The sequence below is a fragment of the Brucella sp. TWI559 genome (assembly GCF_039674265.1).
Classification (GTDB): domain Bacteria; phylum Pseudomonadota; class Alphaproteobacteria; order Rhizobiales; family Rhizobiaceae; genus Brucella; species Brucella chromiisoli.
Map to the genome: position 1 here is coordinate 1 of NZ_JBDJNE010000003.1, position 57138 is coordinate 57138.

Here is a 57138-nt window from a genome sequence, read left to right on the forward strand (position 1 = left end):
GTTCTGGACTGTGCCACTCGTTTGGACCAGAGCCTGCTGCGTCTGCGTTGTACCGCCCAGTTCCAGCGTCCCGCCACTCACAGTCGTTGTGTTGGTGTCGGCACCCAGTGTGCCATTGCCTGAAAGCGCGAGAGTGCCTGCATTCAGACTTGTGCCACCGGTGTATCCATTGGTGTTTGTCAGTGTGACAGTGCCGCTCCCGGTTTTGGTCAGCTCTGCTGAGCCATTCAGAACGCCATCAACCTGTCCCGCGCTGACAGAGATCGCCTGTGAGGCATTGATCTCAGCATCGTTGGCGAGCATACCACCCGAAAGTGTATAATCGTCAACATTCACGGTTCCGTTCTGGACTGTGCCACTCGTTTGGACCAGAGCCTGCTGCGTCTGCGTTGTACCGCCCAGTTCCAGCGTCCCGCCACTCACAGTCGTTGTGTTGGTGTCGGCACCCAGTGTACCATTGCCTGAAAGCGCGAGAGTGCCGCTTTTCAACGTTGTACCTCCCGAATGTGTATTCTCACCGGTGAGAGTAACTTGCCCGTTGCCGCTATCGGAACTGTCAACAAACGTTATTTTTCCTGGCTGCGCCGAATCTGCGTCCGAGAATGTCCCCGTAATGGTATTATTATTACCATTCGCATCAATCGTATTTGATGCTGAAGAATCAAGCGTAAAGTCATTAGAATATGACTGATTGTCTTCGTTTGCGACGAGCGTGCCGCCAGTAAAAACAGGATTTACAGTATCGCCCAGATTGCTCGCATCATATGTTATTCCCTCTCCCGTAATATCGGAAGTGGTTCCGGGTACGACGATCACTCCATCCGCCGTGATAATAAAGCTTCCCTTACTAATCGCATCTCCCGCCGGCTCCCAGTTTACCGTAAGCCCCGCCGTCGTTGCATAGCCGAACGTATAACTTCCTGGCTGAAGATTTAGAAACTCTGCATACTGAAAGTTATAAACACCGCTCGGATGAGGCGTGTCCGTCAATGTCTGCCCGTCAGAACTTGCATAAAAATAATTTTGACCAAGGACGAGACCCGCTGGCATATCTCCGTTTAAGAACGGCCCGGGGAACATCACAAAATTGCTCGTTGCAACTTCAACTCCGTCCTCAAAAAGTTTTGCAGCCCCCTCTGCCGCGATTGTGCCGGAATGCCAACTGCCATAGACGATCCGAGCGTTATAGAGACCCTCCGAACTCCCCGGGGAAAGAATGTATCCGAGCGAATCTGTATGCGCATGCGCTGCTATCGGCGCGACCATCACACCCAAAGCCACCAGGCCAATTTTGTTAAGATACCTGTGTTGCTGATTAAAATTCATGACAGCGGCAAGAATATTCAGCGAAACGGACGCAAGCAGGTTCTTCCTACATCTTGTTGTTCCGATCTGCCGCCCTGCCTGAACGTTTGCTTCTCTTTTAATAGAAAAATTGCCGTTAACTGAAGACATCTGTTCCCCACCGCCACACGAATAAGTGTTAGCTAAAAGTTGCTATATCCTCTTGTGTAGCTGCCGGGGAATAACTGGACAATACTTTCAAATGTAACGAAACTTATTGAATGTAACGAAATGTAACTAAAACTGTGTATTTCCAGTTACACTGTCTTTATAATTTAGATACCCTTTATTTAGCCGCGATAAGCATACGAATACGCGTTCCCTGGCCGGGAGTGCTTTCTGCTTCAAGGGTACCTTGATGGATGGATACTATTTTGGAAACGAGATATAATCCCAGCCCTGACCCCTCAATCGATTCAGCGTTACTGCCTCTCATAAGTTTGTCAAATACACGAGGCAATTCATCTGGGCTGATTCCGCTCCCTTCATCCGAGACTTCAATTACAACTTCTGATTTCCTTAGGAAAACAGAGAGAAGTATCACGAGCTCTCTGTTTGGGTGGCTGTACTTTACCGCATTATCAATCAAGTTTGTTAAGGCCAAATCCAACATGTCAGGATCTGACTCAATCTTAATTCCCAGAAGATCGCTGCTTAAACTCAACCCTACCTCAACACCGTGCAGGTCTTTAGCACGCAGATGAACCTTCTGCACAAACTCCTGAACTTCGATCATTTTCATCGTCGGCTTATAAGATGGGCCCTGAATGCGGCTTCGGACCATATTTACCTCTAACAAATCAACGAGCCGAAAAATCGATCGGCGAATACGCGATATACGTTTCCGATTATCATAATCGTCTGACGGCAATGCCAATTCGATACTGTCGACGCTCGAACGAATTGCCGCAAGTGGTGTCCGATACTGATGAGAAACAACCTCCAAAAATCTGACTTGAGAAAGTTGTGACTGAATTTCAGCACGTAAAGCATTTTCAGCAGCAGTTCACGCCTTGACAAGTTCTTTCGTTCTTTCCTCAACGAGTCTCGCAGAAGAACGCTCAGCTGTCCTCGCCTGTCTTAAGGCGTCTTTATGTAGTTTGTGATTCTTGATCTCTAAATCACGCAATCGGACCGCAAGTGCCCCCGTAAGCAAAAGAGTCTGCAAAAGTATGGCCCCTCCATATGCATGCAAAGTCCAGTTTGGAAGCCATTGTACTCCCAGTCTTTGCAGCATGGTGAGAGTGGCGCCAACTCCCATCGTACAAAACGCAGCAGCCCGCAACTTGCTAGATGTACCCTCTTTATTAACTAGATATAAACTGCATAAAACAGTTACAAATACTCCCAAAATACTCAAAATAGATCCGAATGGTCCGAACACGACTGTATTGCCTGTTAGAGCAAAGCCAACGCCGACGATTCCGCAAAATGCCGTAAATAAATAGAAAAAACGTACTTTGGGTGCATAACGCCTCAGATTAAGGATTTGCATATAAGCAAGGGCGCTTGCAGCAAGCCCCGCCCACGCACTAACCCCAATAAAGGCATCATTACCCGTACCGGCCCCCTTAAACAAATAAATATGACTCAATCCTAGATTTCCGAAGTAAATCATTATGACGCCCAAAGTACTGAACGCGAGGAGTGGATATTCCGGCTTGCGAGAGAAAAAATAGAAAACAAGTTGCGTAAGCAACAAAATTGTCATTCCTCCAAACCATGTACCGTAAAGGAGACCCGTGAATACCGAATCCTGGCTGTTATTTTGCTGAACATCCAGATTCAAGTTCAACTGGGTAGCGGAATTTAAATTGACGACGTGAACGTATACAGTCGTAATCTTCCTCTGAGAGAAAGACACGGCGACCGCTGGATCGATCCCTGAAAGACCGTTCATAAGCAAAGGGCGATGATCACCGGCTTCGTATTTAACAAAATCGGAAACAGCCTGATCTCTTCCGGGCCTTGCGACGAATATATCCACAAAGTCGAGATAATTCGGCGTAACGCTCAAAAATCCCTCCCACGACGATTCACTGGGAATTGACAGCTTGACCCAGATTGCAGCTTTTTTGAAACCAATATTGAGGGTTGAGCTCGCTATTGGCTTAAACTCGCCTTGGTAATTACCGTGTAAAATATCGTCAAAGCTGAGCTTCGAATTTCCGTCAATCAGAACAGAGACGTGGCCTGAGAGTCGAGGAGAATAAGTCATTTCTTGCGCGGCAAGCTTGCCTATGCTGATAAAGTACATTAGCAGTACGAGAAAAAGAGCTACACAAGGACCACGCCGAGGAGCAACAACGATCATATGTTTGGTCTTATTTTGGTTCACTGCTCGATCTTTGTGGCTCTCCGCTATCTTCTCCATGGATACTTCCGAACCTTCATTTGAAAAATTGAAATCGTTAAACTGATACAGGCGAATGACGCTATCCGCACCAGATAAACAATCCTTGCAAATTATTCTCGTAGAGGATGACCTTGATTTGAGCCAAAGTCTCGCTGATTATTTGAGACTACGCCAGATGATTGTGACGGAAGTAGCTTCTGGACTAGAGTTCTACAAGGCGTTGAACAAGGGAACTTTTGATGTCGCAGTGGTCGACGCCAATCTGCCCGATACCAGTGGCTTCGATATAGTAGGGGAGCTTTCATCACTGAATACTATCGGAATCATTATGCTAACGGCTCGAACCGCACGCGAAGACCGTATAGATGGCTATAGTAGAGGTGCGGATTTGTATATGACAAAGCCTGTTGACGGGGAAGAACTCGGACTTGCGATTAATAACCTCGCGAAGCGGACCCGTACTAAATTGCGAGAACAAAAGTCGGATGAGGAGGATATACTTCGTTTTAGTATTTATGAAAGAGCATTATATAATTCCAAAAATCAAAAAGTGATACTATCTGGCCGTGAGGCATTAATGTTTGAATATCTCATATCGAATTCAGGCAGAACCGTTAGGAGAGACGAAATCAGTAATTTGTTCTCTGATGGTGAGATGAATCCAGATAGTAGGAGTTTAGACGCAGCACTTGCACGTTTGCGATCTAAATTCAAAAAATCTGGAATTCAATTTCCAATACAAATAGCACACGGATTAGGAATAAGAATAAACAAAACCATAATTTATTAAATTATTTAAATATATGAATATACCTAATCTCGTTACGAATTTTTTCTGCGAGTTTATCACTTATATTGCGTTCGCACAGAAAGATACCGGCCCCCCTCCATTATTAAAGGTGGGATTACCATGCTACTTTGATGCTAAACCAATTTAGCTACAACATTCCGTAATGACACTTGCCAATGCGGTGCAGACCAGTTGAACACTTTCTGGAATTTTGCGGTCGATAAGCGTGAATTGGCAGGCCGCACAGCTTTGGTTGGATAGTCGGACGTAGCAATATCAATAACGGAGGCGGTTGGCCCACCGAGCTTGGCACTTTCATTAAATATTGCCCGTGCAAAGTCGCTCCAGTTTGTGTCGCCGGTACCCACCAGATGATAAACACCAAAAGCGGAAAAGTCCGGCGTTGCCGCCAAATGATCCGCCACCTGAGTAATTGCGTCAGCGATATCGACCGCACTTGTCGGATTGCCCCATTGATCGGAAACAACCGAAAGAGTATCTCGCGTCTCTGCAAGCTTCAGCATCGTCTTGACGAAGTTTTTGCCGAACGGACTATAGACCCAAGCTGTCCGCAATATGATGTGGCGTGGATTCGTTTGCGCAACGAGATGCTCACCTTCAAGCTTGGAGCTTCCATAGACGCTGCGAGATCCGGTGACGTCCGTTTCAACATAGGGTTCGTCCGCGTCACCCGCAAAAACATAATCCGTCGAAATGTGAATAACAGGGGCGCCACAGGCCTTTGCCGCTTCAGCAACTGATTGTGCGCCAATTGCATTTACCGCAAGAGCCAATTCAGGCTCATCCTCAGCCAGATCGACCGCTGTGTAGGCCGCAGCGGAAACAACGAGGTCGGGCTTGATCGCCTCAATGGCACGATGCACGGTGTCCGGCTTTGCCAAATCCAGTTCCGGGCGACTCAACGCAATCATTTCCAGATCGGGTCGTTGAGCTGCCTTCTCAAGAAGGCTCTGGACAACCTGCCCTTCCCGCCCGGTGACGAGGATTTTCATGCCTTGGCCTCTTTTGCTGACGTGCTGCCCAGACGCTCACCAGCATAGGTACCGCTGCGGATTGGCTCCCACCACCATGCGTTATCGAGATACCATTCAATGGTTTTTTCCAGCCCGGTCTCAAAGCTCTCCTTAGGCTTCCAGCCAAGTTCACGCTCGATCTTCGACGCATCAATCGCATAGCGGCGGTCGTGGCCGGGTCGATCCGTCACGAAGGTTATCAGGTCAGCGTAGCTCTTGCCGTTTGCGCGAGGCCGTTTCTTGTCGAGAATGGCGCAAATCGTTTCCACCACATTAAGATTGGTGCGCTCTGCACGCCCGCCGATATTGTAGCTTTCGCCCAGCTTACCAGTGGTCGCAACCAATGCCAGAGCACGCGCATGATCCTCGACATAGAGCCAGTCACGCACATTCGCCCCGGCCCCGTAAACGGGCAGCGGCTTTTCATCGAGCGCGTTGAGAATAACAAGTGGGATCAGCTTTTCAGGGAAATGGAACGGCCCATAATTGTTCGAGCAATTGGACAGCACAACCGGTAGCCCGTAAGTCTCATGCCAAGCCCGCACCAGATGATCGGAGGCTGCCTTCGAAGCCGAATAAGGCGAGGACGGTTGATAGGGTGTTTCTTCCGTGAAGATGCCGCTATCGAACGGCAGATCGCCAAATACTTCATCCGTCGAAATATGGTGAAAACGGAAGCCCGATTTGCGCGGCTCTGGCAACTCGCGCCAATAGGCGAGTGCTGCATTCAAAAGACGGAACGTCCCAACAATATTCGTTTCGATGAATGCACCAGGCCCATCGATTGATCGATCGACGTGGCTTTCCGCTGCCAGATGCATGACGATGTCAATTTCGTGGGCGCGCAAAGCTTCGAGCACGCTCGTGTCGTCGCAAATATCAGCCTGAAGGAAGCTGTAGTTCGGATGATTTTCAATCTGTCGCAGTGAAGCCAGATTCCCCGCATAGGTTAGTTTATCGAGATTGATGACATTGACCTTAGGATCGGCTGCGAGATGGCGGCAAACTGCGGAACCGATAAAGCCAGCACCACCCGTAACAAGAATATTCATATTATCCCTCAAGCAAAAACTTCAGCATCAGCGAGAAGTGGGGCTTTTTTATCCTTATCGGATAATTGCACACTAATTGTAGGAGCAGCCCAGTCGATGCCAATAGCTGGATCAGCAAAGTAGATCGAACGGTCATACTCCGGTGCGTAATATTCTGTGACCTTATAAACGACCTCAGTATCTTCAGTGAGTGTTATAAACCCGTGAGCAAAGCCCTTGGGTACGAGAATTTGGTTCCATTTCTCCGCCGAGACTTCCAGTGATACCCATTTGCCAAAGGTCGGCAATTTTTTACGAATATCGACTACAACATCGAGAATTGCACCGCGAATAACGCGCACCAGCTTATCTTGAGCAAAAGGTGGCAGTTGATAGTGCAACCCACGAACCACACCTTTTGCAGCAGAATAGGAGTGATTGTCCTGAACGAAACTCAGATTGATGCCGGCCTCTGCGAGAGCTTTAGCCTTGTATGTTTCGGAAAAAAAACCGCGATCGTCACCGAATTTTCGTGGAATTATCTCAAAAACACCGTCTAAACCTAAAGAGCGGATTTCCATTAATCTTTTCCTAACTCATCGACACGGCGACGCAAGTAAGCAGCATATTCAGTCTTGCCAAGCTTCGCTGCGCGCTCCAACACAGCTTCACTGCTCAGCCAACCTTTATCCAGCCCAATTTCTTCAGGGCAAGCGATCTTGATGCCCTGTCGTTTTTCAATGGTTTGAACAAATGAAGAAGCTTCATGGAGGCTGTCATGGGTCCCGGTATCGAGCCAAGCATATCCCCGCCCAAAACGCTGGACGTTCAACTCCCCACGTTCGAGATACACGTTATTCACCGTTGTGATCTCAAGCTCACCACGAGCAGATGGTTTGATCGAACGTGCGATATCGACGACCTGATTATCATAGAAATAAAGACCCGTAACAGCCCAATGAGACTTAGGCTTTTCCGGCTTCTCTTCAATTGATATAGCTTGTCCCGTCTTGTTATCGAATTCGACAACACCATAACGCTGAGGATCATCAACGCGATAAGCGAAAACTGTCCCGCCTTTCATAGGATTCGCAGAGAGACGCGACAGCTGTGAAAGTCCATCACCGAAATAGATGTTGTCACCAAGAATCATGGCTACACTGTCATCGCCGATGAATTCGCGACCAATAATAAACGCTTCTGCGAGCCCATTAGGATGGTCCTGTGCGGCATAAGAAAAGTTTACGCCGAATTCACTTCCATCACCAAGAAGCTTCTGGAAAAGCGGCAAATCATGCGGTGTGGAAATGATGAGGATATCCTGAATCCCTGCGAGCATAAGAACGCTCAGCGGGTAATAGATCATTGGCTTGTCATAGATTGGCAGAATCTGCTTGGAGACGGCGATAGTTAAAGGGTACAGCCTTGTACCACTGCCACCAGCTAGAATAATTCCCTTCATGCGATTTCACTTTCTAGCATCTTACTTGTCTCACATTGTTCATATAGACGCTTACTATGATCAAAATGATGGCGTCGCTTTGACGACAGTCGGACCGTGATGGAGTGATAAACTATCTATATGGCAATTAACCCCTTCAGCTTATCGTATTAATTTCAAAGCCGAACCATACCTAATGAACTGAGAATTAGAAGAATGATTAAGAGCGTTTCAGCTACAGATCAATCAACCAATAAGCAATCATTGCTGACTATTTCAATTGTTACGTTTAATCCTGATTTTTCTGAACTTAAAAAAACACTGAATAGCCTGAAAATAGCACTCAATGGGCTCGCAGATGAATCCTTCATGATCACAATTGTAGACAATTCTGTCAGCAATGAGGTTAGCTCATTTCTACTCCGCAACTATTCCGACTTGCCAATTAAATTAGTTCATGGGCAAGGCAACGTGGGCTTTGGTCGAGCTCACAATATTGCCATTCAGCACATAGGTAAATTTCACCTCATTCTCAATCCGGACATTCAACTTGATCCAGATGCGCTAGTAAATGCAATAGCGTTCATGAGAGCCAATGAACGTTGTGGACTACTGAGCCCACACGCATCATGGCCAAATGGGCAAAGACAATACCTTTGTAAGCGTTATCCGACTGTCTTTGATTTAATACTGAGAGGGTTCGCACCCCAAAAGATACGCTCGCTTTTTTCAGCCAGATTAGCACGATACGAGATGCAAGCTGAAACACAAGACGCCGTCTATTGGAATCCTTCAATTGTAAGCGGGTGCTTCATGTTTTTCAGGAGTACTACCTTAAGAAATACAGGCGGTTTTAGTAATAATTTCTTCCTGTATTTTGAAGATTTCGATCTTGCCTTGAGATCTGGCGAAATCGCCGACACTGCTTACGTCCCTACAATACGGGTAGTGCACACGGGCGGCCACGCCTCAAAAAAAGGTCTGTGGCACATAAGTGTTTTCATCCAGTCCGCAGTTAAGTTTTTCTATATAAATGGTCTAAAATTATTTTAATTTTTTCCAGAGTGCACTTGTTGACTGCATGGGGTTTACCGGAAGCTGTTTGGTTTAACTTATGCTGCCATGGCTGGCTCGCCCAGCATGGCGCAGCCTCGCTGTTCAGCTTCCACTGGGGGAATATTTCCAATGGGCTCAACAAGATGCCGGTGGTTGACCCAATCAGCCCACTCGAGGGTGACGAATTCAACGGCTTCGAAATTTCTTCATGCACCATACGGATGGCACGTTGGCGGACTTCAGATGAAAATTTATTCGCTGTCTTGCTATACCGATCCCACTTTTTCAGAAGTTGGAGCATCCGGCAAAACCGTGGCGGTTTAAAGGGCACCTATCATAGATGCAGAACAAGACCACAAAAGGGCCTTATTCATTGATAACCACGGAGTTGACTCAAGAGCGCTATTTCTTCAATTACGCTATAACGCATTGGTAAAAAGATTATTCGAGAAAGTGGCAGTCGTGACGAATAGAAGATTGGCCCAGATAAAATCATGAGTACCGACATTTCTATAACAAATGCACCCCATGAGGTTGTGATCGCCGAGCCAACAAAGGGGGCTAGGGTCGCTCTTCGTGATATCTCGGAAGCTCTGTCAAAATATCGACTGGCTTTAATATTCGGATGGCAAGACGTGGCTCAACGGTATCGCCGTTCCCGTGTCGGTGCTTTCTGGCTGACTTTGAACATGGCCGTATTCATTGGCGCGCTTGGACTTATCTTTGGAACGCTTTTTCAAAGTGAGATGCGTGAGTTTTTGCCGTATCTGTGTGCAGGTGTTATCACTTGGGGATTTATATCAACGTGCTTAAGCGAGGGGTGCACAACATTTACTTCATCGGACGGCATAATTTTGCAAGTTCGAATGCCTCTATTTACGCATGTAATGCGGGCTATATGGAGGAATGTAATAATCTTTGCTCATAACATCGTTATTTTTCCTGTTCTTCTTCTGATTTTGGGTAAAATGATTAGCCTTAATGCGCTATGGGCAATTCCAGGGTTTCTTCTTTTGTGTTTAAATCTAGCTTGGATGATGCTCATTCTGGCTATTCTTTGCGCCAGATTTCGTGACATGACTCAGGTGGTCACAAACATTCTGCAAGTTTTGTTCTATGCTACGCCAATCATGTGGATGGTTAAAATTCTGCCCGATCATGTATCCAAAGCATTCATTGAATTGAACCCATTCTATCACTTTATCGAACTTGTGAGGGCTCCGTTATTCGGCTCGCCCCCATCTCTGCTGGATTGGACCTTTGGCTTTGCATGCGCGATATTCGGTTGGATAGCCGCAATCGTGTTTTTTGGACGATATCGTTGGCGCATAGCGTACTGGTTGTAGAAAATGAGTTTAATTCACCTTCAGAATGTTAGCGTCGAGTTTCCAATCTATAATTCGACAAGTCGTTCACTTAAAAACCGAGTCCTAAGCATCGCAACTGGCGGCAAAATTGAAAGACGCAGCGACCGTCTGGTCATTGTGCGTGGCCTGGATGATGTTTCGATGACTTTCAAGGATGGGGACCGGGTCGGACTGATCGGTCACAATGGGTCCGGGAAAACCACATTACTTCGTGTCTTGTCGGGGATATATACCCCAACACACGGAAGCGCGGTTATCAATGGCCACTGCGTTTCATTGATTAACATTAATCTCGGAATAGACCCAGATGCGACTGGAAAAGAGAATATTCGTCTACGCTCCGCGATGATGGGTATGCCACCTGAAGAAATTTCTGAAAAATTTGACCAGATCGCGGATTTTTCGGGCCTTGGAGAGTTTTTGGATGTTCCATTCCGTACTTACTCTTCGGGAATGCAGTTGAGGTTGGCGTTTGCGACTTCAACGGCTGTTCGACCTGAAATCCTGATAATGGATGAATGGCTTTCAACCGGTGATGAGGATTTTAAAGAGCGAGCAAATGAGCGTATGCGCGAGCTCGTTGATTCAACTAAAATACTCGTTCTTGCAAGCCACTCAAAAGAATTGATGAAAAAGAACTGTAACCGAGTCATTTGGCTTGAACACGGGAAGGTTAAAATGGATGGGCCGCCTGACGAGGTTCTCCAATCCTACTTCGGCGAGTGATAGGATTGCGTCTGCATTTCTAAAATCCAAAACGTATCGAATAGAAATAAAAGGTAGTGTGCCTTGGCGTGCCATTTGGTAATGCTAAAAACTCATTTGGCATTTAAAGTGGATTACGCTTGCCCTCTATATATGCAGCGTGTGCAAGTAACTGTTAGCGCTGGAATCTTCCGGTGTGCGATTTTTCATTTCCATTGGAGAGTGTCGTATAACTATGTCAAAATTCTCTAGCCGTTTCAGACAGTTAACCAATGCGTTGCGCTATCTGGCTCGCGGAGATTTTTCAGGGCTGGCGAACCGCCTGAAGTGGTATGGGCGAGAATATTCTCATGTAAAATTGCGGCGGCGGCTCGCAAATGGAAACGGCGTTGTGTGGGGCATTTTGTGCACCCCGCATACCTTATTTATAGCGCGCACAATAGCTGATCGTCTGGCAGTTCACGGGATCGAAAGTGAAATCTTGATGGGCTCTATAAAGAGTTTTAATCATGATTTTTATGTCGTTCTGTGCGCTCAAATGTTCAAACGTCTTCCACCGGCACACAAACGTGTCATCTTTCAGCTTGAGCAATCGGTAAGTTCAAGGTGGTTCACTAAAGAATATTTGAAAACACTCACAAGCTCTCTAGGTGTTTTGGAATATTCTCTGGCAAATATTGATTTTCTTTCAAAGAATGGATTGAAATATCCTAACGTGCATTATCTGCCTATAGGGGCATCGCAAGACGAGACATTCGGCGGCAATACGACACCCAAAAAATATGATTTTATTTTTTATGGCGATAGTTTGAGCAGCGAAAGAAGACGTGAATTTCTCAAAACGCTTCAAGAGAAATATACCGTAAAACTCTGCAATGATTTGTTTGGTCGCGAACTTTATGAAGCTATTCAGGAAGCCAAGGCTGTCATCAACATTCATTACTATGAGGGTGCTTTGTTAGAGATGCCCCGCATATGCGAGTGTATTTCATTAGGCGTGCCAGTTCTTTCTGAAGGCACCACTGACCAGAGCCAATATCCAGAACTCGAAGGTGCGATAACATTTTTCGAGGAGGGTTCAATTGATAGCATGATGGCTCACGCGTCTGAGATGCTGAATAATATTGAAATGATAAGCAAGGCTGTTGCAGGTGCGGTGTCGGCCAGCGCGGCGCGTTTCAACTTTATGTTCGATCGCTTTTTGGTGGCCATTGGGGTTGTTCCAGCCAATGTTATTCTTGATAGGCCGATATATCTAGCTCGGGAAAGTGCTTTTCTCGCCCTCTCGTTGCCGGAAACAATAGAGCGGCGCAACGCACTGGTTAAATCGCTGCCGGATGGTTGCGAATTGTTTGACGGTATCCGACACAATTTGGGCTGGATCGGCTGTGGTAGCAGTTTTAACGCCTTATCGCGCTATGCGCTCACAAATAAAATAGATCGGCTGACGGTCATCGAAGATGATGCTGACCTTCCAGACGATTTTAATAGCATACTTCATGAGCTAAACGAATACCTCGACACACGGAAAGAGAACTGGGATATTTTTTCGGGTTTGATGGCTGATGTTCATCCCAATGCAGAGGTTTTATCTGTTGATCAGTTTGGTGGACGTACCTATGTCACCATCGACAAAATGACCAGTACTGTTTTCAATGTATATAATAAAAGCGCGTTGAAACTCTTGTCACAGTGGTCCCCCCTCGATACCGATGCTGTCACGAATACAATTGACAGATATTTGGAGCGTCAGAAAGAACTTCGGGTCGTTGTGGCCTTGCCGTTTATTGCTGGACATAAGGAAGATGCAACGTCAACTCTTTGGGGCTTCGAAAACGCGCGATATTCCCCAATGATAGCAGAAGCCCAGCAGAAAATAGAAACATTAGTGGATAATTGGCGGCTTTCACAGCAATGAATTTGAGGTGCTTGTTCAAGCTTCATCAGAAGCGAGCCATATTTCATACATTATAATGCCTTTCTCATACGCCTTTTTTTGAAAGCAATTTTCAACCAACGCAACGTTGTGCAGCCATAATCATATGACATAGGACGTGCAAACCGAATACGGCAGTAGCTATTGGTTGCAATACAATAAAAAGCGGGAGGATTGGCAATGAAGGCAAAGATCAGAGCAAGGACACGGGATGCGTAATCATTCGGAAGAACAAATCCCAGACGACAAACACGACGATATGCGGTTGGTTCTCGAAAATGAAAGCCTACAGTCCGTTGTGGATATTTTGATTAAGAAGATAGCCGATCAAGAATTCAGCTTCAGAGAAAGCCTCTCAAACAGTGCTGCTTGGGGGGCGACGCAAGAACAGCGGGCGGTACAAGCAGTTTCACGTTTACAGGCGATCGAGAACAGCCTTTCTTGGCGTGCTGTTAAAAAACTTAACAGCACACTTGATAAGTACCCATTACTAAGCAAATTTATTAAGCGAAGCATAAAGCTATTCATTTGGACTGTTAGGGGGCAGCTTCCTGCTAAGTTAAGGCAGCTCAGAGAAGCTAGGAGACTTAATCAAGCCGCAACGAAGGATAGCATATCTGCAAACGATTACCTGGCTTCAGGTCCTTTTTGGAGTAACCAGACAACGCTGCCCTTAATGCTATTGGATAAAATTATTTCTTTTATGAAAGAGTTCGGACCGGTTAATCTGGTTCTAGCAATTAATTTTTATGCAGGAGGTGGAGCTGAATCCGTAGCACTAGACTACGCGAAGGCTTATGCCGAAGGTAACTCTGATGGTTCGGTAATAATCATTTTGACTGACAACGGTCCAAACCGAAAAACACCAAAACTTCCGAGCAATATAATGGTGGTTGATTTGAGGGCTGAAGCAGCAGACATAAATACGCGTGAGGATTATCTATTCCTGCTATTGCGCACGCTACCGCTGAAAACATTTCATATTGTCAATTCAATATTAGCATACAATCTTCTGAAACGAGTTCCCGATGCGTTTATATCGGAAATAAACATGATAGCGAGTGTTTTTTGCTTGCAGTTTGATTCCACCGATGACACGAAAATCATAGGATACGGCCGGGATTTTCTTCCGGAGAATATCGATAAAATTGACTGCATTGTCACAGATAACCACATGTTTGCTGTTGAAGGCCCTCTCCGATTAGGAATCGGAGATCAAGCCAGTAAATTTAAAGTGGTTTACAATCAATCAAAGCTCGATCTGACTATAAGTATAGATGCATCGCTAGATTTATTAAATACCCGTCTTATTACGAAAAAGGCTAACTCAAGGCTTACAGTTCATTGGGCTGGACGTTTGGATAGGCAGAAAAGACCCGATTTGCTTGCGGCAATTGCAGAATTAACAGAGGATTTTTGTGATTTTCAAGTTTTTGGCGGCTCGGTTGTCGATGGGGATTACGAAGTTCAACTTAGAGAGCGAAGCAATATAAGCTTGTGCGGACCATATACAAGCCCCACTGAATGGGATGCTGCGGGCAAAGGTAACGTCTTCCTTTTCACCTCGCGAGAAGAAGGCATGCCCAATGCTCTCATTGAGGCGTCCTATTTAGGCTATCCGATTGTTGCTTCTAATGTTGGTGGAGTTGGAGAGCTTGTAAGCTCTGAGACGGGTTGGCCTATAGATAAGTATGCTCCAGCTGCAGATTATGCACACGCATTAAGACAAGTATTTCACGATCAGATAGAAGCTAATAAACGAACGGAGCGGCTTATTAAACTGGCACACAGCCGTCATAATAAGCAATCCTATCTTAAAGCTCTTGCAGAAATTCCTGGGTATGAAAGAGCATAGTAATAACATGACCACTGTTAGCGTGATTATTCCTTATTATAATCAAGGGAAATATCTACAATCGGCTGTGCAATCAGCGCTGTCCGCTTATGAAGGGGATATTGAGGTGCTTGTCGTCAATGATGGCAGTACTGAAGGGCATGCAAACCATTACTGCAATCAAGCCCAAAATCTCGACCCACGAGTTCGGATTATTCACAAAGAAAACGGTGGGCTTTCTTCGGCGAGAAATGCCGGCATTTATGAAGCCAAAGGTACATATATCCAATTCCTTGATTGCGATGATGTTTTGTTGCCTGGAAAAATCCAGCGTCAGGTAGGGCAGTTGCAGCACTCCGGAGACAGGCTCGTTTCTATATGCGGCTATTATATTTCGAACGAGTGGATGGGGGAACTGCAGGATGAAACGCATTCGATAAACCGATTTCCATTTACACTTGAAAGCTTCCTTTTTGGATGGGAACGCGGATTTTCAATACCGATTCATTGCGGATTATTTCATCGTTCTATTTTCGAGGGCCTGCTTTTTGAAGAAGAGCTTTATGGAAAAGAAGATTGGGTTTTTTGGTCTACGCTAGCCGGCAAGCTGTGGAATGGTTTTATTTACTGCCCGTTTATAGGTGTCATTTATCGCTTACACGGTAACGGCATGACAAGATCGCTCAATAAAATGGGGGAATCTTGGCTACAGGCATCCGAAATACTGGACAAACGCTTCGCGGCTCAATTTCCAAAGTTTGCGACCGCATCAAACGAATGGCATCAGAAATTCTATCGAGGCAGCAGACTGCCCGACGAACAAAAAAAACAAATCTCTACCAAAAGACATGTTTCAGCGGAAAGCCAGAAACAACAAAGCCCTGCTGATTGCTCGAAACCAAGCGTCACTTTAAAAAAGGAGAGCGGGTCTTTAAAGGATATCGATCCCCTTATCTCGTTTGTCGTTCCAGTCTTCAACCACAGAGCTTACTTGAAGCAATGTATCGACTCCCTTATCCATCAAAAGACCAAAATTCCGTATGAGGTCATTGTTGTCGATGACCGATCTAATGAGGTTGGCGTAATTGATGCTCTATGTGGCATGGATACTGGGTCAATACCTTATAAAGTTTTTCAAAATGATGAAAACTATGGTATATCGATTACACAAAATTTGGCAGTTATGCAATGTAAAGGAAAATATATCGCCTTTGTAGACTGTGATGATTATGTTTCGAATACAGTTATTGATAGAGTATCTGGCATAATATCTGAAACGTCTGCAGATTATATTTTTACCGATAAGGATCATGTAGACGAAAATGGAAAGCTTATATCACGCTTTAATTACGGCGGATATCCGTGGCTTGCGCCCTCGGCTTCAATCGAAAACGATATTTTACTTGGAATGGTGGCTTCCCATTTAAAGGTTATCCGACGGCAGTTCTACTTGGAGCTTGGAGGATGTGATAATAATTATTCAGGAGTGCAGGATTGGGATCTTGCATTGCGAGCCATCGGAAAAGGCAAGTTCCATTACCTCAACGCATCATTGTATAACCATCGTATCCATAAAAGCTCCGTCACAAGTTCGGGATCTGTTACACAACTCTGGATGACAAACGTTTTGCGTAGAAAATATCTGGAAAAATTTAGCAGCGATAACAAGGTGTCAATGATGATTGAAATAAACATCATCAAAACCAAAGACATCGCGCATATATCTAATCTTTTCAAAGAAGGCGTGCGTTATACTTATAGAACAAACGATTATTCCCTTTCAAGCGAGCAGATAGGTATGTTGCGAGAATTTAATACATTCTTCGACAGAATATTGGTTTCACCGGGAGATGCTGCATCCTTGATGGGGTATGTATGGAATCACCGGATTATTTCAGAGCACGCACACGCTGATAGTGGGTCGGTAAATTACCACGGGAATTAATGAGGTTTAAAAGTAAAATTCTCTCGGCAATATGATCGAGGAGATTTCTATGAGGACAAGCACATTTACCGAACCGCAAACTCTTGCGATCCTACGTCAGGCGGTGAGCAGGACCAGAGAATAGGAAAGCATCGAAGTTTTCGGATGTGCGGAAGGTGTTGATTCTCAAGACTGGCGGCGAAAGCGAATCAGCATGTGTCATAGCTCTGTGCCACAGTTAAGTGCACATCCGGCGAATATGAGAAGATTGAAGAACTCCACCTGTGTGGAAAGAGAAGAAAAATCAATATGCGTATGATTTTTCTTGTGACTCATGGCTGGGGCGCCTGGATTCGAACCAGGGAATGCCGGTACCAAAAACCGGTGCCTTACCGCTTGGCTACGCCCCAACGTGTTGGTGTGGATAGACTCTCTCTCTCAAAAACTCAAGTGCCTGTTTTTTATTTGAACTTTATTTTTTTACAAGGTGATTACGTCGATTGATCGAACTGCTGAGGGAGCAGCCCCTCCACTCGCAGACTTTACTCAGAACATTTGGATAGGCCCCTCCCTTGAATTAGGAATCAGTTTCCAAGGCTACATTCGTGTAATCACTTCGAATGGGATATCTCCCGCTCGCCCATTAAACTGGATGCGGCAGTATACTATGATCTTAGCCAAGGAACGCATTGTCAGATTAGACCTTCAAACGCTAAGCTTCTGAAATAGCCCTCGCGGCAACTGACATTGTTGTCTCCTGATTATTGTTTAGCAGGGCCTGCCAGTTCACGTCACATGATACACCCTCCCCAATCGGTCGGCCGGATACCTGCCAGGAACCATCACGACCAGCCAGCCTTTTCTGGCTTTCAGCATAGATCTGTCTGCGTCTGGAATTTCGTTCTCTTCCCAACTATAAATAGACAAAAGATTGCCGTAATTTGAGCAAACATAGAACTATTCGAAACTGGGGGCTTCCTATGTCACGCTCTGCATACACACCGGTTCAGAAGTTTCTGCACTGGTCAGTATTTTTTCTCGTCCTTTTTGCCTATCTCATAACTTTCGGTGAGGATTTTTATCCTCGGGGATCTCCGGAACGTGGCACTATATGGTGGTTGCATATTTCCGTTGGGCTTCTGCTGCTCGCCTTTGTGGTCTGGAGGATTATCACCAGAGTTTCGATAGGCACACCCGCACTGCCTGATACGATGTCGCCGCTGGAGAAAACCGCAGCGAAATTCGCACATCACCTGCTTTATGCTCTTCTAGTTTTGATCCCTGTAATAGGCATTTGGCTTGCCGAGCTTAGAGGCAACGAACTTTCTTTCTTTGGAATCTTCACTATTCCTCAGTTTTTGGTTCCAAATAGAGATCTCGCTGGAACGGTGAAGGAAATTCACGAATTTCTTGCGAATTTCATTCTTATTGTCGCTGGCATACATGCTCTGGCCGCACTTTGGCATCAATTCTACAAAAAGGATGATGTTTTGAAAAGAATGCTTAAGTGAAAGAACTTTAGCGAGAGGATTGGCACCGCCCGGCGATCCATTAGGCGCCGGTCGGGGCTATGTTCAACCGCTTATTCTTACCGATATCAACCCCTTCCAACGCCGCTGCCGCGAGCGTTGCAGCACGTCATTTTTCTTCCTTCTTGGAAAGTTGCCCCAGCCAAATTCTAAAGTGGTTTTTCCAAAATCGCTCCGATTTGAAGGCGGTCGGATTTGAAAGAAGAACCCATTCCGTTTCTGCCAAAGATCCATGATTCGGATCAGACCCGTTTTAGGGGCACATTTAGGTGCACAAAACGAATGTAGTCTGACACCAGCTACTGGAATCTCTGGGAATATCCGGGAATAAGTGGGAACTGGCGGAAACGCCTTATTTTTCAGGCATCTAAGCGGTGCCGAATAGAAATAGACTTTAATCACTTTTGACACGGCATCAAGCCGATATCGAGCGAAGCCCCGCCAGTCGTGGCAAAAATAGACTTCGCTTTAGAAAACCTTTGACGAGCCTTTAAGCCGTCTTCAAACCATTGAAAAATATAGAGTTGCAGCCCTTTAAGCGTTTTTATGAAAACCGTTAAAAAGTTGTTGTTCGAGCACTAAAAGCCAAATTTAAGAATGAAGCCGCTTCAATCTTAGAGATTATCCAATAAAAACAACGACTAAAGGCAAAAAACGCTGTTTTTAAGAATGAAGCGGCATTTTCGGTTTAGGCTTCAGCCATGAAATCGATTGTCGATCCGAGCTGCATCAATAACCGTGGCTCTGTCATGTCACCGGACTCTGTATCAACCTTTACCGCATAGGCTGCGACCCCGGCAAAGCGAGCTGACATCGTCAAGGCCAGTCTCTCTGCAGCTTGCGCCGAGGATGACTGTCGCATCTCACCCATTGTTAGCTTTCTTCTCTGCTCGGTAAACGGAACAACGATGAACTTTTCTGCCAGAGACATTACATACTCCTTTTCCCTGTCGCCCTTATGTGTTCGCATTTTGTTCTACTGACAGAAAGAGTCAAGAGAGTTGGGAATAAGTTTGTTATGCCTTTCTTAGCAGAGACAGGACTTGCCCAATAACTGCTAGCTCATCGGCCATATCCTTGCCGATAATCTCCGGTGGATAACCATTGGCCTCATTGTCAGAGCGCAATTCCAGATCGTTATCCATACGCCAATAGGCGCGCTTAACCTTCAGACCAGTTCCTACGCGAAACACGAACACTTCTTCATCGACGATGTCCTGTCTGCTTTGGTCGACAATCATAAATGCGCCGTTCGGAATCGTCGGCAACATACTGTCGCCCTTGGCTTCTAACATTATGCAGCTTTCGGGTTTTGCACCGATGTTGCGCAGAAACGCACGGCTGAAAGGCACGGTGTTGTGTAACCCGTCATCCTTCGGGATCAATCCAGCACCTGCAGCTGCCTGAACGTCATAAAGCGGTATCTCGACCAAATCAGCACCCGGTACCGGCGTGGCCGATTCACTAAACATCGGACCATCGCCCGCAATCAACCAAGATAGATTAACACCAAAGACTTCGCGATATTTTGCCAGTGCCGACGCATCAGGCACGCGGTCACCTCTTTCGTAATAGCCTACCATCGCCTCAGTTAAACCGAGGGCGTTGGCAAAGGGTTCTCGCTGTTCAAAGCCAAGTTTTTCCCGAGCTTCTACTAGCCGCTCACCGAGAGGCGTCTTTGGTTTAACAGGTTTTCTACTCAAAGCGTCATTATCTCACAATTTGGTATTTACAATCTACCATTCTGTGATATTCCTTTCTGTGTTCGCAGAATATCACATCCCAAAAAAGGAGGCCGGGCAAGGCCTCCCCTCTGGAAGGAATCCTTTATGCACCGTGTCATTGACGGCGGCAAGATGAGTCGTGCCGATCGCAGGCGGCTGTCTGAAATTGCCCGCATTAAAGCGAAGCTTATCGTTGCAAAACTGACCCTCGTTAAGATCGACGAGGAATACAACCTACCAACCGGCACCGCAGGCAATACGCTCTATGAGCCGCATGTCGCTGGTGAACGCGCTATCGCAGCTGCACTGAAAACGCGCCCGCATTTGCTGTGGTTTTCTCGCTATCACGCTGATGGTCAGCGCTTGGCGCCGCAACCTTCAGAGAATTACCGCAATGGCCGTCGAGCCGCTGTCGCCACTCAGGATGCTGCATGATGATCAGCCTCCAGCAACAGCGCCGGGGAACGCATTGTAAGGTTCGGCTTACGCGTCCTCATAAGAGCACAATCCAATCACTCGATTGGAGCAAAGCGGACTTTCACCCACGCTCCCTTTCACCAGCCAGCCCTGCTGCGCTTGGCGCAAAGACTGCAATTGCGGTGGCAATCGGAAACGCTTCTCCCATTCGTCGATTGTTTGCTTTGCTATTTCGGTGTGGTGCGTGATGTCGTCTGCTTGCTCATACACAACATCTGCAACAGTGGCTCGCCACTCCATACGCAGCAATGCGCCTGCGATGTCTGCACGGTCCACTAAGCCACGCGCCTCCAGCGTGTCCATCATTTCCATCAGCAGAATGTTGCCAACTCGCGCCTCTGCAAAGGCGACGTTTGCGGTGCGCTCGGCCTGTGTTTCTTCCACGGTTGGTTCCTTTCAATCTCGCGTCTCCTTTTTAACCTCCACGAAATTCGGACCTACGCCAATGACGAAAAAGCGTACCGAAATAGACCGTCATCCATTCATTCCGAGCCGCGATCCCGTGTGCCGCGCGGCTGACCTACTGCTTATTTTTAGTTTTGCGTTGGCATGTGCGTCAGCCGCCCTCTTTGCCGTCATCAACCAATTTGGAGCTGCTATATGAACGCCCTTCTTAATCACATCCCTATTCCATTCTTTGATCGCGTTCCACCTCGCGCCAAGCCCGCATACATAAGCGTCTTTGACGGCATCGTTGACATGGCTTGGCCGGTCGAAAGCGCATATCGCCACTTTGCAAATGCACTAAACACGAACTCAATTGATGGCCCAAACTTCAAGGAGTTCACAGACTGGTACTGGCGTGTCCGTCAGGGTCTTGTTGAACGCCCGCACTCCTCTGAAATGTACTGCGCTGCTGAAGATGGCGAAGTGCAGCCGAACCCCCACCAGCCCACGCCAAAAGCGCCGGATGAAGTCTCATTGCTGCGCGCTTTTGGAGTTGTAAAGGCCGCTCAAAGCCTCTTCGAAGCCCAATCAAAGGCAGGATACGCACCCCCAACACCCCGCGGTGACGACGAGATCATCGCAGACGCACTGCGCGAGGTTCTTACCGCTGCCGCAGACGCCACTTTGATGGATGCCGACATTCACATGACACCGGGAAACAAGGTCGTCGACCTGCTGCTTGGCCAAAGCTCGGAAGAGATCGACACCAAGCTATTTGAGTGCCTCACCATGGCTATGCAGCCTGAGCTTTGCGCCATTCTCGTTCGTTTCGATCACGCCGCCAAGAACTAATCACTGATCATCGCTCCACGCCCCCGGAGCGATGGCGATGCCGGGGCGGCTCGCCCCCCCCACTCACCCGCCGTCCCGGTATCAACTTTGAGGTTTTAATGTTCAATCCATACGATCAGAAGCAGGTTTACGAAGCCACGGTCCACGCAAGTGTTTGCGCCGTGCGCGAAGGTTTCCCGCATCTCAGCATCCGCGACATCATTGAGCCGCCACACGAATGGTTTGATGCGGCTCTGGCTCGTCAGATCGTCATGCACCTTGTGATTTGTGAGTTCGGCTGGCCGAAACGCCGCGTAGTCGAAATGGAAGACCGCTCACGCGAAGCAATTAATCGCGCTCTCCGCACCATTGATAGTCGCATGCGGCATGATCGCTTCGCCGGTCAATACATGGCCATGGCTGAACGCGCCCGCACCCTTCTTTTCATCCGCTCAACCGGAGCGGAAGACACCTCCGAGGCAGTATAATGGCAACGTTTAAGACAATCCCACTTAGAGACATATTCATTGGCGAGCGCGCTCGTCCAGTAGACGAAGAGCATGCCCTTGCAATTGCTGCTTCGATGGCAGAACGCGGACTAATCAATCCAATAACCGTCCGATCCACGCCTGCAGCCAATGGCGGCAATACGCCGTACACGCTTGTCGCCGGTGGCCATCGACATCGTGCGGCTGAACTTAATCAGTGGGAAGAAATCGACGTGATTGTCGTTTCAGCTGATGCCTCTGAAGCACAGCTGATGGAGATCAGCGAAAATCTTTACCGTAATGAATTGACTGCCCTTGATCGCGCGATCTTCGTGATGAAGTTCCGGGAAGTTTATGAAGAGAAATTCGGCAAGATCAACCCAAAGGGTGGTCGTCCTAAGAAACAGGACCACGATGGACCCGTTATTTTTGCACACGGTCGCCAGCTTTCCGAACGGGTACAAGAACGTCTTGGTTTTGCTTCAACGACATATAAGCGCGTAACGGCCATCGGCCAAAAGCTGCATCCGGCCCTACGTCAAGCGGTGCGCGGTACCGACGTCGAAAATGACCAGAAAGCTCTTCTGAAGCTCGCCGCCATGCCTGAAACACAGCAGGCCGGAATTGCGGCTGCGCTGAAGCACGAACCAGACCTCAAGAAGGTTCTGGAGATGGACAAGCCTGCCAAGCCCCAGCCTGACCCGGAAACCCTTGCTCTGGATGCACTCAAGCGCGGATGGGACAAGGCATCAGAAGACGTTCGCGCACTCTTCTTACAGCACATCGGCTTGGGCGCAGCCTTTCAGGAGGCCGCAGAATGAAGCGCGACCCGTTGCAGATGGACTTCTTCAGCGAACCGGCATTTCCGGTTCGCACACCAGTCCAGCAGATCGATCTTGACCGCTACCGTGCCAAGATGAAGCGCGCCATGGCTCGTGCCATCCGCGAATGTGAGCATGATCGCCCGACCATTGCGGCACGCATGTCGCTTTACCTCGGCGTTGGCATCACCAAGGCCATGCTTGACGCATGGACTGCGGAAAGCAAGCGCGCCCATGACATGACACTCCCACGTTTTGCAGCCTTTGTACATGCAACCGGCGCGCCATGGCTTTGGGATGAAGCAGCTGGAATGCAGGGCGTCACCGTTCTTGTCGGCAGAGAAGCAAAGCTCGCTGAAATCGGCCTCCTGCGTCAGGAGCAGAAGCGTGTAGCCCGTGAGCTGAAGGCGCTTTTGGCATTCGACGTAGACCTCGCAAAAAGAGCACGTTCATGACCGAATGGTATTCAATTCCCTCTCTTGTTGAGCTGCGTTTGCCGGGATTACCGACCAGCGCGCGCGGCATGCTGGACATGGCAGATCGCCACGGCTGGAAGAACGCCGAAGGCCGCTATCGCAAGATGGACAAGCGCGGTGGCGGTTTTGAATACCATGTTTCCCTCCTGCCCTCATTGGCGCAGGCCAAGCTTGCTCGGATGGAAGCCGAAGACGCTGAACGCGCTGCCACCCGCGAAAAGCGCAAGGCGCTTTACTGGCGCACTTTTGAAGCCCTGACCGATGAACAGAAGCAGTTCTGCCACATGCGTTTTAACTGCATCACTGCCGTTGAACAGGCTGTCGCTGGTAACGCGCATTCCTTTTCGCAGCCGAAAACGATGGAAGACATTCTTGCTGACGTTCTGCCTAACTACGGCTTGAAGAAGTCACAATACTACGCACTGCGCGCCATGCTGAATGGTGTGGACCGTGAAGACTGGCTTGCTGTTCTGGCTCCGGCAAATGCCGCGACTGGTGAAGTTCGCACGGTTGTCGAATGTCACCCGACTGCATGGGCCGCATTGAAATCCGATTATCTCCGCCCGGAAGAACCGAAATTCAGCGCCTGCTACCGTCGCGTAGTGGATGCCGCCAAGAAACACGGCTGGGCACCGATCCCATCAGAGCGTTCATTGCGCCGCCGCATGGATATTGAAGTTGATAAGGCCGCGCAGATCTATGCCCGCAAGGGTAAGAAGCGCGCCGAGCAACTCTATCCAGCGCAGACCCGCACGAAAAACCATTTGCATGCCATGGAGATCGTCAACACCGACGGTCACAAACTCGATTTGTTTGTCTGGACACCTTGGAACAAGGAAAAGCCGGAGCGCGTCATTCTGCTCGGCATTCAGGATGTTTTCTCCGGCAAGGTGCTGTCATGGCGTCTTTGTGAAGCCGAAACTTGGCATGTTGTGCGTGCCTGTATTGGTGACATGATCGAGGATCATGGCATTCCTGAACACATCTATATGGATAACGGCCGCGCGTTTGCATCCAAGCTGATTTCAGGCGGAGCAGTTGCTCGTAACCGCTTCAAGATCACCGAAGATGAAGTCGCAGGCCTCCTGAAGACGCTCGATGTGACACCGCATTTCACAAAACCTTATTCGGGCCAGTCAAAGCCCATTGAACGTGCGTGGCGTGATCTGGCCGAGGAGATTGCAAAGCATCCGGCAATGGCTGGCTGCTATACCGGCAACAAGCCTGACGCCAAGCCAGAGAATTACCGCGAACGCGCTATTCCGCTGGATGTGCTGCAGAAGCATGTTGCTGATCGCATCGCGGAGCACAATGCCCGCACCGGACGCCGCTCGGAAACCGCCGCAGGCCGCAGCTTCGATAAGACGTTTGAGGAAAGCATGCGTCATCCGGCGACCATCGTTCGCCGCGCAACCGAAGCACAGCGCACCCTCTGGATGCTGGCAGCGAAAGTTATCACCGCCAGCAAGCGCGACGGCGCTCTTCGCTTCAACGGTAACAGTTACTGGTCAGCTGATCTCAATCAGTGGCTCGGCAAGAAGCTTACCGTGCGCTTTGATCCTGATCGTCTGCATGAACCCGTCAAGGTCTACGATCCGGAAGGCCGTTTCATCTGTGATGCATCCTGCACAGACAAAGCTGGCTTCAACGACAGCGCAGCTGCTCACCAGCATGAAAAGCGCCGCCGCACCTTCAAGAAGCGGACCAAGGCTCTCGCCGACATGCACAAAGAGTTCACGCCGATGCAGCTCGGCGAACTTTACGAGGATGCGGAGAAGAGCAAACCGGCTGCACCTGTGCGCCCGACAATTACCCGCATCGTCACCGGCAATCTGGCCATCGAGCAAGAGGAAGTCGTGGATGCAATCTCTGATGAAGAATTTGAAGAACGCTTCCAGCGCGGTCTTTCAGCAATTTCGGGCGACAGCTCGATCATCCCATTCCCTTCGGGGAATAAACCGTCTGGCAAGTAGCCAGACCAAGCATGAGCCGATTTGTAGTGAGTACGGTTCCTAAAAAAATAGGCCGGGAGGTCATCCCGGCCGACAAATTTGATCCAATAAGGAACCCTTGTAATGATTGATATGACTGGCGCAACCCTCAATAAATGGCATCAGCCGGAGCCATCACCCAGATTCCTCGCGAAACATCCCGCTTCTGAAGTGGATACATGGCGCGAAATGCGCCACCGTGTTGTTGATCTCGCTGCCCTTCAGGGCTGGTCGAAAGCAGAAACCGGCCGTCGCATCGGCATGCCGGAAAGCACCTTCTCGCAGTGGCTGTCAGGCACACTTGAAGGCATTCTTGAAAACGCAAACAATCCTGTCGCGAAGTGGCTGGAAGCTGTCGAAGAAAATGCGGGCATCGCATCTGGATTGCCATCCTCCCCGGCATTCTTTCGCACTAAGGCCGCTATTGAAATCCATGCAACATTGCAGCTTGCTCAGGTTATTTCTGGCTTTGTAACGGTCACACTGGATGCCGGACGCGGCAAGACTGAAGCCTGCCGGGCATACCGTGATAGCCGTCCGCATGTTCACATGGTCACACTGAACCCGAAGGTTAAGACAGTTCACGGTGCGATGAACTTGCTTTCGCGTAAGCTTGGCATTCGCGTCTTCAATCAGGCCGAGCTGGTTGAAACTATCGGCGAGCGCCTTTCACGCGGCGGCGAAGGCGCACTTCTGATTATTGATGAAGCGCAACATGCAGACGCCGAGTCAATTAACCAGTTCCGCTATTTCTCTGACAATTTCAAAGTTGGTGTTGCAATCATCGGCAATGCTGAAATCCGCCGCCGAATGTCACAAGGTGGCGCAAACTCTGCCAGCCGCGATCAGATTGTGAGCCGCGTCGACAAGAACCTGAAGCGCGATCCCGGCCGCACGGAAGATGTGCGCGCATTCATTGAAGCATGGGGCATCACTGAAGCATCTTCCGTGAAATTTCTGACCGGAATTGGCATGAAGGGCGGTGCGCTCCGTCAGATCGACCGCACCATCAAGATCGCTCATCTGCTTGTTCAGGGAACCAATGAGCAGCTTGAAAAGCGCCATCTGGAAGCAGCTTGGAAAAACCGCGATGTGGAGGACCTGTAATGGCCACATCGAACCTCCCCACGGTTTCTGATGGCTTGCAGACCTTGGTCCAGCGTTTCGACAAGTTCAACGGCATTGCTGACGCGGAAACGCTGCCGATAACGGGCGAAGATGGCCGGTACTGCCTGACTTTGCTGCGCTCACTCTATCACCTTGCCCTCATTCAGGAGCGCGAACTTGGTGCAATGCGTGTGTTGGTCGGCGATGCGAAAGCCAATCCAGAAACGGCACCTAACAAATTGACCACATCCCGCGACGGAAAAGTTGTCCTGTTCCTCCGCAGTTCATCCTCCAAACCCAAGCTCGTCAAAACGACAGATACCGATCCAGCCTGAACCTCCCCGAAAGGATACTCATCATGAACGTCAGTATTTCCCCAACCATCCCAACCGAAGAGATCAGTGGTGTCGCCTACGTCAATAAAGGCAAAGGCGAAATGATTGCATTATCGGCGATCAAACCAGAACACATCGAAGAAGACGAGCTTGTCCGCCGCCTTTCCATTAAGGCCGCTGAGGTCAACAAGGTACTGGCCACCCTGCGCGCCGAAGTCTTTGACGAGGTCATGGCTTACCGCGAGCTGCTTGCAGAAAAGTACAACGTCAAGCGGCGCGGTAAAAAGGGCAACATTACGCTCACCACAGTAGACACTAGCCTGAAGCTCAGCATTCAGGTTTCGGACACGCTGACGTTTGGCCCGGAGCTGGAAGTTGCCAAGGAAATAATCGACGGCTGCATTCGTCGTTGGTCAGAAGGTTCCAACGACAATATCCGTGCGCTCATCGATCAGGCGTTTCAGGTTGATAAGCAAGGCAAGCTCAACACTGATCGTATTCTCGGCCTTAAACGCCTGAAAATCACGGACGAAACCGGAGAGTGGGAAAAGGCCATGACGGTGATCTCCGATTCCGTCCGTGTCATGGCCTCAAAGGAGCACGCCCGCTTTTATTCGGTCGACAAGGAAACCGGCAACTCAGCCCGAATTCCGCTTGATCTGGCTAATGCTTGAAGGAATCCGGGATGAAATTATCAACGCTATTCTTGCACTGCAATTATGCTGTCTTTCCAAGAAACGATCGATCGGTTCAAGCGAAGCGAATTCGACTGTATCTCCGACAGAATAAATTCAATCTCATGGTCATAACGCGAAGGCAAGCAATCGGAGTTTGTATAAAAATCAACAGTGCTCGAAATATCCGGAATTTTGTTTCTAAGCTCCTTCAATCTACTCTGTGCCTCGTTGAGCGGGAAATAAACGTCTGCTGGCATAAACTCGGTTGCTCGATCCACCACCTCATGGGCCAGAGTTGTCTCGAGCTCATAACAAGTCTCCACAGCCACCCAAAACAACTGACGTTCGGCATAGGTCCACATGTAGTTATTTCTCTTTCCGACTGTGTCGAAAAGCAAAGCAATACTCGCGGAGGTGGCAAAAGACTGAGCAGAAGTAAATCTCGAAAAGCTATCCGCAACAGATTTCTCCCTTCTCAGCGCGAAAGCAATTGCTTTTTTTTGTCTTTGTTCTTCAAAAGCATCAGCCTTCGCCATTTGCCGAATAGTTGCAACCGCCGCAACGACTGCAAATGTTCCCGCGATAAGGCTTTGGAAATCATAAAGCCAATTACTAAACGGATTTCCACATCGGTCTCCAGTGGCCGTGGCATCTGGCAACGCGCACTTACTTCCAGTCATTATCACGAGCATGACAGCTACCACCGATACCGGAATTGCAATCATCCAGAAGAAACGCATTCTCTCGTCCATTTTCACGAAATCGCCCCCTTGGCAGAATCAGCTTCTCAATACTGTGATGGAGCAAACACATGAAATCCATTGCTCTTATCAACATCGCTAAAAATCAGCTTGGCCTTGATGAAGATACCTATCGCGGCATGCTTCACCGCGTGACTGGCAAAGTGTCCTTGCGGATTATGACCGAGATCGAAAAGCAGAATGTGATTGAAGACCTGAAACTGAAAGGTTTTAATCCGTCCGTTAAGCAGCCTTCAAAGGGTGGTCGAAAGCGCCTCACAGGCAAATATGCTGCAAAGCTGCAGGCGCTTTGGATTGCGGGGTATAATCTTGGCGTAGTCACCAACGGTTCAGACGAAGCTCTCATCGCATTCGTGAAACGCCAGACCAAGCTGGATCATGTTCGTTTCTTGCATGAACCAAACGATGCCTATCAAGCTATTGAAAGTCTCAAACGCTGGCTAAACCGCGTGGCCGGTGTCAGTTGGGCGAAAGACCCTCTAGTGCCTGATTGGGCTAATCAACCACACGGCCAAATCGTACTGGCACAATGGAAGCTTTTGACAAAAGCGGGCCGCACAAACGGCGCACTTATCGCGGATAGCACGTGGTCGATTTGCGGATACGACGGAAAGCCAGCCTTAAACAATTTGAAGCCGAAGGAATGGCAAACGGTGATGAACGAACTTGGCAAGCGCATTAGAGCGTCAACGGTCTGATTTCTCGCCTGAACGGCGCTGGCCTCGTCAATCGGCCTGCGCTTGTGCTGTCGGCGCTCGCTCACGAACAACCACAACAATTGGAGACAATCATGCTGAAGGCCATTGCCAAGGCGTTGGGTCTCGCAGAAACGGCTGACGAAGCCGCTATTCTTTCTGCGATTTCCACGCATGACGGCGAGCGCAAGTCACTTTGCCATTCGCTCAAGATCGATGAAAAAGGCGGTCATGCCCAGATCACCGCAGCCATTGCCAAGCTTCAGGACGACACGGCGACTGCACTTGCGTCCGTTCGGGGTGGCACTACTGCCGTGGTCACAGAATTGCGCAATGAGTTGACCGAGACCAAGACCGCGCTTGCGCAGCTTCAGCAGAAAGACGCTGACCGTGAAATCGATCTTGCGCTCGATGCCGCCAGTGCTGCCGGAAAAATTACTCCGGCCTCGCGTGAAACCTATCGCGCCATGTGTTCAGTCGAAGGCGGTCTCGATCGTTTCAACGACCTTGTGAAAACCCTGCCAGCAATTGCGGGCGCGTCCGGTCTCGACGGCCAGCAGGTCGCAACCACGGCACAGGATGATGTTGATCCGGTGGCGCTCGCAGCTGAAGCCCGTGTTTATGTGAATGAACAGGCCGGACTCGGCATCACTGTTTCGATCACCGAAGCGGTGGCTCATGTGAAGGAGATGCGTCAGTGACCCCGACTTTCATCAAAGGTTTTCGCGCCCTCACCGCGATTGATGGGCATTTGATCGTCAAGGCAGGCGTTGATGGTGTGACGACCGCTGCCGCCAGCACCGATCCGCTTATCGGCGCATCGGATAGCATGGGTGCGCACGCTGACGCCATGCTTGACGTCATTCAGGGTGACCTCGCTCTGGGATGGCTTGAAATCCCTTTGGGCAAGTGTTGAAGGCTGGTTTAACGAGCAGATAGCTTGGCTAAGTGGACTTCTCAATTTTGATCTGAATATCAACTGGCCGAAGCCTCCGGAGTGGCTGACGTATCTCATGGGATTGGCCGGTAAAGGTGTGGCAACGGCGACGGACGCGATCAATTCGGGTGCGGCCGGTGCGCTTGTCCCACGTGGCATAAGCAGCGGCGATGATCCGGTTTCTAATGTCATCAACCCACTCGGCGACACAAACGTCAAACAAACAATCGAAGTGGTCAACGGGCAAACGCCGAACTTAACGGTTCATGCGCCGATAACAATTACTGGCACGACTGATCCGGTAGCGGCAGGCAATGCCGCAGGAGCAGCTATAGGCAGAATTGGTGCGCAATATATGAGCCGCAAGTCTGGAGCGCTGCATGGAGGAACCGAATAATGGCTATGCCCTTGCTCGCGCTTGGTCCACATGTCTTCGAGATCGCGCCTCTGAACTTTCAGGAAATCGAGCGCACAACCGAGGCTCTATGGCCGACAATCAGTCGTTTCGGCGGCCGCCCCGGTCGCCAGTTCACCGGCTATGGTGACGACAGTGTCACAATCTCAGGGCTGCTATACCCTGATGAAGTCGGCGGTCGCGCCGAGTATGAAGCGATCCGCACCACTCAAGCCGCCGCCAGACCAGTATTAATGCTCGGATGGGCGACCGGGCTGTCTATGGCAGCAAGCCTATTCGGCCGCGTTGTTATTCTAAGCGTTCAAGACACCCAATCTATCATCAATCGCCAAGGCTACGGTCGAAAAATTGAATTCTCACTTGAGGTTGCGCCCTATCACGGCGACGGTAAACCAGTGGGGCTGTTCGGATGAGTGCACGCCTGATCCCTGCCGGAACCGTTACCGTTGATCTAGAAGACCTGACACTTGATCTGGTCTGCTACGATTATGCCATGCGTTGGATCGGTGACCGCGCCCAAGCCGCCAAGCTCCAAGGCTATCTTGAAGCGACTTATGCAGCCAATTCAGGACTTGCGCGCCTTGGAATTGTTTTGCCGCATGGCACCGTCGTGAACATACCAGAGTTTATCATTTCTTCCGAAATTAAGACTGTGAGGCTTTGGAGCTAATGGAGCGATCGCACCCATTTATCGAAGTTTCCATTGCCGGTAAAACCGTTCATGACGCATTTTACCAGCGGCTTGTTTCCGCAACCATTCGCGATGAGCCCGGCCAAAGTTCCGACACGCTGGAACTGGTCTTTGATGATGTCGGCAATGAAATCGACATTCCTGAAAAGGGAGCAAAGATTGAAGTTCGATTCGGATTTCGCGGTGTCGGCACATGGAAGATGGGAACATTCGTCTTTGAGCGCGCAAGCTATAATTTCGGCTCTGACGGTGAGCGCCTGACGTTATCCTGTAAGTCGGCCGAGCTACGCGCTGACGTGAAGGAACCCGTTTCAGAACATTTTGACGGCGAGACAGTTGGGCAGATTGTCGAGCAGCTGGCCAAGCGCCATGGCTATAAAGCCAAGATCAGCGACGAAATCGCAAACACCAAGATCGAGTATATTGCCCGCACCGGACAATCAGCCGCCGATTTCCTGACGCGCCTTGCCGATCGCATCGGCGCGCTGTTCTCGATCAAAGACAATACCTTTCTGTTTCTCAAGCATGGCAGTCTCCCTCCGATCACTATCACTAAGGGCGATTGTTCTGAAGGTGAGTTCTCGGTTGAGCCGCGTCCTAAATACGGAAAGGCTGCGGCGGGCTGGTACGATAAGCGTCGTAACAAGACGGTTTATGAGGAACATTCGACCGGCCTTGAAGGACCGGAGCGCCGCCTGCGGACCGTTTACGCCTCGCAGGCCGAAGCCAAGAAAGCTGCTGAAGCCGAAGGAAGCCGCTTAGCGCGCGCGACTGGCCAAGGTTCACTGACAATAGCTGGCATGCCTGAGATGATGGCCGATACACCAATCAATGCCCAAGGCTTCCGCAAGGAATTTGACGGTGAATGGCGAGCTGCCAGTGTCGAGCATCGCTTTGATGACACTTACACCACCAGCATCGAGCTTGAAGCGCCTGAAAAGGGAAAAGAATAATGAGGGCCATTGTCTCAGTATATCTTGACGAAGGGCGTGGCCTGCTTTCGGTCGAACATGATGGCTCGATCACATGGGATGAGCTTCAGGCGCTTAAAAACAAGCACTTTGGTTCTGAAGCCGTCGCCATAGAAGTTTACCCGCCCGACAGCCATGTCGTGAACAGTCTGCCCATGCGCCACCTTTGGAAGCTGGGAGCCGGTGATTATTGGCCTGATCTGACAGGCCGCAAGCCGATGGGAGAATTGAATTTGCGTGATCGCGACCTGCTGGTTCGCGCTCAATATGAAGGTTTCAGCCAAGCGATGAAGTAGGGACGGCCACGTTAATTCGTGGCGGCGGGCCATTCCGGCAAGAGCAACCCGCCCGACAGCACCAAAAGATAACCGTCGCATCCGTTACCCTTTCGGGCATGCGGCTTGTGACCGATTCTTAGTAAGACGCATAGAATGAATATCGAAACGAATTTTACATCCGTTGAACCCGTATCTCCACCAGCTGCTTATATAGGGGGAAAGCGACAACTTGCCCGGCGCATCTGCGATCAGATATCCAAGGTGAAACACTCTATATATGCAGAACCATTTGTTGGAATGGGCGGCGTGTTCTTCAGGCGAACATCAGCACCACGAGCCGAATTTATCAATGACCGTTCCGGCGATGTTGTGAACCTATTTCGGATATTGCAGCGTCACTATCCTCAATTCATGGATACGCTCCGCTTTCAGATTACCAGTCGCCAAGAGTTTGACCGGCTGAAAGCGTGTGACCCATCCACTCTAACAGATCTCGAGCGCGCTGCGCGTTTCCTTTACCTTCAGCGCCTGACATTTGGCGGCAAGGTTGCCAGCCGTTCTTTTGGTGTTGATCGTGGTGGTGGTTCCCGCTTCAATCTCACGACACTGGCACCTCTTCTTCAGGATGTGCATGAACGCCTCGTCTCCGTGGTGATTGAAAACCTCGACTGGCAGGTGTTTCTCGATCGATACGACCGACCAGAAACACTGTTTTATCTTGATCCGCCTTATTGGGGAACAGAGGACTATTACGGCAAGGCTATGTTCGAGCGCAGTCAGTATGAAGTGATGGCCGAAAAACTGGCACAAATCAGGGGCCGTTTTGTCCTATCAATTAATGACGTTCCAGAAGTGCGCTCGATCTTTTCGGGGTTTATAATCGACGATGTGTCTCTGACTTACACTGCGGGAGGAGGCAAAGGAAAGGCAGTCAAAGAGGTTATCATCAGTAATACGGCTGCCAGTAACCCTTACTTATAGGCATCTAGTACTGCCCCGATGTCAGCTATACGATCGGGGTACATAGCGCGCCAATCCTTAGTAGCAACGACGGAAAGGTCATCCATTACCACTGGAGAAAGCTTTTCCATCTGTTGAATCGCCTTGCCGTTGACTGCCACCAATACAGGTCCGGGCGCTACGAGCCACAACCCACCTGTGACACTTCCAGATCGCGGAGCACATTTAAGGAACCATTCGCCGTCAAACAGTTTATCCCGGCACACGGAACCGGGATAAATCTTCGTATAAGGCAGTTCCAAAGCTCTTGCGACCAAAGCTACGGTCGACTGATCCAGTTCATTCTGAGCATACGCTGAAGAAGACACAGCTAATAGCGATGAGCCGATAGCAAGAAGAATGCGGTGAAATATCATGATCGATTAATCTCCAACGTGAATCGCAACACACATGTTACAGAAATCCGATTTTGGAGAACTTTAAAGGGTCCGTGAAGCCCTTTAAGACGCCTTTGACAGTTCGACTGGAAAAACTAGAATTCCAGTTTGCCGTGACAAAATTCCGAAAAATCGCGTCACGCTACATCCGGTGGGAATAACAAAATAAAATCAATGATTTAAGCAATGGTGGGCCCGGAGGGACTCGAACCCCCAACCAAGCGGTTATGAGCCGCCGGCTCTAACCAATTGAGCTACAGGCCCCACGCAACTCTGCACGTACCGCAAAGAAGCGCTGGACACAAGCTGTCAATTATACGATTTGCCCTAATACGCACATATTCGATTGCCATTCATGCAACTCAGGACAAAAACACATCAAATTTGAAGCGTTTAGTTGCAATTATTCTGCATTTCGCGTCAAATAATGGAATATTTTCCTTTAGGGGGGACTTAAATAAAGAAAAGCGTACTCCGAAAGGAATTAATAACTTTCGGTCAAGCTGAGCACTCTAATGGCAAAGCAGAAATGGATCTTTACGGAGACTGCTTTACACCGGCTGCATCAACATTCTCTACAGGAGATTTTATGAATAAGCGCGCTACTACCTTTCTTGCCACTTCACTTTCGGCAATCATGCTTGCAGGCGCATTGTCATTGCCAGCCGCAGCACAGGAGAATCAGATGACGAGACAGCCTGCTCGTATCTCCGTCTCGGGCGAAGGCAAAATGACGGCTGCCCCGGATATGGCCATTCTTAATCTCACCGTTTTGCGCGATGCGAAAACTGCCCGCGAAGCAATGACGGCCAACAATGAAGCAATGGCCAAAGTGCTCGACGCAATGAAAAAGGCAGGGGTCGAAGACCGTGATCTTCAGACGAGCGGCATCAATATTCAGCCGAGCTATATCTATCCTGATGACAAGAATGGCCTGAAAGAGGCTAAGATCAGCGGCTATAGTGTCTCCAACAGCCTGACGGTTCGTGTGCGTGATTTGTCCAAGGTCGGCAATGTCCTTGATGAATCGGTCACACTCGGCGTCAATCAGGGCGGTGATTTGACTTTCGTGAATGACAATCCGTCAGCAACAATCAACGAAGCGCGCAAACGCGCCGTGGCTGATGCGATTGCAAAGGCAAAAACGCTCGCTGATGCGGCAAGCGTTGGTCTTGGTCGTGTCCTTGAGATCAGCGAGCAGAGCCGCTCTCCAATGCCAATGCCAATCGCGCGTGAGATGAAGATGATGGCCAACGCCGCGCCTCAGGATTCAGTTCCTATTGCTGCGGGCGAGAATAGCTATAATGTTTCCGTTAACGTCGTTTTCGAGATCAAGGAATAACGACAATAGCAAAAGCCAGCCCGATCCAATCGGGCTGGCTTTCACAATTCTGATTTAAGAAAACCGAAACGCGCTCTATCGAATAATCGGGCAACCGCGCACATTTGCGAAGACGACACCCGTCGGACGACCGTGACGGAAACCCCTAACCTGAACAGATTTACCGCGATGAATAACCCGTGCGTTGCGGATACCCATGCGGTGGGCCTTCATCTTGGCACTCTCAACAGAGCAAGCCGGGCCACGATGACGATGACGATGACCACGATAATCGATATTGATGCCTGAGGAATATTTCGCGGTGCTGACCGAAGGAGCGGATGCAGGCGATGCAGCATTTGCCGATGCACCAGCGGTGAAAACCACAGCGAGACCGATTGCAGCAGTGACGATGAATGATTTGAGCGACAGTGCGGACATCTTAAAATCCTTTCGAACTTTCATTGGGCGATCCTCACCCAGAACATCCGATAAGTATTCGAATGAATGTGAACGCAAAGCCAAGGGCGTGTTCACATACTATTCAGATAGATCAAGACCGTAGCGTAATTTTATAAAACCATTTTAAATCAGCACTTTATCTGGATATTCACACTGAAAATCTGATCAAGTCGCCAACAGTAAACTCAAGTAATCTGCCTATCAGCCAATCAATCGAGCGGGACCATGTGCTGGATATATTCCTCTTCGTCCTCAAGCTCGTGATCAAATGCTGTCACCCGGCCACGAACAGAGACGCCTGCTTCATGAATCGTATCCGGTGATCCTGAAACCAGCGGGTGCCACCAATAAAGATCGGCACCTTCTGCAACCAGTCGATAGGCGCAGGTCGCAGGCAACCAGTTGACCTCATAAACAATCTCTGGCGTCAAAAACACGCAGTCCGGCACACTGGCACGGCGATTGGGATAATCGCTGCACTTACAGCTATCTGCGTCCAGCAGCGTGCAAGCCACCGTTGTCCAGTAGACTTCGTCAGTGTCGTCATCCAGCAACTTATGCAGGCAGCACTGTCCGCAACCGTCGCACAGGCTTTCCCATTCCTTACGGGTAAGCTGCTCAAGAGATTTGGTCTGCCAGAAAGGTTTCTTATTCATAGGGCTGCATATAGAGCATTTGCAGCAAAAGTGCGTAGCGGTTTTACATAAATTGGCATGGGCAAATCGCCGCCCTTTCCGATTGCCCGCTCCTTCGGTTGCATCTGTCAGCCACACTCACAATGCAATAAAAAAGCCGCCCATTCTCGTGGGCGGCTTTTTCGATTCTCTTGCAGGCAGCTCAGCGAAAAATCGCTTCGCCCTGCTCGTCAACAATCTGTCGACCTTTGTTGAGCGAGATACTGGCTGCATCCTCAAGCCCCGGACAACGATCAGCACGCACAAAGCGATGCTCTTTCAATTCCCCGTTGATCGTCTTCGAGATAACGCCACAAACCTGATACTGACCACCTTCGCTGTAAGGTGTTGCAACGATCAGGAAGTCTTTGTGTTCAAGGCGTCCGGCTTCTTTTGGTGCCACTGGAGTTTCATCCGCAGAACCACCACCGAAAAGACGCTTCAAAAAAGACATATCGCTCCCTCCCTTCTCTATTTAAGAACATCACCCGACACCGTATCCGGTATCGGGCGAAAAAATCTTAGCTGTCGAGGAACGAACGCAGCTTGCGCGAACGGCTCGGATGCTTGAGCTTGCGCAGCGCCTTCGCTTCAATCTGGCGAATACGTTCACGTGTCACCGAGAACTGCTGACCGACTTCTTCAAGCGTGTGGTCAGTGTTCATGCCAATACCGAAACGCATACGCAGAACGCGCTCTTCACGCGGCGTGAGCGAAGCGAGAACGCGGGTCGTCGTATCGCGAAGGTTTGCCTGAATGGCAGCATCGATGGGCAGCAGCGCATTCTTATCTTCGATGAAATCACCCAGATGTGAATCTTCTTCATCACCCACTGGCGTTTCAAGCGAGATTGGCTCCTTGGCGATTTTGAGAACCTTGCGCACTTTTTCAAGCGGCATCGCGAGCTTTTCAGCCAGTTCTTCCGGCGTTGGTTCACGACCGATTTCATGCAACATCTGGCGCGATGTACGAACGATCTTGTTGATCGTTTCGATCATGTGCACCGGAATACGGATGGTACGCGCCTGATCGGCAATCGAACGGGTGATTGCCTGTCTGATCCACCATGTCGCATAGGTCGAGAACTTGTAACCACGACGATATTCAAACTTATCAACCGCCTTCATCAGGCCGATATTGCCTTCCTGAATAAGATCAAGGAACTGAAGGCCACGGTTGGTGTACTTCTTGGCAATAGAGATCACGAGACGAAGGTTGGCTTCCACCATTTCCTTCTTGGCAATGGTTGCTTCGCGTTCGCCCTTCTGAACCTGATTGACGATACGGCGAAATTCACCAATCGAAATCGCGGTTTCAGTAGCAAGCATCTGAATTTCCGAACGCAGCCGATCAATTGCGCGTTCTTCTTTCGTCGCGAAATCTTTCCAGCCGCGTGCAGTCAATGTTCTGACGCGCTCAATCCAGTTCGGATCAAGCTCGTGGCCCTGATATTCTTTCAGGAATTCTTCACGGCGAACCCCAAAGGATTCGGCCAGACGCAGCAGCCTGCCTTCATTCTGAACCAGACGCTTGTTGATGTCATAAAGCTGTTCAACGAGCTGTTCGATACGGTTCTGGTTGAGCGAAAGCGACTTAACCGCCTTGATCAGCTGATCTTTCAGCTCCTTATAGCGGCGTTCCTGACTGGATGAGAGTTCGCCGGTGGCAGCCAGACGGCTTTCAACCTGCTGATCCTGCAACTTGCGCAGCTTGCGATAGGTGTCGGCAATAAGGTCGAGCGTTTCCATAACCTGTGGGCGCAGTTCAGCTTCCATAGCTGCCAGCGACAGATTGGCTTCGTCCTCATCATCCTCTTCTTCTTCCGCAGGCATATCGCCGCCGACATTGGTAATGTCGTCGTCATCACGCGAACGGCGCGGCCCCTTATCATCGCGTGGCTTTTCTTCTTCCACGCGCTCGACAATCGGAGCCTGCTTGGCTTCTGGGCCGGCATAGGTGGTTTCAAGGTCAATGATTTCACGCAGCAAAATGTTGGATTCATTCAGCTGCTCACGCCAGATGATAATGGCCTGGAATGTCAGCGGGCTTTCACAAAGCCCGGCAATCATCGTTTCGCGACCGGCTTCAATTCGCTTTGCAATAGCGATTTCGCCTTCACGCGACAGAAGCTCCACGGTTCCCATTTCACGCAAGTACATGCGCACAGGATCGTCGGTGCGGTCAGTCGGCTCTTTTTTTGTGGTCGTTGCGGCAACGGCTGTGCCGGTTGCCTCAACCAGATCGCCGCCTTCTTCTTGTTCATCCTCATTGTTATCGTCGCGATCAGCTTCCTGCTCGTCGTCTTCAACAACATTGATGCCCATGTCCGACAGCATAGCCATCGTGTCTTCGATCTGCTCAGATGTCACTTCTTCGGAAGGAAGCACGGCATTCAGCTCGTCCATGGTGACGTAGCCACGCTTCTTCGCAACCTTGATCATCTTCTTGACAGCATCGTCAGAAAGGTCGAGAAGCGGCCCGTCGGTCGCACCTTCGCGCTCGACTTCGGCTTCTTCGTTTTCCTTAGCCTTCGTTGCCATATTGCTCGTCTCCAGGCGACACCGGTCGCGTATAAGATATATAGAGTGGTCAAACGGTTTTGCGAGAGCGCCGTTTAACTGTTGATTCTGCGAATAGCTGATTTCACGTTAATGCCGGATTAACCCTGCCTTCATTAACGGATCCTGCAGTCTGCAAATTCCTGTGGGTAGATCCGGTATTGACGGTCGCCATAAAGGCCCTGCCCGGTCTGTGATTGATGCCCATCAAGGAAGAATTCAGGAACTCATTCAGGTAATTTCTGCAATATCAGTTCTTTATTCCTTGTTTGAACTGTCGTGATTCCGCCATTTGCGCCGCGCGTCAAGAGCGACTCACCTGATTCGGCTCTAAAAAGCGAATCATTTATTGTCGCGTCATCGCCTCAGGCCCTCAACCGTCCCAAATTCTTACAAATCCAGCGGTTTCAACGGCGCATCGGCACAAAGTGATTCGGATAGCGTTACGACGAACCGGCACTGCGTCCTGAAGACAATCCAAACCCATCGATGAGAGCTTCGGTCGCTTCTGCCTGCGCGATCTGCTTTTGAATATCGATGAGACGGGCAAAAACTTCACCCGTTTCATCGCTATCAAGCGATGCTTCGACAGCGCGCAGTTCCCTATGTAGGGTGCGCGCGCGCTGATGCAAGTGAAGCGCCTGTTTTAAGGCTTCGCGAACATCATCTTCCGCAGCCTGTGCGGTCGCCGTCCATTCCCGTGTCCGACGCACCGTTGCTTCAAGCATTTCGATCAGCTCGCCATGACCGGCCGCGACCAGCGCCTTGCGCATGGCTAAGCCATCTTCCACACGAGCTGATGCGAGAACATCAAGCATTGCAAAATGCAACACCTTCAACGCGTCATGCTCAAGATCAAGAGCCGCGATCGCCTCGAAATCTTCCTCAATCAAACGCGGATGATTGAGCAGCATCAGGACAATGGCTGTTTCGCGCAAAGGCGCATTTCGCCCCTTCACCACATTAGACCGCGTCAGGCTGTCTGAAAAAGCAAGGCGTCCACCAAAGGCGGCTGCCCCTCCGCGACCGCCCTGCGCACCCCGGCCCTTGCCTTTGTCGCGATTGAAAGCATTTCCGCCATTGTTCTGCCGCCGCTGCCCGAAAAACGCCTGTGCCCGGTCGCGCATTTCCTGACTGTAATGACGTCGAATATCCTCATTTGCGATGCGATTGGTAATTTCGCGCAAGCGTGCTTCGAGCTCTGCACGGCGCTCCGGTGTATCAAACACGCCGCTTGCCGTTTCGCGCGTCCACACCAGATCGACCAGCGGCTTGGCATCCCGCAAAACAGCGTAAAACGCCGACGGACCTTCTGCCTTGACCACATCATCCGGGTCCTGGCCCTCCGGCAACATAGCAAAGCGCAGTGATTTTCCCGGCTGCAAACTCGGCAGACCAAGATCAGCCGCACGATGGGCTGCACGCACACCTGCGCCGTCACCGTCAAAACAAAGGATCGGTTCAGGACTAATGCGCCAAAGCAATTCAAGCTGCTCTTCGGTCAGCGCCGTTCCAAGCGGCGCCACAGCCTGATGAATGCCGGCCTGTGCAAGCGCAATCACATCCATATAGCCCTCAACCGCGATAATCGCCTTGGCCTCTTCGCCCCCCTGCGGCTGACAGGCTTTGCGCGCACGCAGCCCGTTATAAAGCACCCGCCCCTTATGAAAGAGCTCGGTTTCAGGTGAGTTCAGATATTTCGCAGGCGCATCGGCTGAAAGTGCACGGCCACCAAAGGCGATAATCCGCCCGCGCAAATCCTCAATCGGGAACATGATGCGGTCCCGGAAGCGGTCATAAGAAACAGCGATGCCTTCACCATGCACCACAAGACCACACGCCTCAATCTGATCTTTGGCGACGCCTTTGGAGGCCAAAAATTCTTTCAACGCATTGCGCGATTCGGGCGCATACCCAATACGGAATGTCTGCTGCGTTGCACTGGAAAGCCCACGGTCGCGCAAATAGGCACGCGCCTTCGCTCCGGCTGCAACCTGCAACTGGCTTTCAAAAAACTGCGCAGCCAATTCCATGACATCATAAAGCGTTGCGCGTTGTGCTTCGCGCTTTTCCATCTCCGGGTCACGCGCCGGCATCGGCACGCCCGCCATATCGGCAACGCGCTCAACTGCTTCCGGGAAACTTGCGCCCTCAAGCTCAGTCAGAAATTTGAAATGGTCACCGGTCACACCACAACCAAAGCAGTGATAACGCCCCTTGCGATCCTCGCAATGGAAACTCGGCGTCTTTTCTCCGTGGAACGGGCAGCAGCCCCAGAAATCACCTTTCGGCGGATTGCTCTTTTTCCGATCAAATGAAACGCGCGTTCCGATCAGCGTCGAAATCGGCACGCGATCTCTGATCTCATCAAGAAAGGAGGGCGGAAAACGCATTACGATTGTCACTTTCGGGTCAGATAAGCATGATATGCAGACTGAGATACATATAGGCCCGCACAATCATACAGTCCATCGCACACAAGCAGCCCTCCCCGCTAATCACATGCTGTAAAGCGGATAAGGATGATGATTGGACGTGGCCCCGGCATTCATAAAACTGTCATATACCTGTCACATTACAATAGGAACGCTTGATTTAAGGCCATTTCCAGCCCATATTCTTTCAAATAATCATTAGCCGGAACATATTTTTTCTCTTTTCGTTGCGTAAGCTTAACCCGACGAGTTTTCATTTTTCACCCCCAAGCCGAAAGGATTTTTCGTGAACGGTTCTCTGGTCCTTTTGCATCTTGCTGGTGCAGTCGCGCTCCTGCTTTGGGCGACGCGCATGGTGCGAACAGGAGTGGAGCGCGCCTATGGCGATCGTTTGCGCCGTCGTCTGCGCAACCAGATGCAAAATCCCCTGCTTTCAATTGCCTTTGGCCTTGCGCTGGCAATCGCCTTGCAAAGCTCGACCGCTGTAACGCTGCTGGTTGGCTCTTTCGTCGGGTCAGGCATTGTGAGCGGCGTCGCTGGCCTGATGGCCGTGCGCGGCGGCGAACTGGGATCGGCACTTGTCGTCAAAATTCTAAGCTATGACCTGACCCTGCTGGTACCGCTCTGCCTTGTTTCCGGCACTGCGATTTTCATGACCACCGAGCGACGGGATTGGCGACAGATTGGCCGCATTCTGGTGGGTATCGGGCTGCTCATCATGTCTTTGGAAATGACCGGGCAGGCAACGGAACCGCTTCGCCAAAGCGAGCTGCTGCCCATCATCGTCGATTATCTGTCCGGCGATCCGATAACCGCCTATCTTCTGGCAGCGCTCATGACATGGCTGTTTCATTCAAGTATCGCAGCCGTCATTCTGCTCACCACTTTCGCTTCACGCGGACTGATCGCGCCGGAACTGGCCGTGGTTATGGTACTGGGCGTCAATCTCGGCTCGTCAATCATCGCCCCCATCCTGACCCGAAATGCACCGCCGGAAACGCGCGTCGTGCCTCTTGGCAATCTGTTGATGCGCGGTGCGGGTTCGCTGGTGATCCTGATCCTGTTTGAGACATTCAAACCCTCGATTGGTTTTCTGGGCGGCGATCCGGTCTCGCAGGTCGTCAATGCGCATATTCTGTTCAACGTCATTGTCATGGTTGCAGGCATTCCGCTGTCGGGGCTGGTTCTGCGCGCCACCGACGCACTCGTCCACCTCAACGCTGACAAAAACGCACCCATTCAGCCGGTTGAATTCGAAGAATACAGTGCACTGGATATGGCGGTTCTCGACCGGCCCTCACAGGCACTTGCCAATGCAACACGTGAAGTCGTGGGCGTGTGTGACACGATTGAAGTGATGCTGCGCCGTATTATCGACCTTTATGAAAAGCCCGATCAGACACGCATCAATGAACTGGCAGCTCTTGATGACCGGGTTGATACAAAACATGCCGCGATCAAGCTTTATCTTACAAAAGTTGCAAGCAAGGATCTGGATGAATTTGAAGCGCTGCGCATGCAGGAACTGATGGGTGCCTGCGTCAAGCTTGAGCAGGTCGGCGACATCATCGTGCGCAACATGCTCGCACATGTGCAAAAGAAGATGGATCACAAGCTCGAATTCACCGAGGAAGGCTGGAAGGAACTCACCCACTTCCACGCCATGGTGCTCGCCAATGCGCATATGGCCTTTAATGTGATCGTCTCTCGCGACGGGCACACAGCCCGCCAGCTCGTGCAGGAAAAAGACAATCTGCGCGAACTGGAAAAGCAGACAAGCATGCGCCACTTCTCGCGCCTTCGCGATGGTTCGACCCGAAGCATCGAAACAAGTACGATTCATCTCGATACCATTCGCGATCTCAAGCAGATCAATTCACTGCTGGCATCAATGGCTTATCCGGTTCTTGAGGAACAGGGCCTGCTCAGCACCACGCGCCTGAAAACAGCGAAACAAGGCTCGTAACAGCAAGCATTAAAAATCGATCACCACAGAGGGTGCGCTGCGTCGCGCCTTTCCATGGTAGACGGCCTCAATGTTATTGCCATCGGGGTCGAGAACGAAAGCCGCATAGTAATCGGGATGATAAGGGCGCTCGCCAGGAGCACCGTTATCCTGCCCACCATTTTCCAGTGCAGCACGATAGAAAGCATCCACTGTTGCACGATCCTTTGCCTGAAAGGCCAAATGGTGGCGTCCTGTCAATACACCGAGTGCGGCCGGACTATCCGCCGACGACACAACAAGCTCGTCAGCCCAGAAGTAGCCGTCCGCCGTCGTTACAATAGGGATATCCAGCACCGCCAGAACAGCCGTGTAGAAATTCTGACTGGCCGTGATATCGCGGACAACAAGCTGAATATGGTCGATAAGCCGACCGCGATGCAGTTGCGTGGTTTCCATGGTCGTTCATCCGATTTTGGTTTGTTTGCGTCACAAAATGCCTGACGGGTGAACGACCAGAATGCTTCAGGAAGATAGTTCCGGCAATATAAAACGTTCGAAATATCGCCAATCCAAGGCAAGCAGACATGACCATTTGCATGCCCCGGCATTTCAGTTGAGGATCGAACCGCCGCTAGGCGGTTCTACGCATCTCACTGCAGCAGCGTTTTCACCAGCGCACTGGCTTTGGTGAAATCCATCTGTCCTGCATAGCGTTCTTTAAGAGCGGCCATAACCTTACCCATATCGCGCAGTCCCTGTGCACCAATATCGGCGATGACCGCCTCACAGGCCACCTTAACCTCGTCATCGCTCATCTGCGTTGGCAGAAAATCGCTGATGATCACGATTTCGGCACGCTCACCTTCGGCCAGTTCAATCCGATTGCCTTCTTCATAAATGCGTGCAGATTCTTCGCGCTGCTTGACCATCTTACCCAGAATGCCAAGCAGTTCTTCATCACCGACCGGATCTTTGCCTGCACCACGATTGGCAATATCACGATCCTTAACCGCAGCCATGATCAGACGCAGCGTCGACAAGCGAAGCTTATCCTGTGCCTTCATGGCATCGGTCATTGCCTGAGAAATCTCCTGGCGCAGCATATTATTCTCCTAATATCTGTAAAATGTTCAATTAGAACCGCTTCTAGTCCAAAAGCGGGGCCATAAGCAATCACACGTCTTAGGGCCTGTTAAGGATTAGGGATTGAAGCTGGGTATGACGGAATAGACCCAATCCCAAATTTTCGTAAAAAGCTTGCGTTCCTGCGATTGACCGCGCGTCCAAGTTTCTCTATTTGTCAGGGCTTAGCAGGACATCGGCATGTGCTCACGGCGGGAAGTTTCATCCCCGCTGTGTTTTGGCGCATATATGGCCCCGGAAACTCCATTTTTCAAGCTGCTCACAATGAGAGGTTGAAACTCGGATACATGCCGCATGACTGATAAACCAAAACGCGCGCCAGACGGCAAACGCGAAACCACGCAGGAGTGCACGCCATGACCGAAGCCCCATCGAAAACAGCACCCTGGACAATTGCAAAGCGAACCGCCGTTCTCGTACTTGCTGACGGCACCGTCATTGAAGGTCAGGGCCTTGGCGCAACGGGTGCGATTGAAGCAGAAGTTGTCTTCAACACTGCCCTCACCGGCTATGAAGAAATCCTGACCGATCCATCCTATGCCGGCCAGATCGTTACCTTCACCTTCCCACATATCGGCAATGTCGGCACCAATGCGGAAGATGTTGAAGACCTGACGCCCGCCAACCGCCACGGCGCAGTCGGTGCGATTTTCAAAGCGGACATCACCACCCCTTCCAATTTCCGCGCATCGGAAGACCTGAATACATGGCTTAAGAATCGCGGCGTCATTGCCCTTGCCGGCATCGATACCCGCGCCCTCACCGCCCTTATTCGTGAGCGCGGCGCGCAAAATGCCGTCATTGCGCATGACCCGGAAGGCAAGTTTGACATCGAAGCGCTGAAAACCCGTGCCGCCCAATGGAGCGGTCTTGAAAACCTCGATCTCGCCAAAGATGTCACCATCGGCCAGAGCCTAACATGGGATCAGACACCATGGGTGCTGGGTGAAGGGTATGGCGAACAGTCTGATGTACAATACCATGTCGTCGCCCTCGACTTCGGCGTGAAGCGCAACATTCTGCGTCTGCTTTCAGGCCTCGGTGCGAAGGTCACCGTTCTGCCTGCAACGGCCAGCGCAGAAGATGTGCTTGCCTATAACCCGGATGGTATCTTCCTTTCAAATGGCCCCGGCGATCCAGCGGCAACCGGCAGCTATGCCGTGCCAACCATCCAAAAGCTGGTTGATAGCGGCTTGCCGGTTTTTGGCATTTGCCTCGGCCACCAGATGCTGGCACTGGCGCTTGGTGCCAAGACTGAAAAGATGCATCAGGGCCACCATGGGGCAAACCATCCGGTCAAGGATTACACCACCGGCAAGGTTGAGATCGTATCGATGAACCACGGCTTTGCCGTTGATTCCGACAGCCTGCCGGACCATGTGGAAGAAACCCATGTGTCACTTTTCGACGGCACCAATTGCGGCCTGCGCGTCATCGGCAAGCCTGTGTTCTCCGTACAGCATCACCCGGAAGCCTCTCCCGGCCCGCAGGACAGCCACTATCTGTTCCGTCGGTTCATTAATCTGATCCGCGAGAAAAAGGGCGAAGCACTCCTGCCGGAACGCGAACAGGCTGCGTGAATCAATACCTGAGAGCACCGAAGTAAGACTTTGTTAAGAAATGAAAAAGCCGGGATTTGATCCCGGCTTTTTCTTTGTCTGCATGCAGCTTTAATTTCAGACATCACCGCTGAATGTATCGCAGGAATCAATCTTGCCGCTATCAAAGCCGCGCTGGAACCACTTGGCGCGCTGCGCAGACGTGCCGTGATTGAAGCTTTCCGGCACCACATAACCCTGAGAGCGCTTTTGCAGTGTGTCGTCGCCGATCTGGTGGGCCGCATTGATTGCTTCTTCGAGATCACCCGCCTCCAGAATACCCTTCTGGTTGGTGTAATATCCCCAGACACCGGCAAAACAATCGGCCTGCAATTCGACCCGAACCGACATCTGATTGGCCTGCGCCTCGTTCATCTGCTGACGCATCTGATTGAAGCGCGGCAGAATGCCGAGCAGGTTCTGAACGTGATGCCCAACCTCATGCGCAATCACGTAGGCATTGGCGAAATCACCAGATGCGCCGAATTTGGTCGCGAGCTCGTTGAAAAATGTGAGGTCCAGATAAAGCTTGCGATCACCGGGGCAATAGAACGGCCCCGAAGCCGATGAAGCCATGCCGCAGGCAGAGCGCACACCATCCGAAAATAGAACCATGGTCGGCGGCGTGTAGGTCTGTCCGCGCGACTGGAAAATACCGCTCCAGGTATCTTCGGTTTCAGCAAGAATCGTCCGGGCAAATTGGGTTGCCTCATCATTGGCAACCTTACCGCCACTGCTCTGCTGGCTCGTTTGCGTGGACTGAATACTGCCATCGCCAAAAAGGAATGGCATCGGATCAATGCCGATCGCACGCAACACAAAGAACAGCACGACAAGAATAACAATGCCGGAAATACCGCCGCCCCGCATAATGCGAAAACCTGGCCCGCCGCCCATGCCACCGCCACTAAAGCCGCCACCGCCGCCTTGTTGTCCACGAACATCTTCAACATTATCGCTTTGTCTACGGCCTTGCCAACGCATGGACCAACTCCCCTTCACCGTGCCAGCCCATGAGAGGGCAGCACCAATCTATTACTGGCAATTGTCGCACAAACTCTTGGCACAGCAACATAAAAAGTAAATGAGCAGGAATCACAAACAAAGACGCAACTGCAACAAACGCATCAATGGGCGACCATAACAGGCGTCATCGCCAGGAAGTTTTGGTCAATGCCCGCATTTTCTTTTAAATAAGGGCATTTGTGGGGTTCCGCTTTGGATCATCATTGCCTATAAGGCCCACTTAGCCCACAGAATATACCTCTGCCAACCCGCCGGAAAACCGTGCGGGCTTTTCTGGCAGGCTAAGAACAAGGATACGCCCCCATGCCGAAACGTACAGATATCAAATCGATCCTGATCATCGGCGCGGGCCCCATTGTTATCGGTCAGGCATGCGAGTTCGATTATTCGGGCACACAGGCCTGTAAGGCATTGAAAGAGGAAGGCTACCGCATCATCCTCGTCAATTCCAATCCGGCAACGATCATGACCGATCCTGATCTGGCCGATGCGACGTATATTGAGCCGATCACACCCGAAGTCGTTGCTAAAATCATCGCCAAGGAGCGCCCGGATGCGCTTCTGCCGACCATGGGCGGACAGACGGCACTCAACACGGCATTGTCGCTCCGCCGTATGGGCGTTCTTGAGCGCTACAATGTTGAAATGATCGGCGCAAACGCAGAAGCGATCGATAAGGCAGAAGACCGCGCACTTTTCCGCGAAGCCATGGAAAAGATCGGCCTCGATACCCCGACGTCGATGCTCGCCAATGCGACCGAAATCAAGGACGAAGATCGCAAGCGCCACGAAATGAAGCGCAACGAAGTCAAGGCGCAATATTCAGGCGACGATCTGGATAAGGCACTCGATAAGCTTGAAACTGAATGGCAGCTTGGCGAAGTCGAGCGCAAGCAGCGCTATATGAGCCATGCGCTGGCCAAAGCTGCACAGGCGATGGATGTTGTCGGCCTTCCGGCGATTATCCGCCCAAGCTTTACGCTTGGTGGCACCGGCGGTGGTATTGCTTACAACCGTCAGGAATTTTTTGAAATCATCGAGCGCGGCCTTGATGCATCGCCAACCACTGAAGTGCTGATCGAAGAATCGGTTCTTGGCTGGAAGGAATATGAAATGGAAGTGGTCCGCGACAAGGCGGATAACTGCATCATCATCTGCTCAATCGAAAACCTCGACCCAATGGGCGTGCACACCGGCGATTCCATTACCGTTGCCCCTGCCCTGACGCTGACCGACAAAGAATACCAGATCATGCGCAACGCCTCGATTGCGGTGCTGCGTGAGATCGGCGTTGAAACAGGCGGCTCCAACGTCCAGTTCGCGATCAACCCGGCCAATGGCCGCATGATCGTCATCGAAATGAACCCACGCGTCTCGCGTTCATCGGCGCTGGCTTCCAAGGCAACCGGCTTCCCGATTGCCAAGGTCGCAGCCAAACTTGCGGTTGGCTACACGCTGGACGAACTCGACAACGACATCACCGGCGGCGCAACGCCTGCATCGTTTGAACCATCGATTGACTATGTCGTCACCAAAATCCCGCGCTTCGCGTTTGAAAAATTCCCCGGCTCATCGCCAATCCTGACCACCGCCATGAAGTCGGTCGGCGAAGTCATGGCGATTGGCCGTACTTTCCAGGAAAGCTTGCAGAAGGCGCTGCGCGGCCTTGAAACCGGCCTGACGGGCCTGGATGAAATCGCTATCCCGAACATCGAGGAAGGCGACGAAAAGAACGCAATCCGTGCAGCCATTGGCACACCAACACCAGACCGTCTTCGCATGGTCGCTCAGGCCATGCGCCTCGGCCTCAGCACAGAGCAGATCCATGACGTATCGAAGATCGATCCATGGTTCCTTGAGCAGATCGAAGGCATCGTTAATACCGAGGCCCGTATTCGCGAACATGGCCTGCCACAGGACACGGAAAATCTGCGTATGTTGAAGGCGATGGGCTTCTCCGATGCGCGCCTTGCAAGCCTGATTGGCAAAGATGCCGAAGACGTTGCCAAGCTGCGCAATGATCTCGACGTGCATCCGGTTTATAAGCGCATCGACACTTGTGCTGCGGAATTCGCTTCGCCAACCGCTTATATGTACTCGACCTATGAAACGCCTTTTGTTGGCCAGCCACGCTCAGAAGCCGAAGTTTCGGATCGCAAAAAGGTCGTCATTCTCGGCGGGGGTCCAAACCGTATCGGCCAGGGCATTGAGTTCGATTATTGCTGCTGCCATGCGGCCTTCGCGCTCAACGATGCCGATTACGAAGCCATCATGATCAACTGCAACCCGGAAACCGTTTCGACCGACTATGACACGTCGGACCGTCTCTATTTCGAACCCTTGACGGCAGAAGACGTGCTGGAAATCCTGCGCGTCGAACAGGAAAAAGGCACACTGCATGGCGTCATTGTGCAGTTTGGTGGCCAAACACCGCTCAAGCTCGCAAATGCACTTGAAAAGGCCGGCATTCCAATCCTGGGCACTTCGCCCGACGCAATCGATCTTGCAGAAGATCGCGACCGCTTCCAGAAGCTGCTCATCAAGCTGGGTCTCAATCAGCCGAAGAACGGCATCGCCTATTCGGTTGAACAGGCACGCCTGATTGCAGCAGACCTTGGTTTCCCGCTGGTTGTGCGCCCATCTTATGTTCTGGGTGGCCGCGCCATGCAGATCATTCACGATGAACGCAGCCTGCAAGCCTATCTGCTCGACACGGTTCCAGAACTGGTACCGGAAGACATCAAGGCCAAATATCCAAACGACAAGACCGGCCAGATCAACACGCTGCTCGGCAAGAACCCGCTCCTGTTCGATACCTACCTGACACAGGCAATCGAAGTGGATGTGGATTGCCTCTGCGATGGCAAGGACAGTTTTGTTTCCGGCATCATGGAGCACATCGAAGAAGCTGGTATTCACTCGGGTGACTCTGCCTGTTCGCTGCCGGTCCATACGCTTTCGCCAGAGATCGTCACCGAACTCGAACGCCAGACAGCATTGCTCGCCAAGGCGCTCAATGTTGGCGGCCTGATGAACGTGCAGTTCGCGATCAAGGACGGCGAAATCTTCATTCTTGAAGTGAACCCGCGCGCTTCGCGTACTGTGCCATTTGTCGCCAAGACCATCGGCACACCGATTGCCAAGGTTGCAGCCCGCATCATGGCCGGTGAGAACCTTGAAGAAGCGCTCGGCGCATATGGTGGCAAGCCAAAGACTCCTTCGCGTCCGCATATTGCGGTCAAGGAAGCCGTGTTCCCATTTGCCCGCTTCCCTGGCGTTGACACGCTGCTCGGGCCTGAAATGCGTTCAACCGGCGAAGTCATGGGCCTCGACTATGATTACGCGCTGGCCTTTGCCAAGGCGCAGCTCGGTGCAGGTGTTGAACTGCCCCGCGAGGGCACGGTTTTTGTATCGGTGCGTGACGAAGACAAGGAACGTGTTCTTGGTCCGGTGCGCAAACTGGCAAACATCGGCTTTAAGGTTATGGCAACCGGTGGCACGCAGAAGTTCCTCGAAGAGAATGGCGTAGAAGCGACCAAGATCAACAAGGTTATTGAGGGCCGCCCACACGTTGAAGACGCAATCCGCAATCGCCAGATTCACCTAGTCTTCAACACGACCGACAGCGCAAGTGCGGTTTCTGACAGCAAGTCGATCCGCCGCGCAACGCTGATGCAAAAACTGCCATATTACACAACTATGGCTGGTGCAGATTCGGCCGCAGACGCGATTGCAGCGCTTAAGGCTGGCTCAATGGAAGTCCGTCCGCTTCAGGATTACTTCCGCACATAAGCACGGCTTGCAGAAGAAAAAGGCCGCAGATGAAAATCTGCGGCCTTTGCTATTGGAGCATTTGCAGCAAAAATACGAAGCGGTTTTGCGTGGGATAATGCGTGAAAAAATAGATGGCGCATTTCCGATGTTTCGATCAAAACAGGAAACGCTTTCGAAAACTTTAGTTCTGATACGGCAAACGCAATGGATCGGCCTGCAAATCCATTTCCAGATGAAGCTTGTGCTTGAACAAGCCATTATGGTCTATGCCTTTCCCAATGTGAATAACACAAGCAGCCTTCAGAGGCCCTTCCAGAATATCATAAGCGCGCCTGCGCGCCTCTTCATCCATTCCATCCAGCGTTCCATCGATCACGACCCAGTGAGGGTTTTGCAGCACCAGCCGCGCTAAGGCGAGGCTTTGCTGTTCGTCAGCCGTCAGCGTCCGATCCCAGCGCAGCGGGCGGTCGATCTGCGACACCAGCCGCTCAAGTCCCGCCAGTCTGAGCACCTCGGCAACCTGATTTTTTGAAAAGTCAGCAGAGTTCAAAGGATAAACAACCGCATCGTGCAGATTGCCCGGCGGGATATAGGGTGCATGCGGAATGAACACCACGCGGTTTCCCGCAGGCATTCCGATGCGTCCACTGCCCCACGGCCACAAGCCGCCAAGTGCCCGAAAGAACAGGCTGCGCTCGGATTCGGTCGCCCCCGTTACAAGCAGGCGCTCACCGGGATTGATGACGACCTTCTTCTCAACCAGATTGAGACATCCTTCAGGGGAAGCAATCGACAGACTATCGATTGTCAGGCTTTCTTCTTCATTGGTCGCAACCGCGATCTGCTGATCAGGATGGCCAATTTCATCCATGCGCAAAATAGCCTGCCGAAAGCTTGCCACGCGCAAGAGCGTTGCGCGCCAATCAGCGATGGCGCCAAAATTATCGACAAACCAGCGCAGCGAATTGTGCACCTGCGTAAAAGCACCCACGGCCATCATCAGACCGCCAAATGTCAGTCCGCCTGAAAAATAAACCGGTGCGGCAACAAGAATCGGAGCAACGATCGTGAACCAGCCATAGCCAGCCGTCACCCATGTCAGATTGGTCGTCGCAATGACGATCCGCTTGATTGCGACCAAGACAGCATCAAGATCACGATAAAGCCTTCGCCGCTCATCCGCCTCACCACGGGCCAGCGTCACCGCATCGATATGCTCATTGACCCGCATCAGCGAAAAGCGGAAATCAGCCTCACGCGCATAGCGGTTGGCATTGTGATTGACGAGACTGCGGCCAACAAACCATGACAGCAGCGATGCCGAACCCGCATAAAACACCGCTGCCCAGACCATATAACCGGGAATGGAAAAACTGTAGCCCCCGACATGAAAGACAAAGCCGCTCGAAAGCGACCATAACACCCCAACAAAACTAACCAGAATGACGGTCGATTGCAGCAGATTGATTCCAAGATCGCTGGTTGTTTCAGCCAGATGCCGCGCATCTTCCTGCAAGCGTTGATCGGGATTAACACCGATCTCGCCAGCCTTTGCCAGCCGGAAGGCGCGCCCCGGCTGCAACCATTGCCCCACCAGATCGCGCGCCAGTCCCTCCCGCAACTTGAGCTTGAACATCTGGTTGAGCCATGTCTGCGACACGTTGAGGATAAGAATTGATCCAGCGATAGCGAAAAAAATCAACAGCTGATGAAAGAAAGCGCTCAGATTGCGATCCGATAACGCATTGTAAAAGGGCACATTCCAGCGGTTGATGGCGACCTGCCCGACCGCGATCAGAACAATCAGAACAAAGATTCCGGTTCCAACTGCAATCAGAGTGTTGCGAACCGAGGAAACCCAGAATGCACTCATCATCATATGCACATGCGAGAAAAGATCATTGCCGTCGTGCTTGCCCTTATTGGACCGGTCACGAAGCGGATGCTCGGCGCTGAGCGGCTTATCCTGCTTTGATTTGGATACCACGTCTTTCCTCACCGAATGTGTGCAACAATTTGCCGGTAAAAAACCGCGCGTTCAATAACAGACTTCTTCCAACGCGTCTTAATCAATTCCCGGTGTATGCTATAGCAATATTTTTAAACCTGTTAGGACCCGCCTCGGCAGAAACAAGCGTTCACCTGAACATTGAAATATGAAAAAGCGATACAGAAATAGACCTTTAGAGATAGCAAAGCCTGTCTTGTCTTGGTCAAAATTGTCACATATAATTCTGGCATCGATTTTTCGGTCAAGTGACTTTGCGACCCGCCCGGCCTGCCGTGCTTCCTGACGATCTCCTGTCCATAAATTCGATCCACAGGGACGTGTGCGAAGCATACGGACTAACGACTACTAATGTTACAAAGGAATTTCCCATGGCTACGGGAACAGTTAAGTGGTTCAACACGACCAAGGGCTTCGGCTTCATTCAGCCTGATCAGGGCGGCACGGACGTATTCGTCCACATTTCCGCTGTTCAGCGCGCAGGTCTTGCGACCCTCGACGAAGGCCAGAAGGTTTCGTACGAAATCGTACAGGACCGTCGTTCGGGCCGTTCGTCTGCCGACAACCTCGTCGCAGCATAAGTTTTGCCTCTAAGGCAGAGAAAAAGGCGGGGCAACACCCCGCCTTTTTCTTTATCTGAAATCAAGGCAGCCAGCCCATTGGGACATGGCCGTCATCGCCAATAACACGCGCAAGCCACGCATTGATTGCCGGATAGAGCGTCATATCAAAGCCACCGCGATGCGCCTCATGTGTATAAGCATAAAGCGCAATATCAGCCACTGTCAGGCTGTCTCCTGCCAGAAACGGCGTCTTCTTCAACTGCTCTTCCATGACACCAAGCGCTTTATTGCCCCCCGCAAGTGTCGATGCCAGCCGCTCCGGCGTGGCAAGATGCGCGCGCTCCGGGTAAAGCAGCAAGGAGCGGCGCACGGCAACATAAGGCTCATGGCTGTATTGCTCAAAGAACAGCCATTGGTAAACCAGTGCACGCTCATAAGCGTCTTTTGGCAGGTAGGGCGTTCCTTCTGCCAGATGGAGAAGTATTGCATTTGATTCGGCAAGGAAACGCCCATCTTCCAACTCAAGCAGTGGAACTTTGCCATTCGGGTTTTTCGCTAGATATTCAGGCGTCTGGGTTGAACCGTCGAGTGCCGACACCGTAACATGTTTGAAAGGCTTGCCGAGTTTTGCAAGCAAAAGCCGTGGCTTATAGCAATTTCCGGAATCGAGCTGTGAATAGATTGTGAGCATCTGCTTCTCCTGTACCGATATAACATGTCGATCTGCGTGCAGCCTGTCCAATCAGTTTCATTGAAGCAACAGGGTCGGATTACTGATAGATCAGAACTTTTCAGCAACACAATCGCGCGAGAAACCGTATTTTCTCGCGAAACCGCAAAGCTGTTGTTGCGATTCTTGCGCCAATGGGACATAGAAAGTCCGCAAAACCGGACCGTGCCCGGTGCCGGTTATCTGATCCTGCCATCTATGGAGATCTATCATGGCATTTCTCGCCGACGCCCTTTCTCGTGTAAAGCCATCTGCAACCATCGCGGTCAGTCAGAAAGCACGTGAACTGAAAGCCAAGGGCAAGGACGTGATTGGTCTGGGAGCAGGCGAACCCGATTTCGACACGCCGGACAATATCAAGCAGGCTGCCATCGACGCCATCAATCGCGGCGAAACCAAGTACACACCCGTTGCCGGTATTCCTGAGCTGCGTCAGGCCATCGTTGCCAAGTTCAAGCGTGAAAATGGCCTCGACTATAAGCCAGAACAGGTCATCGTCGGCACCGGCGGCAAGCAGATCCTGTTCAATGCTTTCATGGCAACCCTGAACCCCGGAGATGAAGTCATCGTGCCTGCGCCATACTGGGTCAGCTACCCGGAAATGGTTGCGATCAATGGTGGCACTCCGGTTTTCGTCAACACCAAGATCGAAGACAATTTCAAGCTGACAGCCGCGGAACTTGAAAAGGCGATCACACCAAAGACCAAGTGGCTGGTCTTCAACTCGCCATCAAACCCAACCGGCGCGGCTTATTCCGAAGCGGAACTGAAGGCGCTGACCGACGTTCTCGTTCGTCATCCGCAGGTCTGGATTCTGACTGACGATATGTATGAGCATCTCGTCTATGGCGATTTCGTCTTCACGACCCCTGCTCAGATTGAACCTTCGCTTTATGATCGCACGCTCACCATGAACGGCGTGTCCAAGGCCTATGCAATGACCGGCTGGCGTATTGGTTACGCTGCAGGCCCGTTGCAGCTCATCAAAGCCATGGACATGGTGCAGGGTCAGCAGACCTCCGGCGCTTGCTCCATCGCTCAGTGGGCAGCTGTTGAAGCGCTCAATGGCCCGCAGGACTTCATTCCAGAAAACAAGAAGATCTTCCAGGCTCGTCGTGATCTGGTTGTATCGATGCTCAATCAGGCAAGCGGCATCCACTGCCCGACACCTGAAGGTGCATTCTACGTCTATCCATCCTGCGCCGGCCTGATCGGCAAGAAGACGGAAGCTGGCAAGGTCATCGAAACCGACGAAGATTTTGTCACCGAACTGCTGGAAGCTGAAGGAGTTGCCGTCGTTCATGGTTCGGCCTTTGGCCTTGGACCGAACTTCCGCATTTCCTATGCAACGTCCGATGCCTTGCTCGAAGAAGCTTGCTCACGCATTCAGCGCTTCTGCGCAAGTCTGCGCTAACAACTTCGAATATAAATGATGAAAGGGGCCGAAAGGCCCCTTTTTCGTATCCGCTTATGTGTCGGAAGGAATGACTTCAGCGCGAAGCCAAAAAAAAAGCCAGACAAATGTCTGGCTTTGAGTTTTGAAGGTGCCTTCGAGGCAAACCTCCAGAGGGGAACACTCAGCGCGCGCAAATGGGAGGAGGAAACGCAGCACTGAGATGCATTCTTTATGCCCTGTGATTATTGTTTTTGCAACTCAACTTTAAAACAATGCAGCTATGCATTTAACGCATAGCTCTGATTTTTATAATAACTCAAATAAATCAGTATGTTACAAGTTAACCAAGCGAAAAAGTTTTTTAAAACCGAATAATGACGCGCCTAAACGAGAGGCACATGATCAATCTCAATGCCTTTTATAATGGCAAAAAACTTTAGTGGGCAAGCAAATCAGTTCGACAGTCGCTTGTCATGAAACGATCATTCAACTGAAACCAATTTGTCATCTGATGCTCCTAGAAGCCATGTAGAATTCGCAGCCTCACTCATTCAACGCGCTGCGCAGGAGCTTATCTTGCGGATCATACAGATTACCGACACGCACCTCAGCCCAACCAAGCCGCACTTCAACAGCAACTGGCTTCCCCTCGTTAACTGGATAGCTGATCAGAAGCCGGACCTGATCATCCATACAGGTGACTTCACAGTAGACGGTGCCGATATCGAAGAAGACCTGGCCTTTTGTCGGGAGCTGATAGCGGACCTTCCCGCGCCAATTCTGTGTCTTCCGGGCAATCACGACATCGGGCATTTGCCCGCAAGCCGCCAGCCAGTCAATGCACAGAGACTGCAACGCTGGCGCGCGCATTTCGGTCCCGATTACTGGGCGCGGGATTTTGGACAATGGCGACTGATCGGTCTCAACAGTCTCATCCTCGGCGACGGCTCAACCGACGAGGAACAGCAGTTCCTCTGGCTCGAACAGCAATTAAGCGAGAGCGGCGGCCGACCCGCCGCGGTTTTTGCGCACAAACCTTTGTTTGTCGATGCGCTGGATGAAGGCAACACCGGCCTTTGGGGTGTTCCACCAAGACCTCGCCAACGCCTGGCCGATCTCTTTGCGGATTATAATGTCAAACTTCATGCAAGCGGCCATCTGCATAGAGCATGGTCGGGCCAAGCAAACGGAACGAATTATGTATGGGCGCCGTCGGCAGGCTTTGTCGCCCATGCAATCAACCGGGAATTGCCGGGCGAGCGCATCATCGGGGCTGTTGTTCATAATCTGGACGATACGGTTCTCAGTGAAATCGTCGAGGTCGATACACTCATACATTACGTGATTGATGACGTTATGCACGAGGTCTATCCACATAATCTTAATGGGAATAAGACCTGAACAACGACTCCCCTATCGCCCTGGAGAGTTCATAATAGCAAAAGGCCGCGTCAGTCATCCTGCGCGGCCTTTTGCTAATTTCTGAGCCTGATCAGAACACCCAGTTTCTCGCCTTCGAGAACAAGAAGTCGCGGAAGGCATGCAGCTTGGCCGAATTCTTCAACGCTTCCGGGTAACAAAAGAACGTATCGAAGGAAGGAATTTCCTCAAGCTCTGGCAGAAGCTGGACGAGACCCGATTCCTTATCGGCCATATAGTCAGGAAGAACCGCAATGCCGACGCCACGCTGCACAGC

The 57138-nt window shown here is 50.8% G+C and carries 56 protein-coding genes, 2 tRNA genes and 2 pseudogenes (1 of these 60 only partly in view); 33 read left to right on the plus strand and 27 right to left on the minus strand.

All coding sequences use genetic code 11. The features are described from left to right. The 4 genes and pseudogenes from ABE530_RS05710 to ABE530_RS05725 form a co-directional block, all read right to left on the minus strand. Nucleotides 1-816 (minus strand): autotransporter-associated beta strand repeat-containing protein (locus tag ABE530_RS05710; RefSeq protein WP_499693913.1); only part of this gene is annotated, 816 nt, incomplete at its 3' end. Between the two features lie 814 nt (nt 817-1630). Then, the gene (locus tag ABE530_RS05715; RefSeq protein WP_499694089.1) at nt 1631-2086 is read right to left on the minus strand and encodes a sensor histidine kinase; all 456 of its coding nucleotides are present in this window, start codon (nt 2084-2086) and stop codon (nt 1631-1633) included. Nucleotides 2087-2122: 36 nt separating this feature from the next. Further along, nucleotides 2123-2290: pseudogene (locus ABE530_RS05720) on the minus strand (hypothetical protein); the annotation flags it as partial. 60 nt (nt 2291-2350) lie between these two features. Beyond that, a complete protein-coding gene (locus ABE530_RS05725) occupies nt 2351-3718 on the minus strand; it encodes a 7TMR-DISM family protein (protein ID WP_499693914.1) in 1368 nt (455 codons plus the stop codon). A 55-nt stretch (nt 3719-3773) separates the two neighbouring features. Between ABE530_RS05725 and ABE530_RS05730 the strand changes: the two genes are divergently transcribed. Further along, nucleotides 3774-4490, plus strand: a complete 717-nt coding sequence (locus ABE530_RS05730) for a response regulator transcription factor (protein ID WP_499693915.1) — start codon at nt 3774-3776, stop codon at nt 4488-4490. Nucleotides 4491-4624: 134 nt separating this feature from the next. On the opposite strand, the gene rfbD is transcribed toward ABE530_RS05730, so the two are convergent. From rfbD to rfbA, 4 genes are read right to left on the minus strand one after another with little or no spacing between them, the layout of a single operon-like run. Next, the gene (gene rfbD, locus ABE530_RS05735; RefSeq protein WP_499693916.1) at nt 4625-5503 is read right to left on the minus strand and encodes a dTDP-4-dehydrorhamnose reductase; all 879 of its coding nucleotides are present in this window, start codon (nt 5501-5503) and stop codon (nt 4625-4627) included. Continuing rightward, a complete protein-coding gene (rfbB, locus tag ABE530_RS05740; RefSeq protein ID WP_499693917.1) occupies nt 5500-6576 on the minus strand; it encodes a dTDP-glucose 4,6-dehydratase in 1077 nt (358 codons plus the stop codon). The genes rfbD and rfbB overlap by 4 nt, the downstream gene beginning before the upstream one ends. A gap of 8 nt (nt 6577-6584) precedes the next feature. Next, nucleotides 6585-7136 carry a dTDP-4-dehydrorhamnose 3,5-epimerase gene (gene rfbC, locus ABE530_RS05745; protein WP_499693918.1) on the minus strand — a complete coding sequence of 184 codons (552 nt, stop codon included), beginning with the start codon at nt 7134-7136 and terminating at the stop codon, nt 6585-6587. Beyond that, nucleotides 7136-8017: a glucose-1-phosphate thymidylyltransferase RfbA gene (gene rfbA / locus ABE530_RS05750; protein WP_499693919.1), complete on the minus strand. Its 882-nt coding sequence runs from the start codon at nt 8015-8017 to the stop codon at nt 7136-7138. Before rfbA ends, rfbC begins: the two co-directional genes overlap by 1 nt. Before the next feature lie 195 nt (nt 8018-8212). Between rfbA and ABE530_RS05755 the strand changes: the two genes are divergently transcribed. Further along, entirely contained in the window at nt 8213-9049 is an 837-nt protein-coding gene (locus tag ABE530_RS05755) for a glycosyltransferase (protein WP_499693920.1), read from the plus strand. A gap of 59 nt (nt 9050-9108) precedes the next feature. Here the strand turns inward: ABE530_RS05755 and ABE530_RS05760 are convergent. Beyond that, a pseudogene (locus tag ABE530_RS05760) lies at nt 9109-9258 on the minus strand (IS3 family transposase); the annotation flags it as partial. Nucleotides 9259-9546: 288 nt separating this feature from the next. On the opposite strand from ABE530_RS05760, the gene ABE530_RS05765 reads away from it, so the two are divergent. The 5 genes from ABE530_RS05765 to ABE530_RS05785 all read left to right on the plus strand — a co-directional run bounded on the left by ABE530_RS05765 (nt 9547) and on the right by ABE530_RS05785 (nt 16839). Then, entirely contained in the window at nt 9547-10398 is an 852-nt protein-coding gene (locus tag ABE530_RS05765; RefSeq protein WP_499693921.1) for an ABC transporter permease, read from the plus strand. A gap of 3 nt (nt 10399-10401) precedes the next feature. Further along, a complete protein-coding gene (locus tag ABE530_RS05770) occupies nt 10402-11145 on the plus strand; it encodes an ABC transporter ATP-binding protein (protein WP_499693922.1) in 744 nt (247 codons plus the stop codon). Nucleotides 11146-11359: 214 nt separating this feature from the next. After that, nucleotides 11360-13042 (plus strand): methyltransferase type 11, encoded by a 1683-nt coding sequence (locus tag ABE530_RS05775; protein WP_499693923.1) that lies wholly within the window; start codon nt 11360-11362, stop codon nt 13040-13042. A 229-nt stretch (nt 13043-13271) separates the two neighbouring features. After that, nucleotides 13272-14915: a glycosyltransferase family 4 protein gene (locus tag ABE530_RS05780; protein WP_499693924.1), complete on the plus strand. Its 1644-nt coding sequence runs from the start codon at nt 13272-13274 to the stop codon at nt 14913-14915. Nucleotides 14916-14922: 7 nt separating this feature from the next. Then, a complete protein-coding gene (locus tag ABE530_RS05785; RefSeq protein ID WP_499693925.1) occupies nt 14923-16839 on the plus strand; it encodes a glycosyltransferase family 2 protein in 1917 nt (638 codons plus the stop codon). A gap of 314 nt (nt 16840-17153) precedes the next feature. Here ABE530_RS05785 and ABE530_RS05790 read toward each other — a convergent pair. Beyond that, nucleotides 17154-17228: transfer RNA gene (locus ABE530_RS05790), tRNA-Gln, on the minus strand. Nucleotides 17229-17798: 570 nt separating this feature from the next. Between ABE530_RS05790 and ABE530_RS05795 the strand changes: the two genes are divergently transcribed. After that, nucleotides 17799-18329, plus strand: a complete 531-nt coding sequence (locus ABE530_RS05795; RefSeq protein ID WP_265987075.1) for a cytochrome b — start codon at nt 17799-17801, stop codon at nt 18327-18329. A 706-nt stretch (nt 18330-19035) separates the two neighbouring features. On the opposite strand, the gene ABE530_RS05800 is transcribed toward ABE530_RS05795, so the two are convergent. Further along, complete coding sequence (locus ABE530_RS05800; RefSeq protein ID WP_499693926.1) at nt 19036-19278, minus strand: hypothetical protein; 243 nt, start codon at nt 19276-19278, stop codon at nt 19036-19038. Between the two features lie 85 nt (nt 19279-19363). Then, a complete protein-coding gene (locus ABE530_RS05805; protein ID WP_499693927.1) occupies nt 19364-20050 on the minus strand; it encodes an XRE family transcriptional regulator in 687 nt (228 codons plus the stop codon). 126 nt (nt 20051-20176) lie between these two features. Between ABE530_RS05805 and ABE530_RS05810 the strand changes: the two genes are divergently transcribed. Beyond that, complete coding sequence (locus ABE530_RS05810) at nt 20177-20506, plus strand: helix-turn-helix domain-containing protein (protein WP_499693928.1); 330 nt, start codon at nt 20177-20179, stop codon at nt 20504-20506. A 48-nt stretch (nt 20507-20554) separates the two neighbouring features. Here the strand turns inward: ABE530_RS05810 and ABE530_RS05815 are convergent, their stop codons facing one another. Then, the gene (locus ABE530_RS05815) at nt 20555-20932 is read right to left on the minus strand and encodes a hypothetical protein (protein ID WP_499693929.1); all 378 of its coding nucleotides are present in this window, start codon (nt 20930-20932) and stop codon (nt 20555-20557) included. Between the two features lie 216 nt (nt 20933-21148). Between ABE530_RS05815 and ABE530_RS05820 the strand changes: the two genes are divergently transcribed. From ABE530_RS05820 to ABE530_RS05855, 8 genes are all read left to right on the plus strand, one after another. Then, complete coding sequence (locus ABE530_RS05820; protein ID WP_499693930.1) at nt 21149-21787, plus strand: hypothetical protein; 639 nt, start codon at nt 21149-21151, stop codon at nt 21785-21787. Nucleotides 21788-21885: 98 nt separating this feature from the next. Next, nucleotides 21886-22254 carry a hypothetical protein gene (locus tag ABE530_RS05825; protein WP_499693931.1) on the plus strand — a complete coding sequence of 123 codons (369 nt, stop codon included), beginning with the start codon at nt 21886-21888 and terminating at the stop codon, nt 22252-22254. Further along, nucleotides 22254-23075: a ParB/RepB/Spo0J family partition protein gene (locus ABE530_RS05830; RefSeq protein ID WP_499693932.1), complete on the plus strand. Its 822-nt coding sequence runs from the start codon at nt 22254-22256 to the stop codon at nt 23073-23075. Before ABE530_RS05825 ends, ABE530_RS05830 begins: the two co-directional genes overlap by 1 nt. Further along, nucleotides 23072-23530: a hypothetical protein gene (locus ABE530_RS05835; RefSeq protein ID WP_499693933.1), complete on the plus strand. Its 459-nt coding sequence runs from the start codon at nt 23072-23074 to the stop codon at nt 23528-23530. Before ABE530_RS05830 ends, ABE530_RS05835 begins: the two co-directional genes overlap by 4 nt. Next, a complete protein-coding gene (locus ABE530_RS05840; RefSeq protein WP_499693934.1) occupies nt 23527-25524 on the plus strand; it encodes a transposase domain-containing protein in 1998 nt (665 codons plus the stop codon). The genes ABE530_RS05835 and ABE530_RS05840 overlap by 4 nt, the downstream gene beginning before the upstream one ends. Before the next feature lie 102 nt (nt 25525-25626). After that, nucleotides 25627-26649: an AAA family ATPase gene (locus ABE530_RS05845; protein ID WP_499693935.1), complete on the plus strand. Its 1023-nt coding sequence runs from the start codon at nt 25627-25629 to the stop codon at nt 26647-26649. Further along, nucleotides 26649-26984: a hypothetical protein gene (locus tag ABE530_RS05850; RefSeq protein ID WP_499693936.1), complete on the plus strand. Its 336-nt coding sequence runs from the start codon at nt 26649-26651 to the stop codon at nt 26982-26984. Before ABE530_RS05845 ends, ABE530_RS05850 begins: the two co-directional genes overlap by 1 nt. 23 nt (nt 26985-27007) lie before the next feature. Further along, the gene (locus ABE530_RS05855; protein WP_499693937.1) at nt 27008-27658 is read left to right on the plus strand and encodes a DUF3164 family protein; all 651 of its coding nucleotides are present in this window, start codon (nt 27008-27010) and stop codon (nt 27656-27658) included. Between the two features lie 26 nt (nt 27659-27684). Here the strand turns inward: ABE530_RS05855 and ABE530_RS05860 are convergent, their stop codons facing one another. Next, nucleotides 27685-28419, minus strand: coding sequence for a hypothetical protein (locus ABE530_RS05860; protein ID WP_499693938.1), 735 nt, complete (start codon nt 28417-28419; stop codon nt 27685-27687). 53 nt (nt 28420-28472) lie between these two features. Between ABE530_RS05860 and ABE530_RS05865 the strand changes: the two genes are divergently transcribed. From ABE530_RS05865 to ABE530_RS05905, 9 genes are all read left to right on the plus strand, one after another. Then, the gene (locus ABE530_RS05865; RefSeq protein ID WP_499693939.1) at nt 28473-29120 is read left to right on the plus strand and encodes a gp16 family protein; all 648 of its coding nucleotides are present in this window, start codon (nt 28473-28475) and stop codon (nt 29118-29120) included. Between the two features lie 92 nt (nt 29121-29212). After that, the gene (locus ABE530_RS05870) at nt 29213-29818 is read left to right on the plus strand and encodes a hypothetical protein (RefSeq protein ID WP_499693940.1); all 606 of its coding nucleotides are present in this window, start codon (nt 29213-29215) and stop codon (nt 29816-29818) included. Further along, nucleotides 29815-30033: a hypothetical protein gene (locus tag ABE530_RS05875; RefSeq protein WP_499693941.1), complete on the plus strand. Its 219-nt coding sequence runs from the start codon at nt 29815-29817 to the stop codon at nt 30031-30033. The genes ABE530_RS05870 and ABE530_RS05875 overlap by 4 nt, the downstream gene beginning before the upstream one ends. After that, nucleotides 30008-30451, plus strand: a complete 444-nt coding sequence (locus tag ABE530_RS05880; RefSeq protein WP_499693942.1) for a hypothetical protein — start codon at nt 30008-30010, stop codon at nt 30449-30451. Before ABE530_RS05875 ends, ABE530_RS05880 begins: the two co-directional genes overlap by 26 nt. Beyond that, entirely contained in the window at nt 30451-30882 is a 432-nt protein-coding gene (locus ABE530_RS05885) for a phage tail protein (protein ID WP_499693943.1), read from the plus strand. Before ABE530_RS05880 ends, ABE530_RS05885 begins: the two co-directional genes overlap by 1 nt. Next, nucleotides 30879-31139, plus strand: coding sequence for a tail protein X (locus ABE530_RS05890; protein ID WP_499693944.1), 261 nt, complete (start codon nt 30879-30881; stop codon nt 31137-31139). The genes ABE530_RS05885 and ABE530_RS05890 overlap by 4 nt, the downstream gene beginning before the upstream one ends. Then, nucleotides 31139-32113, plus strand: a complete 975-nt coding sequence (locus ABE530_RS05895; RefSeq protein ID WP_499693945.1) for a phage late control D family protein — start codon at nt 31139-31141, stop codon at nt 32111-32113. The genes ABE530_RS05890 and ABE530_RS05895 overlap by 1 nt, the downstream gene beginning before the upstream one ends. Beyond that, nucleotides 32113-32427: a DUF7694 domain-containing protein gene (locus ABE530_RS05900; RefSeq protein ID WP_499693946.1), complete on the plus strand. Its 315-nt coding sequence runs from the start codon at nt 32113-32115 to the stop codon at nt 32425-32427. Before ABE530_RS05895 ends, ABE530_RS05900 begins: the two co-directional genes overlap by 1 nt. 135 nt (nt 32428-32562) lie before the next feature. Beyond that, nucleotides 32563-33390, plus strand: a complete 828-nt coding sequence (locus ABE530_RS05905; protein ID WP_499693947.1) for a DNA adenine methylase — start codon at nt 32563-32565, stop codon at nt 33388-33390. Here the strand turns inward: ABE530_RS05905 and ABE530_RS05910 are convergent. Together ABE530_RS05910 and ABE530_RS05915 are read right to left on the minus strand one after the other, a co-directional pair. Beyond that, on the minus strand, nt 33381-33785 hold the full coding sequence (locus ABE530_RS05910; RefSeq protein WP_499693948.1) for a hypothetical protein: 405 nt from the start codon (nt 33783-33785) through the stop codon (nt 33381-33383). The two genes, ABE530_RS05905 and ABE530_RS05910, sit on opposite strands and share 10 nt — an antisense overlap. A 208-nt stretch (nt 33786-33993) precedes the next feature. Continuing rightward, nucleotides 33994-34070 (minus strand) — tRNA-Ile (locus ABE530_RS05915). Between the two features lie 325 nt (nt 34071-34395). Between ABE530_RS05915 and ABE530_RS05920 the strand changes: the two genes are divergently transcribed. After that, complete coding sequence (locus tag ABE530_RS05920) at nt 34396-35148, plus strand: SIMPL domain-containing protein (RefSeq protein ID WP_265985514.1); 753 nt, start codon at nt 34396-34398, stop codon at nt 35146-35148. A gap of 75 nt (nt 35149-35223) precedes the next feature. On the opposite strand, the gene ABE530_RS05925 is transcribed toward ABE530_RS05920, so the two are convergent. From ABE530_RS05925 to dnaG, 5 genes are all read right to left on the minus strand, one after another. Next, a complete protein-coding gene (locus tag ABE530_RS05925) occupies nt 35224-35568 on the minus strand; it encodes an antifreeze protein (RefSeq protein WP_499693949.1) in 345 nt (114 codons plus the stop codon). A gap of 230 nt (nt 35569-35798) precedes the next feature. Then, the gene (locus ABE530_RS05930; RefSeq protein ID WP_396998380.1) at nt 35799-36245 is read right to left on the minus strand and encodes a YcgN family cysteine cluster protein; all 447 of its coding nucleotides are present in this window, start codon (nt 36243-36245) and stop codon (nt 35799-35801) included. 181 nt (nt 36246-36426) lie between these two features. Continuing rightward, nucleotides 36427-36717 (minus strand): HlyU family transcriptional regulator, encoded by a 291-nt coding sequence (locus tag ABE530_RS05935; RefSeq protein WP_265985516.1) that lies wholly within the window; start codon nt 36715-36717, stop codon nt 36427-36429. Between the two features lie 67 nt (nt 36718-36784). Next, nucleotides 36785-38803: an RNA polymerase sigma factor RpoD gene (gene rpoD / locus ABE530_RS05940; RefSeq protein ID WP_265985517.1), complete on the minus strand. Its 2019-nt coding sequence runs from the start codon at nt 38801-38803 to the stop codon at nt 36785-36787. 461 nt (nt 38804-39264) lie between these two features. Further along, nucleotides 39265-41214: a DNA primase gene (gene dnaG, locus ABE530_RS05945; RefSeq protein ID WP_499693950.1), complete on the minus strand. Its 1950-nt coding sequence runs from the start codon at nt 41212-41214 to the stop codon at nt 39265-39267. A gap of 328 nt (nt 41215-41542) precedes the next feature. Between dnaG and ABE530_RS05950 the strand changes: the two genes are divergently transcribed. Further along, on the plus strand, nt 41543-43222 hold the full coding sequence (locus ABE530_RS05950; RefSeq protein ID WP_396998374.1) for a Na/Pi cotransporter family protein: 1680 nt from the start codon (nt 41543-41545) through the stop codon (nt 43220-43222). 9 nt (nt 43223-43231) lie between these two features. Here the strand turns inward: ABE530_RS05950 and ABE530_RS05955 are convergent, their stop codons facing one another. Beyond that, a complete protein-coding gene (locus ABE530_RS05955) occupies nt 43232-43660 on the minus strand; it encodes a VOC family protein (RefSeq protein WP_499693951.1) in 429 nt (142 codons plus the stop codon). A gap of 194 nt (nt 43661-43854) precedes the next feature. Next, entirely contained in the window at nt 43855-44307 is a 453-nt protein-coding gene (locus ABE530_RS05960; RefSeq protein ID WP_499693952.1) for a GatB/YqeY domain-containing protein, read from the minus strand. A 396-nt stretch (nt 44308-44703) separates the two neighbouring features. Here ABE530_RS05960 and carA point away from each other — a divergent pair, with 396 nt between their 5' ends. Beyond that, nucleotides 44704-45927, plus strand: a complete 1224-nt coding sequence (gene carA, locus ABE530_RS05965) for a glutamine-hydrolyzing carbamoyl-phosphate synthase small subunit (RefSeq protein ID WP_396998370.1) — start codon at nt 44704-44706, stop codon at nt 45925-45927. Nucleotides 45928-46023: 96 nt separating this feature from the next. On the opposite strand, the gene ypfJ is transcribed toward carA, so the two are convergent. After that, nucleotides 46024-46929, minus strand: coding sequence for a KPN_02809 family neutral zinc metallopeptidase (gene ypfJ / locus ABE530_RS05970; RefSeq protein ID WP_265985523.1), 906 nt, complete (start codon nt 46927-46929; stop codon nt 46024-46026). Nucleotides 46930-47274: 345 nt separating this feature from the next. Between ypfJ and carB the strand changes: the two genes are divergently transcribed. Then, entirely contained in the window at nt 47275-50763 is a 3489-nt protein-coding gene (carB, locus tag ABE530_RS05975) for a carbamoyl-phosphate synthase large subunit (RefSeq protein ID WP_265985524.1), read from the plus strand. Nucleotides 50764-50926: 163 nt separating this feature from the next. On the opposite strand, the gene ABE530_RS05980 is transcribed toward carB, so the two are convergent. Beyond that, entirely contained in the window at nt 50927-52732 is a 1806-nt protein-coding gene (locus ABE530_RS05980; protein WP_499693953.1) for an ABC transporter ATP-binding protein/permease, read from the minus strand. A 392-nt stretch (nt 52733-53124) separates the two neighbouring features. On the opposite strand from ABE530_RS05980, the gene ABE530_RS05985 reads away from it, so the two are divergent. Next, nucleotides 53125-53334: a cold-shock protein gene (locus tag ABE530_RS05985; protein WP_006471898.1), complete on the plus strand. Its 210-nt coding sequence runs from the start codon at nt 53125-53127 to the stop codon at nt 53332-53334. A 61-nt stretch (nt 53335-53395) separates the two neighbouring features. On the opposite strand, the gene ABE530_RS05990 is transcribed toward ABE530_RS05985, so the two are convergent. Next, the gene (locus ABE530_RS05990) at nt 53396-54007 is read right to left on the minus strand and encodes a glutathione S-transferase family protein (protein ID WP_499693954.1); all 612 of its coding nucleotides are present in this window, start codon (nt 54005-54007) and stop codon (nt 53396-53398) included. Between the two features lie 250 nt (nt 54008-54257). On the opposite strand from ABE530_RS05990, the gene ABE530_RS05995 reads away from it, so the two are divergent. Together ABE530_RS05995 and ABE530_RS06000 are read left to right on the plus strand one after the other, a co-directional pair. Then, nucleotides 54258-55460, plus strand: a complete 1203-nt coding sequence (locus ABE530_RS05995; protein ID WP_265985526.1) for a pyridoxal phosphate-dependent aminotransferase — start codon at nt 54258-54260, stop codon at nt 55458-55460. Between the two features lie 558 nt (nt 55461-56018). Next, nucleotides 56019-56843: a metallophosphoesterase family protein gene (locus ABE530_RS06000; RefSeq protein ID WP_499693955.1), complete on the plus strand. Its 825-nt coding sequence runs from the start codon at nt 56019-56021 to the stop codon at nt 56841-56843. A gap of 91 nt (nt 56844-56934) precedes the next feature. On the opposite strand, the gene ABE530_RS06005 is transcribed toward ABE530_RS06000, so the two are convergent. After that, nucleotides 56935-57138, minus strand: partial view of a LysR family transcriptional regulator gene (locus tag ABE530_RS06005; protein WP_265985528.1) — the 3' end only. The gene runs 702 nt beyond the window's last position; the window shows 204 of its 906 coding nt (coding positions 703-906); its start codon lies off the right edge, out of view; its stop codon occupies nt 56935-56937.

What these genes read in the sequence shown, in the direction of transcription:
- ABE530_RS05715 (WP_499694089.1), bottom strand. Translation starts at nt 2,086, where the DNA reads ATGAAAATGATCGAAGTTCAGGAGTTTGTGCAGAAGGTTCATCTGCGT.
- ABE530_RS05725 (WP_499693914.1), bottom strand. Translation starts at nt 3,718, where the DNA reads ATGGAGAAGATAGCGGAGAGCCACAAAGATCGAGCAGTGAACCAAAAT.
- ABE530_RS05730 (WP_499693915.1), top strand. Translation starts at nt 3,774, where the DNA reads ATGACGCTATCCGCACCAGATAAACAATCCTTGCAAATTATTCTCGTA.
- rfbD (WP_499693916.1), bottom strand. Translation starts at nt 5,503, where the DNA reads ATGAAAATCCTCGTCACCGGGCGGGAAGGGCAGGTTGTCCAGAGCCTT.
- rfbB (WP_499693917.1), bottom strand. Translation starts at nt 6,576, where the DNA reads ATGAATATTCTTGTTACGGGTGGTGCTGGCTTTATCGGTTCCGCAGTT.
- rfbC (WP_499693918.1), bottom strand. Translation starts at nt 7,136, where the DNA reads ATGGAAATCCGCTCTTTAGGTTTAGACGGTGTTTTTGAGATAATTCCA.
- rfbA (WP_499693919.1), bottom strand. Translation starts at nt 8,017, where the DNA reads ATGAAGGGAATTATTCTAGCTGGTGGCAGTGGTACAAGGCTGTACCCT.
- ABE530_RS05755 (WP_499693920.1), top strand. Translation starts at nt 8,213, where the DNA reads ATGATTAAGAGCGTTTCAGCTACAGATCAATCAACCAATAAGCAATCA.
- ABE530_RS05765 (WP_499693921.1), top strand. Translation starts at nt 9,547, where the DNA reads ATGAGTACCGACATTTCTATAACAAATGCACCCCATGAGGTTGTGATC.
- ABE530_RS05770 (WP_499693922.1), top strand. Translation starts at nt 10,402, where the DNA reads ATGAGTTTAATTCACCTTCAGAATGTTAGCGTCGAGTTTCCAATCTAT.
- ABE530_RS05775 (WP_499693923.1), top strand. Translation starts at nt 11,360, where the DNA reads ATGTCAAAATTCTCTAGCCGTTTCAGACAGTTAACCAATGCGTTGCGC.
- ABE530_RS05780 (WP_499693924.1), top strand. Translation starts at nt 13,272, where the DNA reads ATGCGTAATCATTCGGAAGAACAAATCCCAGACGACAAACACGACGAT.
- ABE530_RS05785 (WP_499693925.1), top strand. Translation starts at nt 14,923, where the DNA reads ATGACCACTGTTAGCGTGATTATTCCTTATTATAATCAAGGGAAATAT.
- ABE530_RS05795 (WP_265987075.1), top strand. Translation starts at nt 17,799, where the DNA reads ATGTCACGCTCTGCATACACACCGGTTCAGAAGTTTCTGCACTGGTCA.
- ABE530_RS05800 (WP_499693926.1), bottom strand. Translation starts at nt 19,278, where the DNA reads ATGTCTCTGGCAGAAAAGTTCATCGTTGTTCCGTTTACCGAGCAGAGA.
- ABE530_RS05810 (WP_499693928.1), top strand. Translation starts at nt 20,177, where the DNA reads ATGCACCGTGTCATTGACGGCGGCAAGATGAGTCGTGCCGATCGCAGG.
- ABE530_RS05820 (WP_499693930.1), top strand. Translation starts at nt 21,149, where the DNA reads ATGAACGCCCTTCTTAATCACATCCCTATTCCATTCTTTGATCGCGTT.
- ABE530_RS05825 (WP_499693931.1), top strand. Translation starts at nt 21,886, where the DNA reads ATGTTCAATCCATACGATCAGAAGCAGGTTTACGAAGCCACGGTCCAC.
- ABE530_RS05830 (WP_499693932.1), top strand. Translation starts at nt 22,254, where the DNA reads ATGGCAACGTTTAAGACAATCCCACTTAGAGACATATTCATTGGCGAG.
- ABE530_RS05835 (WP_499693933.1), top strand. Translation starts at nt 23,072, where the DNA reads ATGAAGCGCGACCCGTTGCAGATGGACTTCTTCAGCGAACCGGCATTT.
- ABE530_RS05840 (WP_499693934.1), top strand. Translation starts at nt 23,527, where the DNA reads ATGACCGAATGGTATTCAATTCCCTCTCTTGTTGAGCTGCGTTTGCCG.
- ABE530_RS05845 (WP_499693935.1), top strand. Translation starts at nt 25,627, where the DNA reads ATGATTGATATGACTGGCGCAACCCTCAATAAATGGCATCAGCCGGAG.
- ABE530_RS05850 (WP_499693936.1), top strand. Translation starts at nt 26,649, where the DNA reads ATGGCCACATCGAACCTCCCCACGGTTTCTGATGGCTTGCAGACCTTG.
- ABE530_RS05855 (WP_499693937.1), top strand. Translation starts at nt 27,008, where the DNA reads ATGAACGTCAGTATTTCCCCAACCATCCCAACCGAAGAGATCAGTGGT.
- ABE530_RS05865 (WP_499693939.1), top strand. Translation starts at nt 28,473, where the DNA reads ATGAAATCCATTGCTCTTATCAACATCGCTAAAAATCAGCTTGGCCTT.
- ABE530_RS05870 (WP_499693940.1), top strand. Translation starts at nt 29,213, where the DNA reads ATGCTGAAGGCCATTGCCAAGGCGTTGGGTCTCGCAGAAACGGCTGAC.
- ABE530_RS05885 (WP_499693943.1), top strand. Translation starts at nt 30,451, where the DNA reads ATGGCTATGCCCTTGCTCGCGCTTGGTCCACATGTCTTCGAGATCGCG.
- ABE530_RS05890 (WP_499693944.1), top strand. Translation starts at nt 30,879, where the DNA reads ATGAGTGCACGCCTGATCCCTGCCGGAACCGTTACCGTTGATCTAGAA.
- ABE530_RS05895 (WP_499693945.1), top strand. Translation starts at nt 31,139, where the DNA reads ATGGAGCGATCGCACCCATTTATCGAAGTTTCCATTGCCGGTAAAACC.
- ABE530_RS05900 (WP_499693946.1), top strand. Translation starts at nt 32,113, where the DNA reads ATGAGGGCCATTGTCTCAGTATATCTTGACGAAGGGCGTGGCCTGCTT.
- ABE530_RS05905 (WP_499693947.1), top strand. Translation starts at nt 32,563, where the DNA reads ATGAATATCGAAACGAATTTTACATCCGTTGAACCCGTATCTCCACCA.
- ABE530_RS05910 (WP_499693948.1), bottom strand. Translation starts at nt 33,785, where the DNA reads ATGATATTTCACCGCATTCTTCTTGCTATCGGCTCATCGCTATTAGCT.
- ABE530_RS05920 (WP_265985514.1), top strand. Translation starts at nt 34,396, where the DNA reads ATGAATAAGCGCGCTACTACCTTTCTTGCCACTTCACTTTCGGCAATC.
- ABE530_RS05925 (WP_499693949.1), bottom strand. Translation starts at nt 35,568, where the DNA reads ATGTCCGCACTGTCGCTCAAATCATTCATCGTCACTGCTGCAATCGGT.
- ABE530_RS05930 (WP_396998380.1), bottom strand. Translation starts at nt 36,245, where the DNA reads ATGAATAAGAAACCTTTCTGGCAGACCAAATCTCTTGAGCAGCTTACC.
- ABE530_RS05935 (WP_265985516.1), bottom strand. Translation starts at nt 36,717, where the DNA reads ATGTCTTTTTTGAAGCGTCTTTTCGGTGGTGGTTCTGCGGATGAAACT.
- rpoD (WP_265985517.1), bottom strand. Translation starts at nt 38,803, where the DNA reads ATGGCAACGAAGGCTAAGGAAAACGAAGAAGCCGAAGTCGAGCGCGAA.
- dnaG (WP_499693950.1), bottom strand. Translation starts at nt 41,214, where the DNA reads ATGCGTTTTCCGCCCTCCTTTCTTGATGAGATCAGAGATCGCGTGCCG.
- ABE530_RS05955 (WP_499693951.1), bottom strand. Translation starts at nt 43,660, where the DNA reads ATGGAAACCACGCAACTGCATCGCGGTCGGCTTATCGACCATATTCAG.
- ABE530_RS05960 (WP_499693952.1), bottom strand. Translation starts at nt 44,307, where the DNA reads ATGCTGCGCCAGGAGATTTCTCAGGCAATGACCGATGCCATGAAGGCA.
- carA (WP_396998370.1), top strand. Translation starts at nt 44,704, where the DNA reads ATGACCGAAGCCCCATCGAAAACAGCACCCTGGACAATTGCAAAGCGA.
- ypfJ (WP_265985523.1), bottom strand. Translation starts at nt 46,929, where the DNA reads ATGCGTTGGCAAGGCCGTAGACAAAGCGATAATGTTGAAGATGTTCGT.
- carB (WP_265985524.1), top strand. Translation starts at nt 47,275, where the DNA reads ATGCCGAAACGTACAGATATCAAATCGATCCTGATCATCGGCGCGGGC.
- ABE530_RS05985 (WP_006471898.1), top strand. Translation starts at nt 53,125, where the DNA reads ATGGCTACGGGAACAGTTAAGTGGTTCAACACGACCAAGGGCTTCGGC.
- ABE530_RS05990 (WP_499693954.1), bottom strand. Translation starts at nt 54,007, where the DNA reads ATGCTCACAATCTATTCACAGCTCGATTCCGGAAATTGCTATAAGCCA.
- ABE530_RS05995 (WP_265985526.1), top strand. Translation starts at nt 54,258, where the DNA reads ATGGCATTTCTCGCCGACGCCCTTTCTCGTGTAAAGCCATCTGCAACC.